This is a genomic window from Frigoribacterium sp. Leaf172 (genome assembly GCF_001424285.1).
Taxonomy (GTDB): domain Bacteria; phylum Actinomycetota; class Actinomycetes; order Actinomycetales; family Microbacteriaceae; genus Frigoribacterium.
In genome coordinates, this window is the sequence record NZ_LMPB01000003.1 from 115344 (window position 1) to 171234 (window position 55891).

General features: G+C 69.5%; 58 protein-coding genes (2 of these 58 only partly in view). 30 read left to right on the top strand and 28 right to left on the bottom strand.

What is annotated here, in order from left to right; translation table 11 throughout:
- Together ASF89_RS12075 and ASF89_RS12080 are read right to left on the bottom strand one after the other, a co-directional pair.
- Positions 1-45, bottom strand: partial view of an endo alpha-1,4 polygalactosaminidase gene (locus ASF89_RS12075; protein WP_235484116.1) — the 5' portion only. 861 nt of this gene lie to the left of the window's left edge; the window shows 45 of its 906 coding nt (coding positions 1-45); it begins with the start codon at positions 43-45; the stop codon falls past the left edge of the window.
- 61 nt (positions 46-106) lie between these two features.
- Positions 107-772 (bottom strand): hypothetical protein, encoded by a 666-nt coding sequence (locus ASF89_RS12080; RefSeq protein ID WP_055815121.1) that lies wholly within the window; start codon positions 770-772, stop codon positions 107-109.
- 240 nt (positions 773-1012) lie between these two features.
- Between ASF89_RS12080 and ASF89_RS12085 the strand changes: the two genes are divergently transcribed.
- Entirely contained in the window at positions 1013-1879 is an 867-nt protein-coding gene (locus ASF89_RS12085) for a hypothetical protein (RefSeq protein WP_055815124.1), read from the top strand.
- A 124-nt stretch (positions 1880-2003) separates the two neighbouring features.
- Here the strand turns inward: ASF89_RS12085 and ASF89_RS12090 are convergent, their stop codons facing one another.
- Positions 2004-3305, bottom strand: a complete 1302-nt coding sequence (locus ASF89_RS12090) for a PP2C family protein-serine/threonine phosphatase (RefSeq protein WP_082489992.1) — start codon at positions 3303-3305, stop codon at positions 2004-2006.
- 186 nt (positions 3306-3491) lie between these two features.
- Positions 3492-4895, bottom strand: a complete 1404-nt coding sequence (locus ASF89_RS12095; protein WP_082475003.1) for an MFS transporter — start codon at positions 4893-4895, stop codon at positions 3492-3494.
- 265 nt (positions 4896-5160) lie between these two features.
- Here ASF89_RS12095 and phoA point away from each other — a divergent pair, with 265 nt between their 5' ends.
- Positions 5161-7140: an alkaline phosphatase gene (gene phoA / locus ASF89_RS12100; RefSeq protein ID WP_055815126.1), complete on the top strand. Its 1980-nt coding sequence runs from the start codon at positions 5161-5163 to the stop codon at positions 7138-7140.
- A gap of 299 nt (positions 7141-7439) precedes the next feature.
- Here phoA and ASF89_RS12105 read toward each other — a convergent pair whose 3' ends face one another.
- On the bottom strand, positions 7440-8459 hold the full coding sequence (locus tag ASF89_RS12105) for a LacI family DNA-binding transcriptional regulator (RefSeq protein WP_055795174.1): 1020 nt from the start codon (positions 8457-8459) through the stop codon (positions 7440-7442).
- Between the two features lie 231 nt (positions 8460-8690).
- On the opposite strand from ASF89_RS12105, the gene ASF89_RS12110 reads away from it, so the two are divergent.
- From ASF89_RS12110 to ASF89_RS12125, 4 genes are all read left to right on the top strand, one after another.
- A complete protein-coding gene (locus ASF89_RS12110; RefSeq protein WP_055795176.1) occupies positions 8691-10733 on the top strand; it encodes a beta-galactosidase in 2043 nt (680 codons plus the stop codon).
- Positions 10730-11692: a carbohydrate ABC transporter permease gene (locus ASF89_RS12115; protein WP_082475004.1), complete on the top strand. Its 963-nt coding sequence runs from the start codon at positions 10730-10732 to the stop codon at positions 11690-11692. The genes ASF89_RS12110 and ASF89_RS12115 overlap by 4 nt, the downstream gene beginning before the upstream one ends.
- A gap of 89 nt (positions 11693-11781) precedes the next feature.
- Complete coding sequence (locus ASF89_RS12120) at positions 11782-12615, top strand: carbohydrate ABC transporter permease (protein WP_055795624.1); 834 nt, start codon at positions 11782-11784, stop codon at positions 12613-12615.
- A gap of 116 nt (positions 12616-12731) precedes the next feature.
- Entirely contained in the window at positions 12732-14063 is a 1332-nt protein-coding gene (locus tag ASF89_RS12125) for an ABC transporter substrate-binding protein (RefSeq protein ID WP_055795178.1), read from the top strand.
- A 101-nt stretch (positions 14064-14164) separates the two neighbouring features.
- Here the strand turns inward: ASF89_RS12125 and ASF89_RS12130 are convergent, their stop codons facing one another.
- Positions 14165-15613, bottom strand: a complete 1449-nt coding sequence (locus tag ASF89_RS12130) for a hypothetical protein (RefSeq protein WP_055815128.1) — start codon at positions 15611-15613, stop codon at positions 14165-14167.
- Between the two features lie 173 nt (positions 15614-15786).
- Between ASF89_RS12130 and ASF89_RS12135 the strand changes: the two genes are divergently transcribed.
- From ASF89_RS12135 to ASF89_RS12175, 9 genes are all read left to right on the top strand, one after another.
- Positions 15787-16479 (top strand): hypothetical protein, encoded by a 693-nt coding sequence (locus ASF89_RS12135; RefSeq protein ID WP_055815132.1) that lies wholly within the window; start codon positions 15787-15789, stop codon positions 16477-16479.
- 80 nt (positions 16480-16559) lie between these two features.
- Positions 16560-17015, top strand: a complete 456-nt coding sequence (locus ASF89_RS12140; protein WP_055815135.1) for a hypothetical protein — start codon at positions 16560-16562, stop codon at positions 17013-17015.
- A 93-nt stretch (positions 17016-17108) separates the two neighbouring features.
- Entirely contained in the window at positions 17109-17681 is a 573-nt protein-coding gene (locus tag ASF89_RS12145) for a helix-turn-helix domain-containing protein (protein ID WP_055815138.1), read from the top strand.
- A 371-nt stretch (positions 17682-18052) separates the two neighbouring features.
- The gene (locus ASF89_RS12150) at positions 18053-18805 is read left to right on the top strand and encodes an SDR family NAD(P)-dependent oxidoreductase (RefSeq protein WP_055815140.1); all 753 of its coding nucleotides are present in this window, start codon (positions 18053-18055) and stop codon (positions 18803-18805) included.
- 162 nt (positions 18806-18967) lie between these two features.
- Entirely contained in the window at positions 18968-19645 is a 678-nt protein-coding gene (locus ASF89_RS12155; protein ID WP_055815143.1) for a response regulator transcription factor, read from the top strand.
- The gene (locus tag ASF89_RS12160) at positions 19638-21173 is read left to right on the top strand and encodes a HAMP domain-containing sensor histidine kinase (RefSeq protein ID WP_055815146.1); all 1536 of its coding nucleotides are present in this window, start codon (positions 19638-19640) and stop codon (positions 21171-21173) included. The genes ASF89_RS12155 and ASF89_RS12160 overlap by 8 nt, the downstream gene beginning before the upstream one ends.
- Before the next feature lie 178 nt (positions 21174-21351).
- Entirely contained in the window at positions 21352-21972 is a 621-nt protein-coding gene (locus ASF89_RS12165; protein WP_156463397.1) for a PepSY domain-containing protein, read from the top strand.
- A 108-nt stretch (positions 21973-22080) separates the two neighbouring features.
- A complete protein-coding gene (locus ASF89_RS12170; protein WP_055795193.1) occupies positions 22081-22947 on the top strand; it encodes an alpha/beta hydrolase in 867 nt (288 codons plus the stop codon).
- Positions 22948-22957: 10 nt separating this feature from the next.
- Entirely contained in the window at positions 22958-24007 is a 1050-nt protein-coding gene (locus ASF89_RS12175) for a biotin/lipoate A/B protein ligase family protein (protein WP_055815152.1), read from the top strand.
- Positions 24008-24083: 76 nt separating this feature from the next.
- Here ASF89_RS12175 and ASF89_RS12180 read toward each other — a convergent pair whose 3' ends face one another.
- A complete protein-coding gene (locus ASF89_RS12180; RefSeq protein WP_055815155.1) occupies positions 24084-24368 on the bottom strand; it encodes a GNAT family N-acetyltransferase in 285 nt (94 codons plus the stop codon).
- Between the two features lie 100 nt (positions 24369-24468).
- Between ASF89_RS12180 and ASF89_RS12185 the strand changes: the two genes are divergently transcribed.
- Entirely contained in the window at positions 24469-25422 is a 954-nt protein-coding gene (locus tag ASF89_RS12185; RefSeq protein WP_082489993.1) for a site-specific DNA-methyltransferase, read from the top strand.
- Between the two features lie 29 nt (positions 25423-25451).
- Here ASF89_RS12185 and ASF89_RS16205 read toward each other — a convergent pair whose 3' ends face one another.
- The 3 genes from ASF89_RS16205 to ASF89_RS12190 all read right to left on the bottom strand — a co-directional run bounded on the left by ASF89_RS16205 (position 25452) and on the right by ASF89_RS12190 (position 26536).
- A complete protein-coding gene (locus ASF89_RS16205) occupies positions 25452-25577 on the bottom strand; it encodes a hypothetical protein (RefSeq protein ID WP_255354990.1) in 126 nt (41 codons plus the stop codon).
- Positions 25577-25726 (bottom strand): hypothetical protein, encoded by a 150-nt coding sequence (locus tag ASF89_RS15730; RefSeq protein ID WP_156463398.1) that lies wholly within the window; start codon positions 25724-25726, stop codon positions 25577-25579. The genes ASF89_RS16205 and ASF89_RS15730 overlap by 1 nt, the downstream gene beginning before the upstream one ends.
- Positions 25727-25954: 228 nt before the next feature.
- Positions 25955-26536: a MarR family winged helix-turn-helix transcriptional regulator gene (locus ASF89_RS12190; protein WP_055815158.1), complete on the bottom strand. Its 582-nt coding sequence runs from the start codon at positions 26534-26536 to the stop codon at positions 25955-25957.
- A 354-nt stretch (positions 26537-26890) separates the two neighbouring features.
- Here ASF89_RS12190 and ASF89_RS12195 point away from each other — a divergent pair, with 354 nt between their 5' ends.
- The gene (locus tag ASF89_RS12195) at positions 26891-27748 is read left to right on the top strand and encodes a M15 family metallopeptidase (RefSeq protein WP_055815161.1); all 858 of its coding nucleotides are present in this window, start codon (positions 26891-26893) and stop codon (positions 27746-27748) included.
- Between the two features lie 245 nt (positions 27749-27993).
- Here the strand turns inward: ASF89_RS12195 and ASF89_RS12200 are convergent, their stop codons facing one another.
- Positions 27994-28740: a 3,4-dioxygenase subunit beta gene (locus tag ASF89_RS12200; protein WP_235484117.1), complete on the bottom strand. Its 747-nt coding sequence runs from the start codon at positions 28738-28740 to the stop codon at positions 27994-27996.
- Between the two features lie 257 nt (positions 28741-28997).
- Here ASF89_RS12200 and ASF89_RS12205 point away from each other — a divergent pair, with 257 nt between their 5' ends.
- Positions 28998-30011: a zinc-binding dehydrogenase gene (locus ASF89_RS12205; RefSeq protein ID WP_055815166.1), complete on the top strand. Its 1014-nt coding sequence runs from the start codon at positions 28998-29000 to the stop codon at positions 30009-30011.
- Positions 30012-30017: 6 nt separating this feature from the next.
- Here the strand turns inward: ASF89_RS12205 and ASF89_RS12210 are convergent, their stop codons facing one another.
- The 6 genes from ASF89_RS12210 to ASF89_RS12235 form a co-directional block, all read right to left on the bottom strand.
- On the bottom strand, positions 30018-30446 hold the full coding sequence (locus tag ASF89_RS12210; RefSeq protein ID WP_055815169.1) for a DUF2255 family protein: 429 nt from the start codon (positions 30444-30446) through the stop codon (positions 30018-30020).
- 67 nt (positions 30447-30513) lie between these two features.
- Positions 30514-30915, bottom strand: coding sequence for a cupin domain-containing protein (locus tag ASF89_RS12215; RefSeq protein ID WP_055815172.1), 402 nt, complete (start codon positions 30913-30915; stop codon positions 30514-30516).
- On the bottom strand, positions 30912-31256 hold the full coding sequence (locus tag ASF89_RS12220) for a carboxymuconolactone decarboxylase family protein (protein ID WP_055815177.1): 345 nt from the start codon (positions 31254-31256) through the stop codon (positions 30912-30914). The genes ASF89_RS12215 and ASF89_RS12220 overlap by 4 nt, the downstream gene beginning before the upstream one ends.
- A 112-nt stretch (positions 31257-31368) precedes the next feature.
- Positions 31369-32139 carry a glucose 1-dehydrogenase gene (locus tag ASF89_RS12225; RefSeq protein WP_055815180.1) on the bottom strand — a complete coding sequence of 257 codons (771 nt, stop codon included), beginning with the start codon at positions 32137-32139 and terminating at the stop codon, positions 31369-31371.
- 81 nt (positions 32140-32220) lie between these two features.
- Complete coding sequence (locus tag ASF89_RS12230; protein ID WP_082489994.1) at positions 32221-33438, bottom strand: MFS transporter; 1218 nt, start codon at positions 33436-33438, stop codon at positions 32221-32223.
- A gap of 86 nt (positions 33439-33524) precedes the next feature.
- Entirely contained in the window at positions 33525-34412 is an 888-nt protein-coding gene (locus ASF89_RS12235; RefSeq protein ID WP_055815183.1) for a helix-turn-helix transcriptional regulator, read from the bottom strand.
- Positions 34413-34632: 220 nt separating this feature from the next.
- On the opposite strand from ASF89_RS12235, the gene ASF89_RS12240 reads away from it, so the two are divergent.
- The 4 genes from ASF89_RS12240 to ASF89_RS15985 all read left to right on the top strand — a co-directional run bounded on the left by ASF89_RS12240 (position 34633) and on the right by ASF89_RS15985 (position 38534).
- Positions 34633-35667: an alcohol dehydrogenase catalytic domain-containing protein gene (locus ASF89_RS12240; protein ID WP_082489995.1), complete on the top strand. Its 1035-nt coding sequence runs from the start codon at positions 34633-34635 to the stop codon at positions 35665-35667.
- Between the two features lie 72 nt (positions 35668-35739).
- Entirely contained in the window at positions 35740-36330 is a 591-nt protein-coding gene (locus ASF89_RS12245; RefSeq protein WP_156463399.1) for a cyclophilin-like fold protein, read from the top strand.
- A gap of 96 nt (positions 36331-36426) precedes the next feature.
- Positions 36427-37422 carry an alpha/beta hydrolase gene (locus tag ASF89_RS15980; protein ID WP_235484120.1) on the top strand — a complete coding sequence of 332 codons (996 nt, stop codon included), beginning with the start codon at positions 36427-36429 and terminating at the stop codon, positions 37420-37422.
- The gene (locus tag ASF89_RS15985; RefSeq protein WP_369814559.1) at positions 37419-38534 is read left to right on the top strand and encodes a sorbosone dehydrogenase family protein; all 1116 of its coding nucleotides are present in this window, start codon (positions 37419-37421) and stop codon (positions 38532-38534) included. Before ASF89_RS15980 ends, ASF89_RS15985 begins: the two co-directional genes overlap by 4 nt.
- A gap of 51 nt (positions 38535-38585) precedes the next feature.
- Here the strand turns inward: ASF89_RS15985 and ASF89_RS12260 are convergent, their stop codons facing one another.
- Positions 38586-39077, bottom strand: a complete 492-nt coding sequence (locus tag ASF89_RS12260; RefSeq protein ID WP_082489996.1) for a hypothetical protein — start codon at positions 39075-39077, stop codon at positions 38586-38588.
- A gap of 146 nt (positions 39078-39223) precedes the next feature.
- Positions 39224-39925, bottom strand: a complete 702-nt coding sequence (locus tag ASF89_RS16210; RefSeq protein WP_082489997.1) for a DNA polymerase ligase N-terminal domain-containing protein — start codon at positions 39923-39925, stop codon at positions 39224-39226.
- Between the two features lie 122 nt (positions 39926-40047).
- Here ASF89_RS16210 and ASF89_RS12265 point away from each other — a divergent pair, with 122 nt between their 5' ends.
- Both ASF89_RS12265 and ASF89_RS12270 read left to right on the top strand, forming a co-directional pair.
- Entirely contained in the window at positions 40048-40617 is a 570-nt protein-coding gene (locus tag ASF89_RS12265; RefSeq protein ID WP_055815190.1) for a recombinase family protein, read from the top strand.
- Between the two features lie 73 nt (positions 40618-40690).
- Positions 40691-41776 carry a hypothetical protein gene (locus ASF89_RS12270; protein WP_156463400.1) on the top strand — a complete coding sequence of 362 codons (1086 nt, stop codon included), beginning with the start codon at positions 40691-40693 and terminating at the stop codon, positions 41774-41776.
- Positions 41777-41806: 30 nt separating this feature from the next.
- Here the strand turns inward: ASF89_RS12270 and ASF89_RS12275 are convergent, their stop codons facing one another.
- Complete coding sequence (locus tag ASF89_RS12275; protein ID WP_156463401.1) at positions 41807-42232, bottom strand: hypothetical protein; 426 nt, start codon at positions 42230-42232, stop codon at positions 41807-41809.
- Positions 42233-42381: 149 nt separating this feature from the next.
- Here ASF89_RS12275 and ASF89_RS12280 point away from each other — a divergent pair, with 149 nt between their 5' ends.
- Positions 42382-42852: a hypothetical protein gene (locus ASF89_RS12280; protein WP_156463402.1), complete on the top strand. Its 471-nt coding sequence runs from the start codon at positions 42382-42384 to the stop codon at positions 42850-42852.
- 145 nt (positions 42853-42997) lie between these two features.
- On the opposite strand, the gene ASF89_RS12285 is transcribed toward ASF89_RS12280, so the two are convergent.
- Complete coding sequence (locus ASF89_RS12285; protein ID WP_156463403.1) at positions 42998-43621, bottom strand: hypothetical protein; 624 nt, start codon at positions 43619-43621, stop codon at positions 42998-43000.
- Positions 43622-43912: 291 nt separating this feature from the next.
- On the opposite strand from ASF89_RS12285, the gene ASF89_RS15735 reads away from it, so the two are divergent.
- Positions 43913-44650: a hypothetical protein gene (locus ASF89_RS15735; protein WP_156357480.1), complete on the top strand. Its 738-nt coding sequence runs from the start codon at positions 43913-43915 to the stop codon at positions 44648-44650.
- A 1760-nt stretch (positions 44651-46410) separates the two neighbouring features.
- On the opposite strand, the gene ASF89_RS12290 is transcribed toward ASF89_RS15735, so the two are convergent.
- The gene (locus ASF89_RS12290; protein WP_156463404.1) at positions 46411-47400 is read right to left on the bottom strand and encodes an NAD(P)/FAD-dependent oxidoreductase; all 990 of its coding nucleotides are present in this window, start codon (positions 47398-47400) and stop codon (positions 46411-46413) included.
- 69 nt (positions 47401-47469) lie between these two features.
- Between ASF89_RS12290 and ASF89_RS12295 the strand changes: the two genes are divergently transcribed.
- Positions 47470-48051, top strand: coding sequence for a helix-turn-helix domain-containing protein (locus ASF89_RS12295; protein WP_235484122.1), 582 nt, complete (start codon positions 47470-47472; stop codon positions 48049-48051).
- A gap of 75 nt (positions 48052-48126) precedes the next feature.
- Here ASF89_RS12295 and ASF89_RS12300 read toward each other — a convergent pair whose 3' ends face one another.
- Positions 48127-48480 (bottom strand): helix-turn-helix domain-containing protein, encoded by a 354-nt coding sequence (locus ASF89_RS12300; protein ID WP_055815209.1) that lies wholly within the window; start codon positions 48478-48480, stop codon positions 48127-48129.
- A 66-nt stretch (positions 48481-48546) separates the two neighbouring features.
- Here ASF89_RS12300 and ASF89_RS12305 point away from each other — a divergent pair, with 66 nt between their 5' ends.
- Positions 48547-49395, top strand: a complete 849-nt coding sequence (locus ASF89_RS12305) for an SDR family oxidoreductase (RefSeq protein WP_055815212.1) — start codon at positions 48547-48549, stop codon at positions 49393-49395.
- A gap of 695 nt (positions 49396-50090) precedes the next feature.
- Here ASF89_RS12305 and ASF89_RS15880 read toward each other — a convergent pair.
- The 4 genes from ASF89_RS15880 to pgm all read right to left on the bottom strand — a co-directional run bounded on the left by ASF89_RS15880 (position 50091) and on the right by pgm (position 53374).
- On the bottom strand, positions 50091-50231 hold the full coding sequence (locus ASF89_RS15880; protein ID WP_162240696.1) for a hypothetical protein: 141 nt from the start codon (positions 50229-50231) through the stop codon (positions 50091-50093).
- Positions 50232-50348: 117 nt separating this feature from the next.
- Positions 50349-50513 carry a hypothetical protein gene (locus ASF89_RS15740; protein ID WP_156463405.1) on the bottom strand — a complete coding sequence of 55 codons (165 nt, stop codon included), beginning with the start codon at positions 50511-50513 and terminating at the stop codon, positions 50349-50351.
- A 67-nt stretch (positions 50514-50580) separates the two neighbouring features.
- A complete protein-coding gene (locus ASF89_RS12315) occupies positions 50581-51633 on the bottom strand; it encodes a matrixin family metalloprotease (protein WP_055815218.1) in 1053 nt (350 codons plus the stop codon).
- 121 nt (positions 51634-51754) lie between these two features.
- On the bottom strand, positions 51755-53374 hold the full coding sequence (gene pgm / locus ASF89_RS12320) for a phosphoglucomutase (alpha-D-glucose-1,6-bisphosphate-dependent) (RefSeq protein ID WP_055795207.1): 1620 nt from the start codon (positions 53372-53374) through the stop codon (positions 51755-51757).
- Between the two features lie 69 nt (positions 53375-53443).
- On the opposite strand from pgm, the gene pheA reads away from it, so the two are divergent.
- Complete coding sequence (gene pheA, locus ASF89_RS12325; protein WP_055815220.1) at positions 53444-54403, top strand: prephenate dehydratase; 960 nt, start codon at positions 53444-53446, stop codon at positions 54401-54403.
- On the opposite strand, the gene ASF89_RS12330 is transcribed toward pheA, so the two are convergent.
- Entirely contained in the window at positions 54400-55452 is a 1053-nt protein-coding gene (locus ASF89_RS12330; protein WP_082475006.1) for a diacylglycerol kinase family protein, read from the bottom strand. The genes pheA and ASF89_RS12330 overlap by 4 nt on opposite strands.
- 169 nt (positions 55453-55621) lie before the next feature.
- On the opposite strand from ASF89_RS12330, the gene serS reads away from it, so the two are divergent.
- A protein-coding gene (gene serS, locus ASF89_RS12335; RefSeq protein ID WP_055795210.1) for a serine--tRNA ligase crosses the window boundary here: on the top strand, positions 55622-55891 show its start. It continues 996 nt past the right edge of the window; the window shows 270 of its 1266 coding nt (coding positions 1-270); the start codon lies at positions 55622-55624; the stop codon falls past the right edge of the window.

Sequence of the window (55891 nt, forward strand, 5' to 3'; positions counted from 1 at the left end):
ACGGCCGGATCGGACGGGAGGGGGTACGACGGGGGACTGCTTCACGGTCAGAGCCTAGGTCAGCGTCTCGCCGTCGGAGGGTCGAGGGGCCGTGATCGTCGGCGCGTCAGCCCGCAGGCGTGCGAGTGGGCGTCTCGGCGGTCGTCGACGTCGGCGCCGCGGTCGGAGCGTCGCGCGCGACGAGGAACCTCGCCCGCGCCTCGGCGGAGGCCTGCTCGCGCTCGAGATCCTGACGCTCCCGGTTCGACCGCGCGCTCTCGCGTGCGGCGCCGAGGGCCCGCGAGTTCTCTCGCGCGAGCCCGGCGGCGGCGGCGGAGGCGCGCCGCACGCCGTCTCCGGCGGTGCGCCCGGTGCTGCGCACGCGCTCCCACGACGATCGGGCCAACGGCGCCGCGCCGGATGCGAGGGCGGCGCCTCGAGCCCTGAGGCGGTCGGCCGACCCCGGCCCGCTCAGCACGCTCGACGGGGGTGCGTCGACGGGCGAGCCGTCCGCGGGGGCGACAGGGGCGTCGGAGGTGGCGGGTCGCGCCTCCTCGGCAGGGTCCTCGTCGAACGTGCCGTCGGAGCCGGGTGGCAGCGCCCCCAGAGTCCGGTCGACGACCCCGACGAGCGCGAGGGCGAGACCGGCGACGACGAGACCGACACCGAGCAGCGCGAACGCGACCGCCTCGAAGTCGAGGTCGGTGAACGCGAGGTAGTCGTCGCCGAAGAGTCCCATCTGCGCGAGACGGAACGTGGAGGCGACCGAGACCAGCACGCCGGCGGTGGTCATGGTGAGTCCTGCGGTGACCGCAGCGCTCGCTCGACTCATGGGGCACCTCCGTTCGCGGATCGGTTCAGGAGGCGCGCGAAGGCGTGCTCTCCTGGTGCGAATGTAGTCCCCGGCCGGGATCGCCGCGTAACGATCGGGCGGCGACGGGTGACGCGCCGACTCGTGCACACCCCGCACGTTCCGGGCGGTTGCACGGTCGATGCGTGGGCTTTACCGATCTGGAGCCGACACGATCGCCTCATGGCTGACTTCTCACGACTCATCGGCGCGGCCGCCCGCGCGCTCGGCAACTCGAACCAGGGCCGCGGCGGCTCGGGGTCGGGCTCGGGCTCGACCGACTGGCGCGACATGGTGCGCAAGGTCTCCGACAAGGTGACCGGCGACGACCGCGGGGACGGCAGGCAGGGGCAGCAGGGTCAGTACGGCGTGCAGGGCCGGCAGGGCCAGCCGTACGGGGCGGGTCAGGGCGACCCTCGTCGGGTCCCGGCCCAGGGCGGGAACCCCTCGCGCGGCGGGTCGTCGATGTCGGCGGCCGACCGTCAGGCCCTCGCGAAGTACGACTACCTGCTGCAGACGGCACCTCCGCAGCAGCTCGAGCAGGTGCACCGCGACGCGTTCGAGCGCCTGACGCCCGAGCAGCGCGAGCAGGTGCTCGCCCGTCTGACGGCCGAGTCGCCGGCGGACCGTCCCGCCTCGAGCAGCCCCGCCGACCTCGCCCGGTCGGCCACACGCGGCGAGGTCGCCCGCCCTGGACTCATGAAGCGCGTGCTCGGCAGCACGGGCGGCAAGGTCGGCGCCGGCGCCGCAGCGGGCATCGGCATCGGCGCGCTGGGCGGGCTGGCCGTCGCCGTGGCCGGTGGCGCCGCCCTCAGCGCCGTGGCCGCGCCGATGCTCGGCGACGCGCTCGCGAACGGCGTCGACTTCGAGCAGTTCGCCGGCGGATTCGAGGGCCTCGACGGCCTGGCCGCGAGCGGCGAGGAGTTCGTCGGCGGCCTCGGCGAGCAGGCGAGCGGCTTGGGCGAGCAGGCCAGCGGTCTCGGCGAGCAGGCGAGCGAGTTCGGCTCGAACTTCCAGATCCCCGGGCTCAGCGACTTCTTCGACCGGTAGAGCTCCGTCGGAGCCCCCGCGGTCCCCGATGCGCGTCGCCCTCTCGGCGACGCGCATCGTCCGTCGCGGCGGGTGACGCTGGTCGTCCGTCGCGGCGGGCGGCGCGGGTCGCCGGCGCCGCCTGCTAGGCGCGAGGCTGGCTGGTGCGCGCCGGCTCGAACGTCGCCGCCATGACGGTGACGTCGTCGGGGCGCTCCTCGGCTCCGGCCGTGTTCGCGATCGACTGCACGATCTCGGCCGCGCCCGGCGTCCGGCGGACGAGGTCCTCGAAGCGGTTGACCGCCTCCAGCTCGTCGTCGTAGAGGTCGAGCACGCCGTCGCTGACGCAGATGAGCGTGTCGCCGGCCTGGGCCTGCGTGGTGAACGTGGTCCACTCGGAGCCGATGCCGATGGGCAGGTTCAGCGAGCGCAGACGCTCGACCCGGCCGTCGGCGCGACGCAGCACGGCGAGGCCGTGCCCGGCGTCGGCCCAGTGGATGACCCCGTCCATGCCGATGCGGGCATGGAAGCACGTCGTGAACTGCGTCTCGATGTCGGCTCCGGTCTCGACTCCGGCGGAGGCGCGCCGCAGGGCGGCCGCGGGGTCGGGCTCGTCGGCCGAGCTGCGGATGACCGAGCGCACGGCGGCGGCGATCATGCCGGCGCCGACGCCCTTGCCCATGACGTCGCCGAGCGTGATGGCGATGCCGTCGTCGGTGGGGTACCAGTCGAAGAAGTCACCGCCGACGGTGCGGGCCGGCACGCAGGCGCCGTACACCGAAAAGGAGGCGGGCAGCGTCGACGCGTCGGGCGGCAGCAGCGACTGCTGCACCACGGCTGCTCGGTCGAGCTCGCCCTGCACGGCGCGACGCCGGGCCTGCGACAGGGTGAGGCGCAGTTCGGCCTGCCGGGCCAGCTCGTTCACGGCGACCGCGAGGGTGCCGTAGACCATCAGCGACAGCGCCAACCGCACGACCTCGCTCGACGGCGGGCCCGACGGGTCGAACAGGAACGGCATCAGCAGCGTGACCAGCGAGCCGATCATCGCGAAGACCACGTGTCCTCGACCGGGGCGCGACGCCATCCAGACGATGGCGAGGATCACGATGTTCAAGAAGACCGAGCGGCTGTCGCCGGTGCCGTGACGGAGCATCCCGACGGCGACGAAGCCGGACCCGGGGATGAGCAGCTCCCATCGCAGGGACACGTGGCCTCGGGCGATCAGCTCGGCGAAGCCCAACGCGGCGACGGCCAGCACGACGCCGGCCCACATCACGGGGGCGTCCGTGACCATCAGCCAGGGGGTGGTGACGCTGAGGACGGCCGAGAGCGCGATCAGCAGGGCGATGAACGACTGCTTGACGAACGGCACGCGCTTCGCGGGCACGCGCTCGATGGCCCTGGTGAGAACTCGTGATCGAGGCCCGGTGGTGCTCTGATCCGACATGCGTCCTCCATGGCGGGCGGCGGTGACCGTCCGTTTCGTGCCTGTGGTACCCGTCGCACGAAGAGGTGGAAAGGTCCGTCCAGTTTAGATGCTGGGACATCCTCATCGGTCAGCCTAGAGGGGAGCGGTGGACCGGCAGGCCCCCAGTGCGCGGGTCGACAGAACCGTCGGCCGAGGAGGCGCGGGTCAGGTCGACTGACCCGTCGCGGTCCCCTCGTCCAGGCCGAGATCGCGGGCCGCCTCCTCGCGCGCGGCGCGCTCGCGAGCGGCGGTCTGCCCGGCCGCGTCGCCGTCGTGCTGCAGCGTGTAGTGGAACCGCCCCGCACCCACCACGGGAAGCGCGCCCGTCGCCACCGCCGGGTCGTCGGGCAGCACCCGATGCACGCGCAGATGCCGACCCCGCACGAGCCACACGATCGCCACGGCGGCGGCGACGAAGCCCGAGGCGGCGGCCACGCCGATGGCCCAGCGGGGGCCGGCCACGTTCGCGATCCAGCCGACGGCCGGTGCGCCGAGCGGCGTGCCGCCGGTGAAGACCGCCATGTAGAGGGCCATGACGCGGCCGCGCATCCTCGGTGCCGTCGTCAGCTGCACGGTCGCGTTCGCGGTCGTCATGAGGGTGATCGACGACAGCCCGACCGTGACGAGCACGGCGGCGAAGCTCCAGTACGACGGCATGAGGGCCGAGACGAGGCAGGTGACGCCGAAGGCGAGCGCGGCTGCGATCAGCACGCGCCATCGGGGCTGCTCGCGTCGTGCCGAGAGCAGGGCGCCGACCAGCGAGCCGACGGCGATGCACGACGAGAGCAGGCCGAAGCCGCTCGCGTCGGTGCCGAACTCGACGCTCGCCATCGTCGAGGTGAAGATGGCGAAGTTGAGACCGAAGGTGCCGATCACGAACACCATCACGAAGACGACCACGAGGTCGGGGCGTTCGCGGACGTACCGGAACCCCTCTCTGATCTGGCCCTTCGCGCGCGAGACGACCGGTTTCAGCTCGAGCTGCGCCACCCGGAGGAACCGCAGCGACAGCAGCACCGCCGCGAACGAGCCGGCGTTGATGATGAACACCCACCCCGTGCCGATCGTCGCGATGAGTACCCCCGCGACGGCCGGGCCAATCAGGCGGGCGCCGTTGAACGAGGCCGAGTTGAGGCTGACGGCGTTGGTGAGATGACCGGGCGGGACGAGCTCGGAGACGAAGCTCTGCCGCACGGGCGCATCGATGGCCGCGGCGACGCCGAGCAGCAGCGCGAAGACGTAGACCATCCAGAGCTCGACCGTGTCGGTCAGCACGAGCAGACCCAGGGCGAGTCCGAGCAGGCCCATGCTCAGCTGCGTCACCATCAGCAGCCGTCTCCGGTCGAACCGGTCGGCGATCAGCCCCGTGATGGGCACCATCAGGATGGGCGGGGCGAACTGCAGCGCCATCGTGATGCCGAGCGCCGTCGCATCGTCGTCGGTCAGATCGGTGAGGACGAGCCAGTCCTGGGCGGTGCGCTGCATCCAGGTGCCGATGTTCGACACCAGGGCCCCGGCGAACCAGAGCCGGTAGTTGAACAGCGACAGGCTGCGGAACATCGTGCTCACGACACGACCGGCGGACTCACGACGGCCGTCCCGGGTCGAGGAGGCGCGGTGTCGGTCATCGAGTGACCACGATAATCGCTCCGCCGCGTCGCCGCCGAGGGCGGTGCAGATCGTGCGACTCTGCGGCGCGCGCAGTGCGTTCCATGGCCCGACACCCGTCGGACACCGGGCGGACACGCGCTGTCGACGACGGACCGGTCGACTGACGGGGTCCCCCGATCAGGGGTGGACCCGCACCGTCGATCACCTGGAGCAGGAGCACGAAGTGACCCCCACGACCCGCCGCCGCCGCGCGGCCCTCATCACGGGGGCGGTGGCGATCAGCGCCTCCCTGGCCCTCGCCCCCGCCGTCGCGTCCGCGGCGACGCCGTCCGACGTCGCCGAGAACGGCGGTGCCGCCCGCAGCATCGACGACAGCACGCAGGTGCTGCTCGACTCGGTGAAGGCCGGCCCCGCGAAGAACGTCATCCTGCTGATCGGCGACGGCATGGGCGACTCCGAGATCACCTCGGCGCGCAACTACGCCTACGGCGCCGGCGGGCAGCTGCCCGGCATCGACGCCCTGCCGCTGACCGGCCAGTACACGACGTACTCGCTGTACCGCGACGGTGCGAACAAGGGCGAGCCCGACTACGTGCCCGACTCCGCCGCGACCGGCTCGGCCTGGGCCACCGGCACCAAGACGTACGACAACGCGATCTCGGTCGACATCGACGGCGTCCCGCAGGACACCCTGCTCGAGATCGCGAAGGCGAACGGCAAGAAGACCGGCAACGTGTCGACGGCGGAGCTGCAGGACGCGACGCCGGCCGTGCAGGCCGCCCACGTCGCCGCGCGGAGCTGCTACGGCCCCGACTCGGTGACCCAGTGCGGCGCCGACGCCCTCGACCAGGGCGGTCTCGGCTCGATCAGCGAGCAGATCATCGGCACCCGTGCCGACGTCACCCTCGGAGGAGGCGCGGCGTCGTTCACGCAGACCGCCCGCGCCGGTCAGTGGCAGGGCGAGACCCTGTTCGACCAGGCGGCCGACCGCGGATACCAGATCGTCCGCGACGCCGCGGGCCTCGACGCCGTGGCCGCGGCCGGCCAGGCGGCCCCGGTGCTCGGCACCTTCACCGACGGCAACTTCCCGACGCGCTTCGCCGCGACGACCGCGACCGTCGGCGGGGCCGACCTCGCGCCGCAGACCTGCACGCCGAACCCCGAGCGCCTCCCGACCGACCTCTCGCTGCGCTCGCTCACCGAGAAGTCGATCGATCTGCTCGACACCGGCGACCAGGGCTTCTTCCTGCAGGTCGAGGGGGCGTCGATCGACAAGCGCGACCACAGCGCCGACGCCTGCGGCCAGATCGGCGAGGTGCTCGACCTCGACGAGGCCGTGCGGGCCGCGCTCGACTTCGCCATCGCCGACGGCGACACGATGGTCATCGTCACCGCCGACCACGCGCACACCAGCCAGATCGTCGACAGCACGCCGCCCGCGACGCTCAGCACCGCGCTGACCACGGTCGACGGCACCACGATGAAGATCGCCTACGGCACGGCCGCGGCCGGCGGATCGCAGCAGCACACCGGTTCGCAGCTGCGGGTCGCGGGCTACGGCCCCGGCGCCGGCAACGTGGTCGGCCTCATCGACCAGACGGACAACTTCTTCACGATCAGCAACGCCCTCGAGCTCGACCGCGACCTCGACGGACTGAGCGCCGCCGCGACGGTCTCGGCCCCGAGCGAGGTCGCACCCGAGAGCTCCTTCACGGTCTCGGGCGCGGGGCTGAACGGCGACCGCCAGGTGCGGGCCGTCCTCGACGCCGGTGACGGCGCCGACCCGGTCGACCTCGGTCTGTCCGACGTGGTCGACGGCACCGTGACGCTCACCGCGACGGCTCCCGCCGAGGCGGGGAACGCGACGGTCACCCTGACCGGCGTGCAGTCTGGAGTCACCGCGAGCGCGGTCGTGGCGGTCGTCGACGGCGCGGTCGCGCCGGTTCCGACGGCGACCCCGGCGCCCGGCGACCCCTCGGCGACGCCCACCGACCCGGCCGGCGTCGTGCCGGTCGGAGACGACGGCAGCGCCGGCGGTGCGGGCACGGCCGGCTCCGGCCCGCTGGCCTTCACCGGGTCGGAGGCGCTGCCGGCGCTGGTGCTCGCCCTGATGCTCGTCGTCTCGGGCGCCGTGCTCGTGGCTCGCCGTCGTCGCCAGCAGCAGCTCGCCTCGGCGAACGGGGACCTGGGGCCGCAGCTGTAGCCCGCTCCGGATCGCGGGGACTCGAAGCGGAGGGGACACCGTCGAACACGGCGGCGTCGCCTCCGCTTCGCGCTGTCTCGCGCCGTGCCCGCCAGGCGCTGTCGCGCGCCGTGCTCGCTAGGCGCTGTCGCGCGCCGTGCCCGCTAGGCGCTGTCGCGCGCCGTGCCCGCTAGGCGCTGTCGCGCGCCGTGCCCGCCAGGCGCTGTCGCGCGCCGTGCCCGCCAGGCGCTGTCGCGCGCCGTGCCCGCCAGGCGCTGTCGCGCGCAGTGCCCGCCAGGCGCTGTCGCGCGCAGTGCCCTCTAGGCGCTGTCGCGCCACATGATGTCGGTGGGCAGCAGGACTCCGCCGGGGCGGTCGGTGCCGCCGAGCTGGTCGAGCACCTGCTGGGCGGCCCGGCGGCCGAGGTCCTCCGCGGGCTGACGCACCGTCGAGAGCGCCGGGGTGCAGCGCAGCGCCCACGAGCTGTCGTCGAAGCCGACGATCCCGACCCGGCCGGGCACGTCGATGCCGCGACGGTGCAGCACGTCGAGCGCGCCGGCCGCGACGGCGTCGGACGCGGCGAAGACCCCGTCGACCGTCGGGTCGCGTCGCAGCAGCTCGGACATGCCGTCGACGCCGGCCGTGTAGCTGTAGAACGGGTTGCGGACCACGAGGTCGGGGTCGAAGAGCTCGCCGAGCGCCGTGCGGAAGCCCGCGAGTCGGTCTTCGCCCGAGTCGCGGTCGAGCCCCGAGGCGAGCATGCCGATGCGGCGACGCCCCGTGCCGACCAGCCGACGGACGATCGCCTCGGCCGCGGCGCGGTTGTCGATGCCGATGAAGGGGATGTCGGGGGCGTCGGGCGGATGGCCGACGAACGACGCCGGAAGACGCAGCTCGGCGACGGCCTCGGAGATCGGGTCGCCGGTGCGGGCCGAGAGGATGATCGCGCCGTCGACGAAACCGCCGCGGAGGTACTCGATGACGCGGTCGCTGTCGCGCTGCGAGTCGATCATCAGGGTGACGAGCTGATGGTCGGCCTGCGAGAGCACGGCGTTCGTGCCGATCAGGATGTTGCCGATGTTGGGGTCGTCGAGCACGACCGAGTGCGGCTCGTGGACGATCAGCGCGATGGCACGCGAGCGCTGCGTGACGAGGTTGCGGGCCGCGGCGTTGCGCACGTAGCCGACCTTCGCCACGGCGGCCTCGACGGCCTCGCGCGCCTGCGCCGAGACGTACGGCTCGTTGTTCAGCACGCGGGACACGGTGCCTCGCGAGATGCCCGCCTCGGCGGCGACGTCGTGGATCGTGGCCCGGCGTCTCGGGGATCTCGGACCGGACATGGGAGTCACCTTAGCCGAGCCTGAACGCCCCGGCGCGGTCGTCGCGCGGCCGTGATGTTGACAAACGCGAGAGCCTGGGTTTTACTCTGTGAACCTTCCCAGAAAAACTCGCCGCGGTTCCCGAGCGGCGAATGTGGGAACGATCACAGACATCATGTGTGAACCTTCACAGACGAAGGGCTCCGGCCTCGAGTCGGCTGGGGGATCGCCCGCCGACGAAGCCGAGGCCCCGTGCTCACCCAGACCCTCCCGCAGCAGACCGCGCTCGACCTCGGGCTCGACGGTCTCGTCTTCGGCTGCGACTACAACCCCGAGCAGTGGTCGCCCGAGACCTGGGTCGACGACGTCGCCCTGATGCGCGAGGCCGGGGTCAACCTCGTCGCCATCAACATCTTCGGCTGGTCGCACGTCGAGCCCGAGCCCGGTCGGTTCCGGTTCGACGACCTCGACACCGTCATCGAACTGCTCCACGCCGCGGGCATCGGGGTCAACCTCGGCACCGGCACGTCGTCGCCGCCCCCGTGGCTGACGACGCGTCACCCCGAGGTGCTGCCCGTCGCAGCCGACGGCACCACGCGCTGGCCGGGCGGCCGTCAGGCCTACTGCCCCAGCTCGCCCGTGTTCCGCGAGCGCGCCCTCGAGCTCGTCCGCGCCACCGCCGAGCGCTACGGCCGCCACCCCGCCGTGCGCCTCTGGCACGTGTCGAACGAGCTCGGCTGCCACAACGCCCTCTGCTACTGCGACGAGTCGGCCCTCGCGTTCCGGGCCTGGCTGGAGGCGCGCTACGGCACCGTCGACGCGCTCAACACCGCCTGGGGCACGGCCTTCTGGAGCCAGCGCTACTCGGCGTTCGCCGAGGTGCTGCCCCCGCGGGCGACCCTGTCGTTCGTCAACCCGGCGCAGACGATCGACTTCCACCGGTTCAGCTCCGACACCCTGCTCGAGCACTACCGGGCCGAGGCCGGCGTCATCGAGCGGTTCAGCGCCGTGCCGATCACGACCAACTTCATGGTCGCCGCGCACATCAGGAACCAGGACTACTGGACCTGGGCGGGCGACATGGCCGTCATCGCGAACGACCACTACCTCGACCACCGCCTCGAGCGCCCCGAGGTCGAGCTGGCCTTCGCCGCCGACACCACCCGCGGACTGGCCGGCGGCGCCCCGTGGATCCTCATGGAGCACTCGACGGGGGCCGTCAACTGGCAGCCCCGCAACCTCACGAAGGCACCGGGCGAGATGCTCCGGAACACCGCCTCCCACGTCGCCCGCGGCGCCGACGGCGTCTGCTTCTTCCAGTGGCGCGCCTCCGTCAAGGGCACCGAGAAGTTCCACTCGGCCCTGCTGCCCCACGCCGGCACCTCGTCGCGCATGTGGGAGGACTCGGTCCGGCTCGGCGCCCTGTCGTCGCGCCTCGGCGAGCTGCGCGGCTCGCGCGTCGTCGCCGACGTCGCGCTGGTCTTCAGCTGGGAGAACTGGTGGGCGGCGGACCTCGAGGCGCACCCCACGGCCGACTTCTCGTACATCGAGCAGGTCCACCGCCTCTACGGCGCCCTCTGGGATCTCGGCGTCACGGTCGACGTCGTCGCCCCCGGCGCCCCGCTCGACGGCCACTCGCTCGTCGTCGTGCCGAGCCTCTACCTGGTGCGCGACGAGCACGCCGCGGTGATCGACGCGTTCGTCGCCGACGGCGGCTCGGCCCTCGTGACCTTCTTCAGCGGGATCGTCGACGAGACCGACGGCGTCCGGGCCGGGGGCTACCCCGGGGCGTTCCGCGACATGCTCGGCGTCCGGGTCGACGAGTTCGCCCCGCTGCCGGTCGGCGGCACCGTCGAGCTCGCCGGCGGCCTGCCGGGCGCCACGGGCAGTCTCTGGTCCGAGCCCGTCGAGCTCGTCGGCGCCGAGGCCGTCCTCGACTACGCGTCGGGTCACCTCGCCGGTCGCCCCGCCGTCACGCGCCACCCCCACGGTCGCGGGCTCGCCTGGTACGTCTCCACCGTGCTCGACACGGCTGCGCTCGGCGACCTCGTCGCCCGGGTCGTCGACGAGGCCGGGGTCGCCGCGCGCAGCGACGTCGCCGGTCGCCCCGGCGTCGAGGTCGTGCGCCGCGTGGGCGAGCAGCACGAGTGGGTGTTCGTCCTCAACCACTCCGACGACGTCGTGCTCCACGACTTCGCCGGCTACGACCTGGTCTCCGAGCAGCACGTCTCGGGGCGCATCGAGCTCGCCGCGGGCGGCTCGCACATCATCCGCCAGGACAGGAAGGCATCATGACCGTCACCCCCGCCCGCCCGCGAGGCCGCCGAACGACCGATGCGTCGCTCCCGTCCGACCCCTCGCCCCGCCGCGAGGCGCCGACCCGACGCCGGGGCTTCCGCTACCGCAAGGCCATCGCGATCTTCATCGTGCCCTTCGGCCTGCTCTTCGCCGCGTTCTACCTCACGCCCATCCTCTACGCCGTCTACCAGTCGCTGCAGAAGATCGAGCGCGAGGGCACCTTCGGCGCCCCCACGCAGGTCTTCGGCGGTCTGACGCAGTACGCGCTCGTCTTCGAGAGCAGCGAGTTCTGGGCGTCGATCCTCCGGGTGCTCCTGTTCGGCGTCGTCCAGGTGCCGGTGATGCTGTTCCTCGCCCTGCTGTTCGCCCTGCTGCTCGACTCGCCGCTGCTGCGCGGCAAGCGGTTCTTCCGACTCGCGTTCTTCGCGCCGTACGCCGTGCCCGGCGTCATCGCCGCGATCATGTGGGGCTACCTCTACTCGCCGAGCCTCTCGCCGTTCTCGGCGGTCACCTCGAGCGTCGGACTCCTCGACGGCGGCACGGTCCTCTGGGCCATCGCGAACGTCGTGACATGGGTCTTCGTCGGCTACAACATGCTGATCATCTACTCGTCGCTGCTGGCGATCCCGACCGAGATCTACGAGGCCGCCCGACTCGACGGGGCGTCGCAGTGGCGCATCGCCGTGGCGATCAAGATCCCGCTGGTCATCCCCGCGATCGTCCTCACCGCCGTGTTCTCGGTGATCGGGACCCTCCAGCTGCTCACCGAGCCCCTGGTCTTCCGTCAGTTCACGTCGACCATCTCGTCGACCTTCACGCCGAACATGCTCGTCTACTCGACGTCGTCGGTGCCCAACTTCAACCTCGCCGCCGCGTTCAGCGTCGTCCTTGCGGTCGCGACATTCATCCTCTCGATCGGCTTCCTCCGGTTGACCCAGCGGAAGGCCGACCAGTGACCGTCGACGCGCCCATTCGTCCCGCCCAGTCGTTCGACGACAAGACCACCCCGGCCCGCAAGCGCGGCCGCGGCCCCCGCGAGAGCGTCATGTCGCGCTCCGCCGCGATGATCATCATGGGCGCGTTCACGCTCTACTTCCTGATCCCGATCTTCTGGCTGCTGGTCTCGTCGACCAAGACGCTCGACAACTTCAACAGCGGGCCGGCGCTCTGGTTCTCGGCCACGTCGCTGCAGGACTTCGTCGGCAACATCGGGCAGCTCTTCACCTACAACGACGGGATCTTCCCGCGGTGGATGCTCAACAGCATCGTCTACGCAACGGTCGCCGGCGGTCTCGGCACCATCCTGTCGGCGATGTGCGGCTACGCCCTGGCGAAGTACCGCTTCTGGGGCCGCGAGGCGCTGTTCAACATCTTCCTGGGCGGGGTGCTCGTCCCGGCGACGGCCCTCGCGCTGCCGCTGTTCCTGATCTTCAGCCAGGTGCAGCTGACCGACACGTTCTGGGCGGTGTTCCTGCCGAGCATCGTCAGCCCGTTCGGCGTCTACCTCAGCCGCATCTACGCCGCCTCGAGCGTCCCCGACGAGATCGTCGAGGCCGCGCGCATCGACGGGTCGAGCGAGCTCCGCACGTTCTTCACCGTGGCGATCCGCCTCATGTCGCCGGCGCTCGTGACGGTGTTCCTGTTCCAGTTCGTCGCGATCTGGAACAACTTCTTCCTGCCGCTCGTCATGCTGCGTTCGCAGGAGCTGTTCCCCGTGACCCTCGGTCTCTACACGTGGAACTCCAACGTGAGCCAGTACCCCGAGCTCCGCACCCTGGTGCTCGTCGGCGCGTTCGTCTCGATCATCCCCCTCCTGATCGCGTTCCTCAGCCTGCAGCGCTTCTGGCGCAGCGGTCTCGGGTCCGGCGGTCTCAAGTGAGCCATCCCTCCCCGGGTCACCCGACCCGCACCTCCTCGACCTCCACTCCGCAAGGCAACGACGTCGTTCCCTCCCGAGACCGGGCAGCCCGGTCTCGCACCTCGATTGGAAATCGCATGAAGAAATCCCGTGTCCTCACGATCGCGGCGGCCGCCGTCGTCTCGACCATCGCCCTCGCGGGCTGCAGCTCCGGAGGCGACGGCGCGTCCGGCTCCGGCGACGCCGCCTCGTGCGCCGCCTCCGACGGCAAGGTCACCCTGAACTTCACCACCTGGGTCCCCAACATGGACAAGGTCGTGGCGCTCTGGAACGAGGAGAACCCCGACATCCAGGTCAAGGTCTCGATCGTGCCGAACGGCAACAGCGGCACCTACCAGAACTTCTTCAACCAGCTGAAGGCGGGCAACGCGCCCGACATCGGGCAGGTCGAGTACGACACCCTCCCCGCGTTCCGCGTGCAGGACGGCCTCGCGAACATCGCGTCGTGCGAGGGCGTCTCCGACGCCGAGGCCGACTACTCCGACGGTCTCTGGAACCAGGTCACCTTCGGCGAGGACGACTCCGTCTACGCGATCCCCCAGGACTCGGGCCCCATGGCCCTCTACTACCGCAAGGACCTCTTCGAGAAGGCCGGCCTCGACGTCCCCACCACGTGGGAGCAGTACGCCGAGGACGCCGTGAAGATCAAGGAGATGGGCGGCAGCATCACGAACTTCGCCAAGGGCGACGTGAACCAGTTCGCCGGTCTCGTCTCGCAGGCCGGCGGCCAGTGGTTCGACACGAGCGACGGCACCTGGACGGTCGACATGACCGACGAGGCCTCGACCAAGGTCGCCGACTACTGGCAGGACCTCATCTCGAAGGACCTCGTCACCACCCTGCCGAGCTTCACCGACGAGTGGAACAACGCCTACAACACCGATCAGGACTGGACCTGGGTCTCGGCCGTCTGGGGCGCCAACACCATCTCGAGCGGCGCACCCGACACCGCCGGCGACTGGGCCGTCGCGCCCATGCCGCAGTGGACCGAGGGCGAGACCGCATCGGCCGCCTGGGGCGGATCGTCGAACGTCGTCTTCAAGAACAGCGAGCACCCCGCCGAGGCCTCGAAGTTCCTGGTCTGGCTGAACACCTCGACCGAGTCGCTCGAGGCCCTCAACAAGGAGGCCAACCTGTACCCGGCCTCCAGCACCGGCGCCGACCTGCCCGCCCTGACCTCGGGCGTCGAGTTCTACGGCGACCAGGCCATCTACGAGGACTTCGCCACGGCCGCCGAGAACATCCAGCCCTTCACCTGGGGCCCCACGATGACGCAGACCTACAGCGACATCTCGGACGGCTTCGGAACCGCCGCATCGGGTGACGGAACCCTGCTCGACGCCCTCGAGTCCGGCCAGGAGAAGACGATCGCCGCCCTCGAGGCGCAGTCGATCGCGGTCACGAAGTAGCACGACACCAGCACACACGGCGCCCGCGCCGGGGGAGTCCTCCTCCGACGCGGGCGCCGTCGTGCGCCCGGGGGCCTGAGCCGGAGCCGAGGAGGCGCGGGTCAGATGTCGAGGACGCCGTCGACAGCCGCCGATCGAGGCGGCATGCTCCCGGTCGCGATGTCCTCCTCGAGGTGGATCTCGACGTGGTCGAGGACCTGGGGATACCCGGAGTCGTCGAAGACCCGGAAGCTCCGCCTCAGTCGGAGGAAGGGCACGGCAGCGTGCTCGAACGAGACGACCAGCTCGGTGGCGGGCCACTCGCCCTGCTGCTCGACGACGACGGAGCGATAGTCGCTCCGTCCCCGACGCGGAGCGGGGTGGTCGGCCGTCCAGACGACGAGCGGATCGGCCAGGGACTCGAAGCGCCCGCGCAAGGCGGCGACGGCCTCGTCCCGGGTCGCCGTGTCGCCGTTCCAGAGCGGCCACGCGGCCCCGGCGACGCCGGTGAGGTCGAAGCGGTCGCCCCAGGTCTCGTGCAGGGCGGTCTCGGATCGTTCGCGCTCCTCCCAGTCGTCGTCGTGCTCGAGCGGGAGGGCCGTGGACGGCAGCGAGTCGGTGTCGATCGACGACGGGAGCCCGGCGTGCGTGTCGAGCCGCGCCTCCCGGGGCTCGTAGACGACGTTCCAGCCCCATCCGTCCGGCGCGGCGACCTCTCGGGGCCCCGTCGGATGGAAGCGGATGACGAGGTCGTCGCCGTCGAGTCGGACGCCGTCGACGAGGTGATCGACCCGATGGGTGCGGCGCTCGCCGCGGGGGCCCACGCGGACCAGCTCGCCGGGCGAGGTCGGCAGCGGATCGCCGGGCCGGCGTGCGGGCAGGGGGTCGTCGTCGTGCTCGACTCCGTCGGCGTCGACGAAGTGGTAAGTGAACTGCGCAGCCGTCGCGACCACGGTCCCGTCGTCGTCGTCGTCGTCGTGCTCGACTCCGTCGGCGTCGTCGAAGTCGAGGTCGAGGTCGAGGTCGACCTCGTCGTCATCCTCGGCCACGCCGTGATCGTCGCGAAGGTCGGTGCCGGCCTCGGGCCAGAACGGCCCGTCGGGCATCGGCTCGAGCGTGGCGGGGTCGGGCGACTCGTCGAACGGCTCGTCGTCGTCGGGCGACGGGTCGTCCGGCTCGTCCTCGCCCATCCAGAACCCGGCATCGCGAGGGTCTCCCGCCCAGAGGAAGACCGTGTCATCGCCGACAGGGCGCTGCGTCCCCAGATCATGCACGGCGGTGACGCCCTCGGGTTCGAGGTGGACGGCGGAGTACCTCGTGGCCTCCTCGATGGAGTCGGCGCCCTCCACATCCGACTCGTAGACGATCCACGCGCCAGTCCGGGTGGGCACGACGGATGCGCCCGTCATGGCTCGTCGCGGCAGCGACGCGTCGCCCCAGACGAGCCACGACGCTGCGCCCGCGCCGTCGACGACGACGGCCGCGGGGCGCGTCGCGTCGGGGACGAGGGTCAGGTCGCCGACGGCGACGGCGGAGAGGGGGACGAGCGGGTCACGGGGAGGGGTCGGCACGGGTCGACGCTAGCGGGGTGGTCGTCGGGTGCGGCGCCGAGGAGGCGCGGGTCGTCATCCTGACGTCCGCGATCGTCATCCCCCTGGATGACTCCGAGGGGGTCGCGGGCGTCTAGCGTGAAGGCCAGGGGGCGACAGGTGTCTCCTATCCAGGCTCAGGAGGCCTTTCGCGCATGACCACCTCTCGACTGCTCACCGCTCTGACGACCGTCGTCGTCGGCGGGTTCGTCCTCGCCGGCTGCACGGGCGAGTCCACCACGACGCCCGTCACGCCGACGCCGTCGGCGACGTCGGTCGAGGTGACCCCGAGCACGACGCCGAGCGCGACGGCGACCACGACTCCGGCTCCCGAGCCGACCCCGGCCGTCGATCTCGCGGACCCCGCGTCGTGGGTCATGTCGTCGACCGGGCTCGGGCCGATCCAGCTCGGCGGCAGCGCCACGGCGACGATCGACGAGCTGGCCGCCGCGGGGGGCCCCGTCGCGACGCGTGAGGAGGCATGCCCGGTGGTCGGCATCGACGACCCGTCCGTCCCGTTCGTGTACTTCGGGACCGACTCGTTCGACTCCGACGTGATCACGAGCGTCCGTCTCGGCATCGGCTCGCAGCTGGAGGCGGATCGCCCGTCGCCCACGACGGCCGAGGGGATCGGTCTCGACTCGACGCTGGCCGAGGCCCAGGCGGCCTACCCCGCTCTCGAGAGGACGGGCGAGTACAACACGGTCGAGTACTGGGGCGTGGAGCCGAGCGGCGACGACTGGCTCGTCTTCACCGTGGGCAAGCCGGTCGAGGGCGCGGACGCCGGGACGATCTCGACCATCAGCGTGGGCGACGGCCCGGTCCCGCCGAGCGAGTTCTGCGGCTGAGCCCCGCCGACCCGATCGCCCTCTTCCCCCTGAGACGCTCGCTGGCATACTGTGTGCCACACCACGAGCGAGGAGCGACCATGGCGACCGACGGATTCAGCGCGACCGAGAAGGCGGCGATGAAGCAGCGGGCGGCCGAGCTCCGCGCCGAGGCGAAGCAGCAGAAGGTCGCCGACAAGGCCGCCGCCGATCTGCAGAACGTGCTCGACGCCCACGCCGCCATGACCCCGTCCGAGCGTGAGCTCGCCGAGAACCTGCACGCGATCGTGCTCGATCAGGCGCCGGATCTGCTTCCGAAGACCTGGTACGGGTTCCCGTCGTACGCGGGGCCCGACGGCAGGATCGTCGTGTTCTTCCAGCCGGGCGGCAAGTTCGGCACGCGATACAGCACGGTCGGCTTCCAAGATGCGGCGGCGCTCGACGAGGGGTCGCTCTGGGCCACGTCCTTCGCCTACACGGCGGTCGACGACGGCTCGACGGCGCAGCTCGTCGAGCTGATCGCGCGGGCGACCCGAGGAGGCGCGGCGACCGACTGACCGGCACCGCGCCTCCTCGGGTCCCTGCTTCGAGGGCCCCAGCTTCCGGTGCTTCGTCTCTCGGGGCTGCGCCGCGGGCATAGGGTCTTGCTCATGACGCAAGACATGATCGACGAGGTCGTCCGGCAGCGGATCCGCGGGCTGCGGGTGGCGCGCGGGTGGACCCTCGAGGCGCTGTCGTCGCGCTGCTACCTCTCGACGTCGACGCTGAGCCGCATCGAGACCGGGCATCGCCGCATCGCGCTCGATCAGCTGGTGCCGATCGCGCAGGCGCTCGGGACGACGCTCGATCAGCTGGTCGAGCCCGAGGGCGACGACGACGTCGTCATCCGCCCCGAGCCCGAGGCGAGCGCCGGGCTGACCGTCTGGCTGCTGTCGAGGGAGCGCGACCGTCGGGGCGTGACGATCGCGAAGATGCGCATCACCTCGGAGCGGGAGGTCGGCGAGGCCCGCGTGCACCCCGGCTACGAGTGGTTCACGGTGCTGAGCGGCACGGTCCGGCTGCGTCTCGGTGAGCGCGAGATCCTCGTGCGGCAGGGGCAGGCGGCGGAGTTCTCGACGATGACGCCTCACGTGATCGAGGCGCACGAGGGTCCGGTCGAGGTGCTGACGATCTTCGACCACGACGGCGAGAGGGCGCACCTGCCGGGGCATCGAGGCGCCTGAGGCGCGGCGGATGTCTGCGGCGCGGCGCGGGGCCTCGTGCGTGCGCCCGGCCGTGCCGGCTGAGCGGGGGAGTGCTCACTCGGATCGGCTATCACGCATGGGTGCGCATCAGCCGCTGGCGGGCCCGCCCTCTGCTGGCGGCCAGGAGGTGGAGGGGGCCGTGCTCTCCGTCGAGCTCTTACGCATGGATGCGTGATAGCTGTGGGTTGACGGCCCCGCCCTCTACCCGTCGCCGCGCGGTGGCGAGACGAGCGAGGCTGGGCGACACGTGTAGCCGTGTGGCGCCCGCGGGCGTACCGTGCGACGTGTGGGCTCGCCGACGAGCCCGACCGGCCCCGACGGCCGGCCCCCGACGACGGAAGGTACGCATCATGGCTCGATTCGACAACAGGACGGCGCTCGTCACGGGCGGCGGAAGCGGCATCGGCGCCGCCATCTCGCGCGCGCTCGCGGCCGAGGGCGCCTCGGTCGTCGTCACGGACATCGAGCTCGACGCCGCGCAGGCCGTCGTCGACCAGATCGTCGCCGCGGGCGGCACGGCGACCGCGTTCGAGCAGAACACCGCGAAGGCCGAGCAGTCGGAGGCGGCGGTCGAGTTCGCGAAGACCACGTACGGCGCCCTGCACCTCGCGGTCAACAACGCCGGCATCGGCGCCGCTCCGGCCGACATCGGCGACTACGACGTCGCCGCCTGGGATCGCGTCCGCGGCGTCGACCTCGACGGCGTCTTCTACGGCCTGCGGTACCAGCTGCCCGCCATGGTCGAGGCCGGGGGAGGCGCCATCGTCAACATGAGCTCCGTGCTCGGCTCGGTCGGCCTCGCGCAGAACGCCGCGTACGTCGCCAGCAAGCACGCCCTCGTCGGTCTCACGAAGGTCGCCGGGCTCGAGTACTCGGCCCGCGGGGTGCGGACCAACGCCGTCGGCCCCGGCTTCATCGACACCCCGCTCGTCCGGTCGTCGCTCGACGGGGACGCCCTCGCGCACCTCGAATCGCAGCACGCGACCGGCCGCCTCGGCACCGACAGAGAGGTGTCGGCGCTCGTGCTGTTCCTCCTGAGCGACGAGGCGTCGTTCATCACGGGCAGCTACCACCTCGTCGACGGCGGCTACTCGGCTCACTAGAGCGCGCCTCCTCGGTCCGTCGCCTCGCCGGCCCGTCGCGTCCTCCCCAGGAGGCGCGGGTCGGCGGGCGTGAACGGGGCCGGCGACCGCTTCAGCCGCGCTTCAGCGCCCGCCCGCCACAATGGGCTTCTCGCGCACCCGGCGCGTCGTCAGGAGGCCCTCGTGCGCGTGCTCGTCGTCGAAGACCAGGCCGCCCTCGCCGAGGGGCTGCGGCTGGGGCTCGAGGCCGAGGGCATCGCGGTCGACGTGGCCGGCACGGGCACCGACGGGCTCTGGCGCACGCGCGAGGGCACGTACGACGCCGTCGTGCTCGACATCATGCTGCCCGGCATGAGCGGTTACGCCGTCTGCCGGGCCATGCGCGAGGGCGGCGACTGGACCCCCGTCATCATGCTGACGGCCAAAGACGGCGAATGGGACCAGGTCGAGGCCCTCGACACCGGCGCCGACGACTATCTGACCAAGCCCTTCTCCTTCGTCGTGCTGCTCGCGAGGCTCCGGGCGCTCGTCCGACGCGGTGCGCGCGAGCGGCCGGTCGTGCTGGAGGCCGGCGACCTGCGCGTCGACCCCACGTCCCGCAGCGTCCACCGGGGCGACACCGCGATCGAGCTGACGAGTCGGGAGTTCGCCGTGCTCGAGTTCCTCATGCGGAACGTGGGGCAGGTCGTCACCAAGCGGCAGGTGCTCGACGGCGTCTGGAACGACGACTTCGAGGGCGACCCCAACATCGTCGAGGTGTACGTGCGGCATCTCCGCAACAAGGTCGACCGCCCGTTCGGCCGCGAATCGATCGTGACGATGCGCGGCGCCGGCTACCGACTCGAGGCGCAGGGTGGCTGAGGCTGCCGGCGCGACGCCCCGGGCCGGGCACCGCGCCTCGCTCCGGCTGCGGATCACCGTCGCGGCCGTGCTCGCCGTGGCCCTCACCCTGGGCGTCTTCACGCTCGTCTTCGCCCTCGTGCAGCGGGCCGTGCTCGACGACGTCCCGCGATCGTCGGCGACGGCCGACGCCGACCGGGTCGTCTCGGCGATCGAGGCGGGCACGTCGCCGGTGACCGCGGCGGCCGGCGACACCGACGACGGCGCCGTGCTGGTGGTCGACCGCACCGGCGCGCTGCTGGCCGCCGGCGGCGACGACGACCTGCTCGAGCACCTCACCGACGGCAGCGTCGGAGACCCCGCGTCGCTCGACTCGACGACGCGCATCGACGGCGACCGGTACGTGGTCGAGACGGAGGCCGTGCGGCCGGACGCCGACGCGAGCGACGACAGCGGCAGCAGCGGCAGCGGAAGCAGCGGTCGCGGCGGCTCGGCGACGGGCTCCGGCGACGACTCCGACGACGACGCCGACTCCGACGACGAGACCGACGCGGACGCCGACGACGCCGCGAGCACGCCGGCGGACCCGGCGGCGACCGTCACCGTCGTCGCCGTGCGATCCCTCGAGGAGGCGCGGGCCGCCTCCTCGGCCAGCCTCGTGACCCTCGGGGTCGCGATCCCGGTCGCCCTGCTGGTGCTCGGCGTGACGACCTGGCTCGTCGTCGGGCGGGCGCTGCGCCCCGTCGAGGCGATGCGCCGCGAGGTCGACGCCGTGACCGCGGCCCAGCTCGACCGTCGCGTGGCCGACCCGGGCGGATCCGACGAGGTGGCGCGCCTGGCCCGCACGCTGAACGTGATGCTCGCCCGTCTCGAGTCGTCCGCCGCGGCGCAGCGACGGTTCGTCGGCGACGCGTCGCACGAGCTGAAGACGCCGCTCGCGACGATCCGCCAGCACGCCGAGGTCGCCCTGCTGCACCCCGAGAGCATCGACGGCGCCGCGCTCGCCGGCACGGTCATGACCGAGGAGGCGCGGCTCACGGCGCTCGTGCAGGGCCTGCTGGTGCTCGCCCGGGCCGACGAGGGGGCCCTCGGCGTCACCCGTCGCCCCGTCGACCTCGACGACCTCGTGGTCGCCGAGACCGCCCGGCTGCGGAGCACGGCGCCCGCCCTGACCATCGACGCGACCGGGGTCGGCCCCGCCCGGGTCGAAGGCGACGAGGGCCTGCTCGGGCAGGTCGTCCGGAACCTGCTCGCGAACGCCTCGCGCCATGCGGCGACCCGCGTCTCGGTGGGGCTCGTCGAGCGTCAGGGGCGAGCCGTCCTCACCGTCGACGACGACGGCGCGGGCGTGCCCGAGGGCGAGCGCGAGAGGGTCTTCGACCGGTTCGTGCGACTCGACGAGGCCCGGGCCCGCGACTCCGGCGGCAGCGGGCTGGGGCTCGCGATCGTGCGCGAGATCGCCCGCGTGCACCGCGGCGCGGTCACGGTCGACTCCTCGCCCCTCGGAGGCGCCCGCTTCGTCGTCGACCTCCCGGCTGGGCTGCTCTGAGGCGGTCCCGCTCCGCGACGCGCGATCGGCGACCGGGGTCGACCCGCGCCTCCTGAAGGTTCCTTCAGCGGGCTTCAGGGTCGCTTCAGTGCCGCCGATCCAGAGTGATGTCATCAGCTCGACCGGCGCCCCCGCCGCGTCGGAAGCCGGCCCGACGGGCCCCACGATCGGAGACACCGTGAAGAAGAAGACCATGATCATCGCCGGAGCGGCCGCGGCCGTCATCGTCCTCGCCGGCGGCGGCATCGCCGTCGCCTCGAACCTGGACGACCGCGTCTCGGCGTCCGACCGCGAGACCGTCTCGCAGGCCGCGCTCGACGAGGTCGGCGGCGGCGTCGTCACCGACCTCGACCGGCTCGACGACGGCCTCGAGGGCTACGAGGTCGACGTCACCCGCGACGACGGCCGCGAGGTCACCGTGCTCCTCGACGGCGACCGCCAGGTCGTCTCGAGCCGGGTCGACGACCGCGACGACCGCGACGGCTCCGACCGGCGCGACGACCGTGGCGACGACGCCGACGACCGCTCGGGCGACGACGCGTCCGGCACGGGCACGGTCGCGCCCAGCGCCGGTGACGGCAGCGACGACTCCGACCTGACCGGCGCCGACTATGACCGCGCCTCGGCCGCCGCGATCGAGGAGGCCGGCGGCGGCGTCGTCACCGACGCCGACCGCAGCGACGACGCCGGCGTCGCCTACGAGGTCGACGTGCGCCTCGACGACGGCACCGAGGTCGACGTCGACCTGGACGCCGACTTCGGCGTCGTCCGCACCGACGTCGACGCTCCCCGCAGCTGATCGACGACGACGCAGCCCAGGAGGCGCGGATCGGCTCACCGGCCGACCCGCGCCTCCCGTCGTCCCCGCCTCGCCCGCGGTGTCGCACGCTGCTGGCAGGATGACCCCGTGCCCCAGTTCACCCCCGCCCGTGGCGACCACACGTTCGTCGACGCCCACGGCGTCACCGTCCACTACTACGCGTGGCGCGCGGCCTCGCCGAAGGGCGTCGTGCAGATCGCCCACGGCGTCGCCGAGCACGCGCTCCGCTACGAGGCGCTCGCCCACGACCTCGTCCGCGCCGGCTACACCGTCTACGCCGACGACCATCTCGGCCACGGGCAGACGGGTCTCGGTCAGTGGGGCGGCGATCACACGAAGCTCGGCCGGCTGGGTCCCTCGGGCCTCGCGGGCACGATCGAGGCGATCACCCAGCTGACGGGCATCATCCGGGCCGACGAGCCGGGGCTGCCGCTGGTCGGCCTCGGGCACTCGTGGGGGTCGCTCATGATGCAGAAGATCATCGACCGCCGTGCCTCGCTCTTCGACGCGGTCGTGCTCAGCGGCACGGCGTACCGCATGCCGGGCAGCATGAACGGCGGCGACCTGAACAAGCGGCACGCGCACGAGGGCGGCACGGGGTTCGAGTGGCTCAGCCGCGACCCGGCGGTCGTCGAGCGCGCCGTCGCCGACCCGCTGATGACGGTGGCGACCGTGGCGAAGCTGTTCGGCTACCGCGACGCCCTGCGGCTCTTCGGGCGCCCCTCGCGCACCCTCGACTCCGACCCGCCCGTGCTGATCCTCGTCGGTGACGACGACACCCTCGGCGGCGAGGCCAGCGCCCGTCGGCTCGCGACGGCGTACCTGCGCCGCAGCCGCCTCAGCGACGTCGAGCTGATCGTGTACACGGGCGCCCGGCACGAGGTCTTCGCCGAGACGAACCGCGACGAGGTCGTCGCCGATCTCGTCCGGTGGCTCGACGACCGAGTGGCCTAGGCTGCGACCCATGCACGGTGAGTACAAGGTCCCAGGCGGAAAACTCGTGGTCGTCGATCTCGAGGTCGGCGACGGCCGCATCACCGGGTTCCGCCTGGCAGGCGACTTCTTCCTCGAGCCGGACACCGCGCTCGACGCGATCGACCGGGCGGTCAACGGCCTGCCCGTCGAGTCGGACGCCGCGACGATCGCCGCGGCCATCCGCCGGGGTCTGCCCGACGACGCCGTGCTGCTCGGGTTCAGCCCCGAGGCGATCGCGGTGGCCGTCCGGCGCAGCCTGTCGAAGGCCACCGACTGGCGCGACTACGAGTGGCAGATCATCCACGACGAGCCGGTGTCGCCCAACATGCACCTCGCCCTCGACCAGGTGCTCACCGAAGAGGTCGGCGCCGGTCGCCGCGGCCCCACCCTCCGGTTCTGGGAGTGGAAGCAGCCGGCGGTCGTCATCGGCAGCTTCCAGTCGCTGAAGAACGAGGTCGACCTCGACAACGCGGCGCTCCACGGCTTCGAGGTGGTCCGTCGGATCAGCGGCGGCGGAGCCATGTTCATGGACGCCGAGTCGATCGTCACGTACTCGCTCTACGCACCGGGCGAGCTCGTGCAGGGCATGAGCTTCGCCGACTCGTACGCCTACCTCGACGAGTGGGTCATCACGGCGCTCAAGTCGCTCGGCATCGATGCGTTCTACCAGCCGCTGAACGACATCACCTCGGCCAAGGGCAAGATCGGCGGTGCCGCGCAGAAGCGCCTCGGCAACGGCGCCCTGCTGCACCACGCCACGATGTCGTACGACATGGACGGCGAGAAGATGGTGCAGGTGCTGCGCATCGGCCGCGAGAAGATGAGCGACAAGGGCACCACGAGCGCCGCGAAGCGGGTGGACCCGCTGCGCAGTCAGACCGGGCTGCCCCGCACCGAGATCATCGAGCGGTTGAAGCAGACGTTCACCGGGCTCTACGGCGCGACGACCGGGCACGTGACCGACGACGAGCTCGCTCAGGCCGAGCAGCTCGTCACGACGAAGTTCGCCACGCCCGAGTGGCTGCGTCGCGTCCCCTGACCCCCGAGTGGCTGCGTCGCGTCCCCTGACGCCCGAGTGGCTGCGTCGCGTCCCCTGACCGCCGAGGAGGCGCGGGTCAGCGGGTGAGGAGCTCGCGGTAGTCGACGTGCTCGTCGATGTAGTCGGCGACGAACGGGCAGAGCGGCACGACGCGGCGCTCACTGCCCTCGCGCACGTCGTCGAGGGCTCCCTGCACGAGCTGCGCGCCGAGCCCGGTCGAGCGGCGGCTGGGCTCGATCTCGGTGTGGGTGAAGCGGATCTCGTCACCGACGATCTCGTAGGCGGCGAAGCCGACGGTGGCATCGCCCTCGACGAGGGCGTACTGGTTCTGGTCCGGGCGGTTCTCGACGACGGTGTTCATCCCGCCACGCTACGCCTGCGGGCCCGTGCTGCCCCGGGCACGGCGAGCAGGCGCGGCGTCGCCTGCGCGATCGGCCGTCGCCACCCGACAGAATGGGGGCATGCCCGTGAACTGGACCAGCACCTCCCCGAGTCTCGTGGTCCAGGGCGACAACCTCGACGTCACGGCGAAGCTGCCCGACGAGGCCTTCACCGTCGTCTACCTCGATCCGCCGTTCAACACGGGTCGACAGCAGCAGCGTCGATCGACCACGTCGATCCGCAGCGCCGACGACTCCGTGACCGCCGTGACCGGTTTCAAGGGCGTCGCGTACGAGCGCATCCGCGGCGACCTCATGCGCTACGACGACCGATTCGACGACTACTGGTCGTTCCTCGAGCCGCGACTGGCCGAGGCCTGGCGTCTGCTGGCGCCCGACGGCACCCTGTACCTGCACCTCGACTATCGTGAGGCCCACTACGCCAAGGTGCTGCTCGACGTGCTGTTCGGGCGCGACAACTTCCTCAACGAGATCATCTGGGCCTATGACTACGGCGCGAAGAGCCGCAACCGCTGGCCCACGAAGCACGACACGATCCTCGTCTACGTGAAGGACCCCTCGCGGTACCACTTCGACTCCGAGACGGTCGACCGCGAGCCGTACATGGCGCCCGGGCTGGTGACGCCCGAGAAGGTCGCCCGCGGCAAGCTGCCGACCGACGTCTGGTGGCACACGATCGTCTCGCCGACGGGCCGCGAGAAGACGGGCTATCCGACCCAGAAGCCCGAGGGCGTTCTACGCCGCATGGTGCAGGCGTCGAGTCGCGAGGGCGACTGGGTGCTCGACTTCTTCGCCGGCAGCGGCACGACCGGCGCCGTGGCCGAGGCTCTCGGTCGCCGGTTCGTGCTCGTCGACAGCAACGAGGAGGCGGTGGCCGTCATGCGCCGACGCCTCCCGCAGGCGGACTTCGCCGTGGTCAAGCCGCGACCCGCGCGCCGACGGGTCGCCCCGGGGACGAAGACGAAGGCCGCCGCGACCCCGAAGGAGACGACCGCCACCGAGGCGGCCGGCTGATCAGGCGGCGGGCTGCTGCGGCCAGCTGATCAGGCGGCGGTCTGCGAGAGCTCGCGGGCGTGGTCCGCGTTGTGCGAAGCCCCGACGGAGACGGTGCCTCGGACGACCGCGACGAGCTGCTCGTGCGTCAGCGACTGGAGCATCTGGGCGTTCATCAGATCATCCCCAGGGCCGTGCCGACGGCTGCGCCGAGGCTGATGATCATCCCGATCGAGGCGACGACGATGACCGCGACGGTCGAGTCGTGCCCTGCGTCGAGGGAGTCGGTCCGACGCCCCTGCGGCGTCGTCGTGAGTGCAGTCATGTTCCGCTCGTTTCTGGCATCCCTGCGATGCCTGCCGATCCGACGTGATGCGGTCACGGCCCGCCCGGAGGAGGGTCCGTGCGCCTCCGGCCGTGAACCGGAGACGGTGGCCCCGCCGTGAATCGGGGCCGTGACACGAGCGTGGCAGAGGGTGTTTAGCTTGTCTAGCGATTCAGGGGGTCGGTTCGCCTTGCGGATACCTGTCTCGCGGGGGTCGCGTTTTCCGGATCAGGAGCCGTGCTGGGGGGTGACCCGCGCCTCCTCGGCGGGCTCGCCCTGCGTCGCCGAACCGGGGTCGGCGTCGTCGTGATCGTCGAGCGAGAGCGCCTCGGACATCGCGTCGAGGAACGACGCCACGGCGGCCTGCTCGTCGGCCGTCATCGCCTCGGCGGTCGTGATCATGCGCTGGTGCATCGCCGACAGGGTCGACCGCACTTCGACGTGCGAATCGGTCGTCACGGTCAGCAGCACCCCGCGCCGATCGGTCGGGTGCGGGTTGCGCTGCAGGTGCCCGCTGCCGACGAGCCGGGTGATCAGGACCGACGTCGAGGCCGACGTGATGCCGAGGTGGGTGGCGAGGTCCTTCGCGTTGACGTCCTCGCCGCGGCGCGACGCGCGCACGAGGAATCTCAGCGCGGCCAGGTCGGTGTCGCCCATGCCCATCGAGTCACGGGTGCGCTTGCGCATGGCCGACTCCGCGGCCCGGTAGCGGCGGAGGGCGTTCAGCACCTCGACACCGCGCTCTTCGCTGCTGCTCGTGTACCAGTAGCCGGTCGCGTCGTACAGGGCCGCCGGGGTGTTCGTCGCCATGCTAGAGAGACTAGCTTCACCGGGTGGGAGGCACGAACCCCGAACCCGCCGAGACGGAGAACGGGCCGCGCCTCTCGAGAGACGCGGCCCGTGTGGTCATCGCGCCTCCCGCGTGAGCTTCACGGGCAGGGTACGCCGGGGGCGAGACGACCGGGGAGGTGGCTAGCACCTCCAGCAGGACACACGCTACCCCCTTGCCAGGGTGGTCACGACCGTCGACGACGAATACGGAGGCGACGACCAGGTTCCCGGCGGGCTCCGGCGGGGGTTCGCCGAGCGTTCGCCGAGCGCGTCCGCGAGCAGGGTCGGTCGGCGCGGGTATGCCTCGGCGGGCCGATGACTAGGCTCGGGCCGATGTCACCTCGTCTCGCCTCGTCCCGCTCCGTCTTCGTGGTCCCCCTCGCGGCGGTGCTCGCCGCGGCCCTGCTCGCGTCGTGCTCGTCGGCGTCGCCGGACGCCTCGGCGTCCCGCACCCCGTCGGAGTCGCCCGTCTCGGCCGGGCCGACGCCGTCGCCGCAGGCGGGGTCCGCGGAGCCCGAGCCGGAGTCCTCGCCGGCGGAGACCGAGGAGGCGCCCCCCGCCTCCCCGACACCGCCCGCCTTCGACGCGACGGCCCGATCGATCGACGACCCGTCGAGTCTCTGGGTGGTCAGCGACAAGCTCCGCCCCCTCGACCCCGTCGACTACGCGCCGACCGACCTCGTGACCCCCGACGTCGCGAGCCAGAACCCGCCGACGCTGCGGGCCGAGGTGGCCGCCGCCGTCGTCGAGATGTTCGCCGCGGGGGAGGCCGAGGGCGCAGGCGCGTTCCAGGTGCAGAGCGCCTACCGCTCGTACGCATTGCAGGTGGATGTCTACGGCGGCTACGTTCAGCGGGAGGGGCAGGCCGCTGCGGATGCGCAGAGCGCGCGCCCGGGCTTCAGCGAGCACCAGACGGGGTTGGCCCTCGATATCAGCCCGATCCCGCTCAGCTGCCCGTTGAAGGCGTGCTTCGGGGACACCACACAGGGCCGGTGGCTCGCCGACAACGCCTGGCGCTTCGGATTCCTGCTGCGGTACCCCGTCGACAAGGTCGAGGTCACGGGCTTCATGTACGAGCCGTGGCACTTCCGGTACATCGGCCCCGAGCTCGCGACCGAGATGCACGAGACCGGCGTGACGACCCTCGAGGAGTTCTTCGGGCTGCCCGCCGCGCCCGACTACGCCGGCTGACCTCGGGTCGAGACCCGCGCGTAGCCGATCGACTCATCGCAGGGCCGTTCGCGTCTCGCAACCAACCTTCATGTCACCTGATGTCCACCGCAGTCGCGATACATGGTCATGAGACCGACCGTGCCTTGAGATCACGGGCCGACGGTTGCATGAAGTGTGCGGTCGGCGAGACGTCTCGCAACCGTAGGGTTGAGAGACGGTCACTTAAAGCTGAACCAAGGGCAATCGATTTGCCGAAGACGGCGCTAATGATCACGACGGACGGTCAGCGCAGCACGGAACCCACCTTCTTCGCGGGTGACGGCAGCCATCTGGTGGGCTGCGGAGTCATCTGCGAAGACCATGTCGGACCCGAGGGTCACGTCGTCCAGATTCCCCGCCGAATCGGCGTAGTCAGGCAGCCCGTAGATCTCCCGGCCGATGTCCTCTGGCAACGCCAGCTGGGAGGTCAGGAGGGGGCGTGAGTTGCCGCGGACGCTGTCGATGTCGGGGTAGACCTCGAAGTGCACGTGGGGCCATCGCCCCGGGTAGCAGCCCGGGAAGACGGTCGTGAAGCTGACGTCGCCCGCCTCGTCGACCTCTTGAACACCGCGGCGGTACGTCGCGTTCTCCAGTCCGGGCGAGTACATCGAGTATCCGCCCGCTGCATCGCACTGCCACACGTACACCGCTGCTCCGCTCAGGGGGAGGGTTGCGCCACTCCCGCCCAGGACGGTGAGAGTCAAGTTCAGTGCGACGCCGGCGGCTGTCTCGCCGCCTCCGATGCTCGACCGGATGTCCTTTCGGACGATCCCGAACCGCTCGAGGACGTCGACGCCGTTCGACCCGTCCCCGGGGAACGGCCCCGCGATCTCCGCGGGTGTCCCCGATCCCGCCGCCGGGGTCTCCGGCGGCGCGGACGAGGGGAGCCCGCGTGGCTCCGTCGTGCAGGCGGCGAGGGCCAGCGAGCCGGCACCGAGCCCGATCATGCCGAGTGCTCTCCGTCGTGTCATGACCGTGTCCACGTCGAACGCGACACCTTGGTCGACGACCTCGTCCTGCGGCCGAGGGAGAGGCCGGCCCTCGTAGGCGGGGCCTTCCGAGGTGATGTCGGGGTGGGGAATGCGCCCGCCGGCACGGCCGAACCTGTTCGTCATCTTCAGACCGTAGGTCCCGTCGGGTGCGGACAGGGAGACCCTGTCAGGGCCGGTCTTCGGCGGGAGGTTCGCGAAGGGGGGTCTCGCGGGGCTCGTCTCGCCCGACCGAGACGGTGTTCGGTCGAGAGGACGACGACGAGGAGAGCATGATGACGGCAAGAGGAACCGACGGGTCCGGGTCGATGAGGGTTTGGGTGAGCGGTGACGGGCTCGCCCTGGCTCGGTCTGAACGGCCGGTACCCGAGATGACCGGCGACGGCGTGATGGTCCGTGTTCACGCTGCCGCGCTCAATAATGGAGACCTTCGCCCGTCGGGCGAGGAACACGTCGCCGGGTTCGAATTCAGTGGCGAGGTCCTCCGAGTGGGTGACCACGCGGACATCTCGCTCCTCGGGAAGAGAGTCTGCGGAATCGCCGCGGGGACGCTCGCCGACTACGTCGTGGCGGACCGCCGGCACCTGCTTCTCGCTCCCGCGAACCTGTCCGATGCCGAGGCGGCCGCCACTCCCACCGCGTTCACCACGGAACTCGGGGCTGCTTGGACGGCGGGCATCGTTTCGGGATCCTCGGTACTCGTCACCGCCGGGAGTTCGTCGCTGGGACTCGTCGCCATTCAAGTGGCGAGGGAGCTCGGTGCCGCCCGGGTCATCGCGACGACGCGAACCGGAGGCAAGGCCGCCGCCATGCGGGATGCTGGCGCTGACAGCGTCCTCGTCGCGGAGGACGAGCGCCTCGCCGAGGTCGTGCTCGACGCCACGGACGGTCGAGGTGTGGACTTCGTGCTCGATCATCTCGGCGGAGACGCTCTCGACTCCGTCATCGCCTCCACCGTGGACGGCGGCACCGTCGTGAGCGTCGGACGTCTGGCGGGCGGAAGAGGCTCCGTGGACCTCTTCGCTCTCGCCCGCCGGCACGTCCAGCTGCGGTCCGTCTCGTACGACCTCACGCCCCCTGAGGTTCTCGGCACCCTCTTCGACGGGTTCGACCGGGTTCTGCTGTCCGGGGTTCTCGCCGGCCGGGTCCGTCCGATCGTGGGTGCCTCTTTCGCGTTCGACGACGCCGATCAGGCGCTCGAAACCCTGCGGGCCGGCATCACGGTGGGGAAGATCGTCGTCATGGTCCGGTGATCGACGTCAGTCGACGTCGCTACCAGGACGCCCGTCACGGTTCCTCGATGACGGGGCACCTCCCGGGCGAGGTCTGATCTCGACGGTCGCAGCGACCGTCGAGGCGGTGAGCATGGGACGCAGGTAAGGGCTACCCGAGTACTTCAGTCGGTAGGCGGCATCGATCTCGGCGTCGGCCTCGCCTGCGGCGGCTCGGAAGGTCACCTCGTGCTCGGCTCCGGCGGCACTGATGCGCCCGGCGCCTTGCTGCATCGCGGCCTGGTACCAGCGCGAGGCCGTGCCGTTGTAGGCGCGGACGAAGAGGGCGTCGTCGACGACGACGGACCAGATCCAGGTGGGCGTGCCGTAGGTCGTACCGTCGCCCCGGAACGGTGACACATGGAGGTCGTCGCTCTCGGCGATCCTCGCAAGAGTGTCGCTGCTGAAGGTGGTCATCGATGTTCCTTCCCGCTCGCGCACTGTTCAGGAGCGGAACGGTGCAGTGGACCCGTGGCTGCTCTTCTCATCTGCCGGCGAAGTCGTCGTCGGTGATGTGCTCGAGCCAGGTGGTGGTGCTGGCCGGGTCGTCGCCGTTCTCGAGCATCGCGATGTGCTCCATGAAGACGCCGGGGGCGGCGGCGTGGAAGTGCTCCTGGCCGGGCGGGGTGTAGATCGTCTGACCGGGGTGGACGTCGATGATCTGACCGTCGCGGGTGCCGAAGCGGCCGACGCCGGCGGTGACGCGCAGATACTGGCCCTTCTCGTGCGAGTGCCAGGCGGTGCGGGCGCCCGGGGCGAAGCGCACGGTGGCGACCACCATGTGCTGGCCGTCTTCGTGGGGCATGGCGATCGGGTCGAGCCAGACGTCGCCGGCGAACTGCTCGGGCGGGTTCTTGGTCGTGGGGGCGGCGGGTTCGATGTTCACGAGGCGTCCTGTTCGTCGGTGGTGAAGTGCTGTTGCGCGACGCTCATCGCGGCCATGCCGTCGGGCCAGCCCGCGTAGAGGGTGACATGGGTGATGGCCTCGATCAGCTCCTCCTGGGTGACGCCGTTCTCGACGGCGCGGCCCAGGTGGAACTCGAGCTGGCCGGTGTTGCCGCCGGCGGCGAGGACGGCGACGGTGATGAGGCTCCGATCGCGTGCGGACAGTTCCGGGCGGTTCCAGACGTCATCGAAGAGGACGTCGTCGGTGAGCGCGGCGAGCTTCGGGGCGAACTCCCCGAACATGCTCCGTCCGCCCCCGACCTGCTTCGGCTGGTCTGCCATGACTCTTCTCCTGCCTGATGCGTGCTCGACGATGTCGTTCATCGCCTGGATGCCACGAAACCCCGGACTACGGTCCTGAGGGAGGCCCTGATGTGACACCCCGGCCAGGGCGTCAGCCGATGGTCTGGCCGCCGTCGACGACGAGGGTGTGTCCGACGGCGAACCCGCCGTCGTCGGAGGTCAGCCACAGCACGGCCGAGGCGATCTCCTCGGGCTTGCCGAGCCGGCCGATGGGCTCTTGGGCGATGACGTCGGCGTAGCCGTCGTCCGTGCCGCCGGTGAGGCGCTCGATCATCTTCGTGTCGATCATCCCGGGGGCGACGACGTTCACCCGGATGCCGTCACCGACGTACTCGAGGGCCGTGGACTTGCTGAGTCCGATGACGGCGTGCTTCGCCGCAGCGTAAGCGGCCTGGCCTGAGATGCCCATGACGCCGGCTCCCGAGGAGGTGTTGACGATCGCGCCGCCTCCGGTGGCCTTCATGTGGCGGATCTCGTGCTTCACGCATAGGTAGACGCCACGGACGTCGACACTCATGATGCGGTCGAACTCGGCGTCGTCGAGGTCGGCGGTGAGGGTCTGGGTCTGCTCGAGGCCGGCGTTGTTGAACGCGACGTCGAGGCGTCCCCAGGTGGAGACCACCTGGTCGAGGGCAGCGACCACCTGCGCGGCGTCGGAGACGTCGAGGTCGATGGCTGTTGCGGTCCCGCCTGCTGTGGTGATCATCGAGGCTGTCTCCTGGTGGCCGGCGCCGGGAAGGTCGGCGACGGCGACACGGGCGCCTTCTGCGGCGTAGGCGAGGGCGGTCGCGCGGCCGATCCCGCCGGCGCCGCCGGTGACGAATGCGACTTTGTCCGTGAAACGGGGAGTGGTGATGCTCATGATTTTCTCCTTCTGACTGTGGGTGGGTAGGGGAGTGACGGTGATGTCGTCGCTTCGCCTGTGGGGGCTACAGGCGGAGGGTCAGAGTCGGGCGGGGAAGGCGTTCCTGCGGCCGATGAATGTGAGCGCCAGAGCGATGGTTCCGAAGATGATCAACACGCTGGGAAGGACCAGTCCGTCGGCCACGGTCAGCAGGCCGGCGCCGACGATCCCGGCAGCGAAGATGGCGACGTTGAAGGCCACGGGCAGGAACGAGTTGGCGACATCGGCGTTGTCGCCGCCGGCCGTCGTGAGAGCTGCCTGCAACTGTGCGGCGGCGCCGCCGAAGGTCAGGCCCCAGAACACCGCGGCGATGAGAACGGCGGGTGCTGAGGCGTGCCCGACGAAGAGGATCAGGCCCACGCCGACGAAAACCGCCAGGCTGCCGTGCAGCAAGGGTCGCGGGTGACGGTCGAGAAGAGCGCCCGTCACGATGATCCCGCCGATCGACGAAATGCCGTAGACGAGCAGGGTGAGGTCGACGCCGAGACCTGAACCGCCGGTACGGAGATACGGGGCGATGTAGGTGTAAAGGGTGTTGTGGGCGATCATCCACGTCGCGATGACAGCCAGGATCATCGCGACACCGGGGATCCTGATGACACGGGTCAGGGGCAGGCGCGACGTCGCGGGTGCCGGTGCTGCATCGGCGACGACGGTGAGCACGAGGATCAGGACGATGGCGCCGAGGATGCTGAGGCCTCCGAAAGACCACCGCCAGTCCAGAGTCGTTCCGATCCAGGACCCCAGCGGGGTGCCGAAGGCGAACCCGACGGGTGCTCCGGCCGAGACGATGGCGAGGGAGCGTCCGGCTTGCTTCTCGGGGCTGATCCTGCGCCCGTAGGCGGCGAGCATGCCCCAGATGGTCCCCGAGAAGGCTCCGGCGATGAACCGTGCCACGAGGGCCACGGCCACTGTCGGGGCTACAGCGGTGACGAGGTTGGACAGGATGAGGCCGGTGAGGGCGACGGCGAGCAGTGGCCGTCGGCGAACTCCTCGGGTGAGGGTGATCGCTGGGACGGTGGCGATGACTGTGCCGAGAGCGTAGGCGCTGATCAGCAGTCCGACGGTGCCCTCGCCGGTGTCGAGCCCGCTGGCGATCTGCGGAAGGAGCCCGGCCGGCATCGTCTCCATGGCGACGAGGATGAACCCGGTCGTCGCGAGCACGACGAGGGAGACCAGCGGGAGCCGGCCAGCAGGGGAGTCAGCACCCTCCGCAGACGGTGAATCGATCGGGACGGAAGCGGTCGGAGTGGTCACGAGGTCCTTTCGGGCGCACCAGAGCGCGGCAGGAGAGCGAGGGGTTCAGGGAAGTCCGGTCCGATACGGGGACCGGGAGGCGCGGGTCAGATCGCGTGCTCGGCGTTTCGCGCGCGTTCCACGATGCGTTCGGTGGCCGCCCAGGTGGCGAGCAGCTGCAGCCCCTCATCGGAGTCGCTGCCGGGGGCAGCGGTATAGACGGTCAGGTAGTGACCGGGGGAGTCTTGTAGGTCCATGGCATGGAAGTCGAGTTCGAGGAGGCCCACGACGGGGTGCCGGAACTGTTTCGCACCGGTGTAGTGACGCCGAACGTCGTGCTCGGCCCACCGGGTGCGGAAGTCGTCACTTCGGATCGAGAGTTCTCCGACGAGGGCAGCGATCCCGGAGTCGTGGGGATCGCGTCCGGCATCGCGCCGGAGGATGGCGACGTTGACGTTCGCAGCGCGCTCCCAGTCCGGGTAGAAATCGTGAGCCCGGGGGTCGAGGAAGATGAACCGGGAGTGGTTCGCCGGCCGAAGCGAACCGCGATACATGTCCGAGTACAGGGCGAATCCGAGGGCGTTGGCAGCGACCAGATCCATGTGGGTGTTCGTGACCATGGCCACCGCCCCGGTCATCGAGTCCAGCATGTGCTGGATGGGGGATTCAGCGATCTTCTGCGCGGGGCTCGGCGCCGGGCGACGACGCGCCGGGGTTGCAGCTCGCGCAAGGTCGTACAGGTGGTCCCGTTCGGCCTGATCCATCTCGAGTGCGCGGGCGATGCTGTCAAGGACGCTGTCGGAGACACCGCCGAGGCTGCCCCGCTCGACCTTCGTGTAGTAATCGACGCTCACACCAGCAAGACGAGCGACCTCGTCGCGCCGCAGCCCCGGTACTCGGCGCCGCCCGCCGGCACTGACGACTCCCGTCATGTCAGGAGTCAGACGCGCACGGCGTGACGAAAGGAACTCCCGCACCTCAGCTCGATTGTCCATACCGTGACGCTACGACTCCTACTAGCAGCCAGCCAGGCCCTGACGGAGCCCCGCTTGACGGAGGTGTCCACGAGTCAAGGGGGTTCTGACCGGGCCTGTTTGCCCGTGGAACGACGGCTTAACGTCTGAGAAGAGCATGGCGTCGTTGCGCGCTGTCCGTCGATTGCAGGGCCTGCGCGACGTGGACGCCCTCCCCGCGACTGACCTGAGAAGGAGCGATATGAAGGCCACCCTGATGTACAAGTCCGGCGACGTCCGAGTCGTCGAGGTCCCGGACCCCGTCATCCAGCAGCCCACCGAGGCGCTCATCCGAGTCACCTACGCCTGCGTCTGCGGATCCGACCTGCACCCCTACCACGACCTCGAGGACACCCCCGAGGGCCGCCGCATGGGCCACGAGGCCATCGGTGTCATCGTGGAGATCGGCGAAGACGTTCGCACCCTGTCGGTCGGCGACACGGTCATCGTGCCCTTCGCCTGGTCCGATGGAACCTGCCCGTTCTGCCAGGACGGCCTGACGACGTCATGCACCCACGGCGGTTTCTTCGACGGCGCCGCCTCAGCCACCCAGGCCGAGAAGCTCATCGTCCCCCAGGCCGACGGTACGGCCGTCGTCATCCCGGAGGGCACTGACGAAGCGCTCATGCCGAGCCTGCTGACCTTGTCCGACGTCTACCTCACCGGCTACCACGCCGCCATCCGCGGCGATGTCGAGCCCGGCAAGACCGTCACCGTCATCGGCGACGGCGCTGTCGGGCTCTCCGCCGTCCTCGCGGCCAAGCAGCTCGGCGCCGAGACCATCATCCTGATGGGCCGTCACACCGCCCGCACCGACCTCGGTCGCGACTTCGGTGCGACCCACGTCGTCGCCGAGCGAGGCGACGAAGGAGTCGCGAAGGTCATGGAGATCACCCGTGGCGAGGGGTCACACGTTGTGCTCGAGGCCGTCGGCCACATGCCGGCCTACGAGCAGGCTGTCGGCATCGTCCGTGCCGGAGGAACCATCAGCCGTGTCGGTGTTCCCCAGTACGAGGAGGCGGCGGTCGGCATGGCGTCCCTGTTCGGCAAGAACGCCACCCTCACCGGCGGCCCCGCCACCGTCCGCGCCTACCTCGAGCAGGTCCTGCCCCAGGTCCTCGACGGCACCATCGATCCGGGCCGTGTCTTCGACCGAGAGATGCCCCTCGACGACATCGCGGAGGCCTACCGCCTGATGGACGACCGCGAAGCGCTGAAAGTCCTCATCCGCCCCTAGCCATGCCGGGCGACACAGAGCAGATGCCCACCCCATCCGCCGTCCGGCACGACGAACGACAGGAACATCTCCATGGTCCCACCCGCCTCCCGACGCAGACGCCTTGCCCCCCAGGTCACGTCGGCGCTCCTTCTCACGACCGCCAGCTTCGGAATCCTCACCGGGTGCTCGAGCGCGACGGGACAGGCCCCTGACCCGGCCGTTGCATCCACGCGGGCGGCCGAACCCTCTGCCGCTGTCACTGTCCAACCGAACCAGGAGACCGTTCCGACCGAGGGGCCCGAGGCTCCCAGCGAGGTCGTCGGGACCGTCGTCAGGTTCAGCGGCGGAGGCAGCGTGGTGGATGTGACACTCCAGGAAGACAACCCGACGACTCGAGATCTCTTGTCGAGGCTGCCCGTGACCCTGGCCTTCGAGGAGTTCGCCGGGCGGGAGAAGATCGCCTATCCCGGGCCGGGACTCGACGTCGACGGCTCTCCCGGCTCGGACCCCGAGGACGGGGATCTCATCTACTTCACCCCCTGGGGGAACCTCGGCTTCTACTACGACGCTGCAGGCATCGACTACTCGGACTCGACCATCCACCTCGGCACCTACGAAGCCACCGCCGAGCAGCTCTCAGCCTTCGACAGTGCCGACGTGCGCCTCGAGATCGTGGAGTAGCCGCGGGCCCGACCCGAGGGTCGATGACCTTCGATCCCACCCTCCCCGAATGCCGACCCGACCACCATCACCGCCACAGAGAAGAGTTCCCGCACCATGCCAATGCAACCCGACGGATACACCTTCGCTCTCGACCCCACCGTGGTCCGCACCTCGGTCCGGTACCGCAATCGATTCGGCATCCTGATCGCCGCCGACCTCTATCAGTCCGCCGACCTCGACGAGAGCACCCGCCACGCCGCCGTGGTGATCGGACCGCCCCACGGCGGAGTCAAAGAGCAGGGTCCCGGCGTCTACGCGAACGAGCTCGCGCGCCGCGGCCTCGTCGCCCTCGCCTTCGACCCTTCGTACAACGGCGAGAGCGGGGGCGAGCCGCGACACATCACCTCGCCCGAGGTCTTCGCGGAGGACTTCAGCGCCGCCGTCGACTTCGCCGGCTCGCTCTCGTACATCGACAGAGGTCGCATCGGGGCCATCGGCATCTGCGGCAGCGGCGGATTCGCCCTCACCGCAGCGCAGATCGACCCTCGGATCCGTGCGGTCGCCACCTCGGCGATGTACGACATCAGCGGCGTCAAGCGCGACGGCTGGCAGGGGGCTCAGACGGATGCGGGGCGGAGGGCGGAGCTCGCCGATCTCGCGGCGCAGCGCTGGGCCGACGTGGATGCCGAGCGACCGGCCCTCGGCCCGACCTTCCCCGCCGAGTACGAACCCGAGAGACTCGACCCGGTCACGTCCGAGTTCCAGGAGTACTACGTCCTCGACCGTGGGCACCACCCCCGATCCATCGGCGGGTTCACCCTCACGAGCGAAGCGGCGCACATCGGACACGGAGCCCTGGCGCACCTCCCCGACATCAGCCCCCGGCCGATCCTCCTCATCACCGGAGACGTCGCCCACTCCCGCTACTTCAGCGACGAGGTGTACGCGAAGGCGGCCGAACCGAAGCGACTGGTCGTCATCCCCGATGCGCGCCACATCGATCTCTACGACCGCACCGACGTCATCCCCTTCGATCTCCTCGAGGACTTCTTCCGCACCTCCCTCACCTCCTCCGGTTTGACGGACGCGACCCTCGCGGTGCGGGCGTGAACGCAGTGCGAGGTCGGCGGGCGCTGCGGTCGGCCTGCGTGGTGACGGCCGTCGGCATCGTGATCGCCGGGTGCACCGATGCGCAGGCCCCCTCCCCGACGTCGACGCGAACGGCCTCGTCCGCGCCGGCCTCGTTCGACCCGTTGGGAGGCGCGAGGCCGACCGAGGTCACGACCGGTCTCGAGACGCCCTGGTCGATCGCCTTCGTCGGCGACACCGCGCTGGTCAGTGAACGGGACTCGGGACGGGTGCTCGAGGTCGCGCCCGACGGGACGACGCGCACCGTCGCGACGATCGCGGGGATCAGCCATGGCGGCGAGGGGGGACTCCTCGGTCTCGCCGTCGCCGATGAGCGCCTCTACGCCTACTCCACCGGAGAACAGGGCAACCGCATCCAACGATTCGCACTCTCCGGTGCGCCCGGTGCGCCCGGCGGGCTCGAGCTCGGCGAACCTGAGACGATCCTCGACGGTCTGGCCTCGGCCGGCTTCCACAACGGAGGACGCATCGCCTTCGGGCCCGACGGCATGCTCTACGCCGGGGTGGGCGACGCAGGCTCGGCGGACCGGGCGCAGGATCTCGACTCGCTCTCGGGGAAGATCCTGCGCATGACCCCCGAGGGCGACGCGCCGGACGACAATCCGTTCCCCGGCTCGCTGGTCTACAGCTCCGGGCACCGTAACGTCCAGGGCCTGGCCTGGGCGGAGGACGGCACGATGTTCGCCAGCGAATTCGGTCAGAACACCTGGGACGAGCTGAACATCATCGAAGCCGGCGGCGACTACGGCTGGCCCACGGTGGAAGGTGCCGGGGAGGACATCCGCTTCATCGACCCCGTGCAGCAATGGTCGCCCGCCGAGGCCAGCCCCAGCGGCATCACAGTGATCGATGACGTCGTCTACATCGCCAACCTCCGGGGCTCCGTGCTGCGGGCCGTTCCCGTCGCCGAACCCGGCAGCTCCACGGAGTACTTCTCGGGCACCTACGGCCGCTTCCGGGCCGTCACCCCTGCACCCGACGGCAGCCTGTGGGCCCTCACCGGGAACACGAACAGCCAGGGCACCCCACGTGACGGCGATGACCGGATCGTGCGCGTCGACGTCGGCGACTGACGGGAACGGGCCGCCCTCGCGAATGAGGGCGGCCCGTTCTCCGTCCCGGAATCAGTCCTGGCGTGCGTAGGTGGCGCGGAAACCCTCGGACGGATCCGTCGGGGTCAGCACGAGGGTGTCTCCCGAGACGTCGTAATCCCGGGCGAGGCTCTGACCCACGAGATCACGTGCCAGAGCCGACTCGACCTCGACCGTGAACGAGTCGCCGTCGACCGGTGTGATCTCGCCGTAGAAGGCCTCGTAGCCGCCGACCGTGTACGGGCCGTCGGGGGCCTCGGTGTCGGGGTTCGCGGCCTGCACGGCCATGGTCCCGCTCGCGGTGAAGATGACCTGGCCGCCGTAAGGCAGCGGCTGCAGGTCGCCCTCGGCGCCGACCTCAAGCGAAGTCATCTCCCATTCGCCGACGAGCGGACTCGTCGCAGACGCCGTGGGGCTCGGCTCCGCTGGTGCGGCGGCGTCGGAGGACTGTGTGCAGCCGGTCGTGGCGAGGATCCCACCCAGCAGCAGGGCCACGGCGGAGATAGTGCGGGTCTGTCGGTTCATGGGTCGTGCCTCTCGTCAGGGCGCAGCAGTCGCTCGCGGCGTTGCTCGATCGATCACCGTGCCCCGGCCCGGGAGACGAGCTGCGCCTCCTCGACCGTAGGGCGATCCGTGAGAAGTAGAGAGGGCCTGTGAGGGCCACGTTGCAGCTACCGCGAAGCGAGACGCTGTGCCAACCAGGTGTTGTGACCCATGCGGGCTGCGCGGGTCAGAGCGAGGCGCCGGGTGCCCAGATCGCCACCCGCCAGAACGACGATAATTCGCGAGTCAGGCGACCACACCTCGCGTTCATACATGCCTGAATCAGTGATGAGGAGTGATGAATCACCTGCGGCTGCCATTGCGATCGCGTAGTCGGGATCGATGAAGTCCAGTGCGTGATCCTCAGTGCGCAGGGCCAAGCGCTTCACTCCGAGTTGTCCCGGTTCTCCTTTGGGGAGCGCCCAGCTCAGCAGCACTCCCTGGTCCTCGAGGCGAAGGTCCCAGTGGTGCGAGCGGGCGTGGTGTTCGGTCAAGAGGAAGCGGCTGGGTGATTCAGGAATTGGGGGCCTCCTTCTGTGGCGGTGAAGTGATCGTCGGTGGCTCACTCGAGCCGGTTGATCGCCGTGGCGGTGTCCTGTCCGGTCTCGGGCACGATCAGGTGTTCCACAAACGTGTCCGGCGTGGTGGGATGCGGGCGCTCGTGCCCTGGCGTATCTCGTGTCAAGAAGACATGAGCTCGGAAAGGATCCTGTCAGGCAGGTGGCCCGCCAGTGAGCGCTTAGGAGGCCCTGCCATGACCCCTCACCAGGAGAAACGCCGTGGAGTCGGGTAGGTATTTGGTTCCTGCCGCCCCGTAGCCGGTCGTGCATCGGGACACCATCTCGAGGCGCTCTTGGTCGGCTGGGGTCAAGTAGCGCATGGCCTGCAGATTCGCGTATGCCTGTCCCGCAAAAATGCCCGGTGAAGGGGGTTTAAACGCTACAGTCATCGGATGCTCATCGGATACGCCCGCGTCTCGACCTCAGGACAGGATCTCGCTGCCCAGCGCGACGGTCTCGCAGCACTCGGTGTTGACGATCAACACGTGCATGTTGACCATGGGCTGTCGGGCACAACTCGAGCACGGCCGGGACTCCGCGAAGCTCTCGCTGCGTGCCGGGCCGGCGACGTCCTCGTCGTCACGAAGCTCGACCGCCTCGCCCGTTCGCTGCGGGATGCGACCGACATCGCGGATGAGCTGACGAAGAAGGGCGTAGCCCTGAACCTCGGGGGAGCGGTCTACGACCCGACCGACCCTGTCGGCCGGCTCCTGTTCAACGTCCTCGGGATGGTCGCCGAGTTCGAGGCCGACCTGATCCGGGCCCGCACCCGTGAGGGCATGGCAATCGCCAAGGCCGCCGGCAAGCTCCGCGGCCGCAAGCCCAAGCTCACCCCCTCGCAGGAGAAGCACCTCGTGCAGCTGCACCGCACCGGTGCCCACACGACGAGCGAGATCGCCGAGCTCTTCGGTGTTGCCCGCTCAACTGTCTACCGAGCAGTTCACCGAGGAGAGCAGTCGTGACCATCTCCAGCAGGAGATCTGATTCTGGGGTGATCGCCCTTCTCAGTGTGGATTGCGGAAGGGATTGTCGGCTGTGCAGCAGCGCACGCGTATGAATGTCGCGAGTCCTGGTCGATATGGGGCTCGTCTGATCGCACAAACCCGCCGGGACATCACCGCTGCCGTGGCTCGCACGACAGGAGGACACGGGCTTGATGGTCCCGACTCGGTTCGTCGTCGCCTCATCGCCTGGCTCGACGACAACGACACCACCGAAGGTTTCTTTCGATTGATGGCCGATGAAAGCCTTGAGGACGGAGTCCGACTTCTGACGGTCGCGGATCAGCACGCTGTCGCCATGGAGGAGCTACTTGAGCTTGGCAGCGCTTTCGCTGCCCTACCTACGTTGCAACGTGGGCTGTTGGAGAGTGTCCTGACGCTTTGCTACGTCCACGACCCAAGGGTTGCGTCTGAGCGCACCATCCTGCGAATGCTCGCGCGTTCTCTCGACATGTTTGAGGGATCGCAGCGGACGTCCGTCAAGTTCCCGAGGACCGTGATTGGGGATCGAAAGCAGCAGATCGAAAGTGCGGTCGAGGGCGTCCGTGAGATGTTCACGCGAAATGGCGTAAACCTTGCTCCTGAACTCCAGGGGGGAACGCCGCACCTGTCTCTAGGGACCATCCGCGAGAACGTCAAGTTCAACGCCACTGACGCCGCTCGCGATTACCTCGGCGTCGACGCTCATCACTGGGACACCGGGAGCGGGGGAACGCACTCGAAATCCTGGTTCCTGCCGAGTATCACCGCGGGTCTGACGGAGGAAGCACTTTCTGACGAGGTCGAGCTGATGGCTGCCTCCGTGCTTGGAGTGCTCGCCGCCGGGAAGGCATTACTGCGAGCCGTCGCTAGTCACACCGGTCATGACACTCGGGCGGAGCAGGAAGGCGTATTTCGGCGAGAGAAGGCCCTCGTTCATTACTCGAGCGATACCGAGTTCAGCCCGATCTCCCTTTCGGACTATGAGAAGCGGCCGGCGGCGTGGAAGCCCAAAACGCACGACTTTAGCGTCCTCAGGCCTGCTCCTCGTGCTTGCCGAAACACGTACCCACTTATCGAGAACGCGGCGAGAGGTCAGAGTGGTCCTCCTGCGCCACGGCTGATGTTCTCAGTTCGATGATTAGGACTGTTGCGGTGCGATAGACGATCGTCATCCGTACCAACCGTCGGGGCCAGCGGCCTCGGCGAGGCGTGCGTGCTCAGCAGGATCGGTCAAGCGCCAGCCGTAGGGAGCTGACTGCACGTAGCTGGCACCGTTTCTCTCTACGCGTACTCGCTCGTCCATGAGCCCGCTGGTGAAAACCTGTTCGTCGAGCCAGAGGAGGAGCTGTTCTACCCACTCCTCGGCAGTATCGGGGAGAAAGTAGAGCCAGTACTGGGGTTCACCGGTGGAGGGGAGGGCGATGAGGAGACGCGCGGAGTGGCCGTCGCGCTGGATGAGTTCGACATCGACGTGTCCGGGCGAGGCGCGGATGTCTCGCATCTCGTAGTCGAGATACGACACGTCCGTCCCGAGAGGTCGACTCTTACGCTCGGCTCTTCTCATCGCAGCCACGATCTCTGCATCGGTCAGCATGCGCTCAGCATGTCATCTCGCTTCGGCGATCCCACACGCCGGTCGTTGTGGTGCGGTCAGGGAAGCGGGAAGGCCGTTACCGGTGCCCGATGGACGATCCTCTGGTGGTGACCCCTGCCGTTCGGGCTCTCATGGGGGAGGATTCGGTCATGGACATCGAGGGCATGCCCGAAGAAGAGCGTCTCGCGGCTCTGGCGTCCCTGGAAGCGTTGCATCCCGGACTGTCGAAGACTGCGTCCGGGACGCTCGCAGGGCCGGCAACCCGCCACCGTCCTGACGTCCCGATCTGGGACTACGAGCAATACAGCCAAGAGCACCCCGAGGTAGAGCTGGACGATCTTTTAGCTGTGCGGTTCCCGGTCATCTTCTACGGCGGCGAAGACTTCACCATCGACTCGGCAGCGGAACATCTGCGCACCGACCCGGTCGCACCTTCGGTCCCAGTGACGCTCGCGTCAGTCCTCGATATGTGGAAGCAACTTCATGCGGCTGGTGTCGTCGCCTGGAACCACGACCGACGAGCCGTTGAACACGTCCGGCCCCAGCAGGCTTTTGACGCTGTCGTTGCCAGGTGGGGAACAGATCTGCAACCAAAAGCGCTGCCGCCTCGTGCCCGCTAGCCGATCCTTCACCGAGATCGATTCCGAAATGATCTATCGAGACGATCTGGGCTCAGCAACTACGGGGGAGTGGCCGCTGCCCTCGGGCGTCCGGTGACGGATCGCGTACCGGGCGTCCGACGGTGGAGCAGACACGTCTCCAGGTTCACTTTCGCTCGAAGAGTGATTGAACATGCTTGTCGAACGCCGCCTGCATATGCCCCACGTTTGTTACAGCTGCACGTGTCTCTCTGTCTTGTGGTGTCGCCCGGAGCCAAGCGCCGAGCACCGCGAAACCAACCGCTGCAACATTGCGCACGATTTCACGGTGAGTGCCCCAAGGGCCTAGCTTCGTTATTTCGGGCGCTTCGTTCATCACGAGCATGCACAGGAGAACTTCCTTGCGTGTTGCATCGTCGGTGATCAACTCGGCATCCACGCTCAGCTCGGAGAGCGACCTCCACCACAGCGGAAACTCTTCTTCGAAGGTCCGCGTGTATAGAACCTCGCGCCACTCGTCCTCGGCTATCTGCACCCGCTGGGCGTCTGTCTCATCCGGCTCGACGGTGTTCGAATGGGCTTTCTGGAACAACTCGACGAGGCGGAGAACTGCTTCACGCTCGGTGTCGCGCCGTCGCGCTTCTCGATCCGCGGTAAGCCTTTCGACTTCTCGCTTCGCGGACTGCCTGTCCCGGACAGCGGCACGTCGATTCGCATCTATGGCTATAACTGCGCCAAATACAGCGGCGGCGGTCCCAGGTATCCAGGTCAAATCAGGGGGCGGTGGCATGAGCCAATCGTAGGGAGGCTATCGATGGCGGCGCGACCGCGTCGTGTGATAGCTAGATCGCCGACCACAAAATCCTGCCTGCGCAGGTGACAGGAATTCGGCTCAGGTCGCCGAGCTCGTGGACGTGGCCTATCCGTCGGGTGTGCCCGATAGGGGATCAACTGCCGGTCCCCGCGCTCTAGGGGTGGGGTGGCATCTTGGGTCTGCGCGAAAGTGGAGTTGGTGTGGGGTGTGGACGCCGCGCAAATGCCTACATCGCATTCGGCCTCTTGATGCGTGGAGAATGGCTTCATGAGCGACGAAGTCTTTCCCGACCGTTCAACTGTCCAGAGTGCCGTTGTTGGAGTCGCTATGGCTGCTGCAAGCCAGGTGCCCGGCCTCGGTATTGTCCTGGGCGGCATCCAGGCAGCTATCGAGACTCGACGACAAGAGGTCCAAGACGAGTACCTGGCTTCGCTCGCAGCGCGAGTGCGATGGTTAGAAGAGCAGAACGGCGAAACTCGGTTCAATCCGGCGGACCCGAGCTTCTACGCGGCAGTGAACAGGCTTTTACGTGCCGCTCACGAGTCCGCGGACGACGAGAAGCGACGACTCCTTGCAGAAGCTGCCGCAGGAATCGGCGCAAGCAGCGCGGCTGTACCGGAGCAGCAGGAACGTTTTATTGACTGGGCGGCACGCCTCAGGCCCTGGCATATCCGTCTACTCGTGGCCTTCGACAACCCCGCCGGTTGGATCGCATCTCATGGCGGAGACCCGGAGAAGTATGAGCAGACGACATTTGCGTCCCTCCACACTTTCATTCGCGACGACATCGCTGGCGGTGACGGAGAGCTGAAGGGACACCTCACTGACATGGTCGCCGAACTGGATCGCGAAGGGCTCTTGACCCTCCCTGCTCGTATCCTAGAAACGACCACGACGGGATCCGCGCTCACGCACATCCGGACGACTGAGCAGGGGCGGCGGTTCCTGCAGTTCCTTGGAACTGGCCAAAGACGCACGGGAGAAGTTGGCAACGAACCTTTCTAGCGCTTTTGCCGTACGTAGAGTCCGACGGTGGTTCAACACAGGTACTGACGCTGCTCCAGCATCGTCCCGATGAGGGATCCTTAGGCGGGCGAGGTGCGGTGATTCGGCCCCAGTTGCGCAGTGACGAGGAGCGGCCTGCCATTGAAGGCCATGTCGGTGAGCGCTGTCCGAGCGGGCGCAGCTGCCGGCCCTTGGCCTGTGACGGACGTCCGAGCTCACCGCGTTTGGGAGGACATGCTTCGCACCGCTGCACAGCAACTGCGCCTATAGAACGAAAGAGATGCACCGCATTAGGTCGACAGCAGCAGCGACAGGGGCGACCCGTAGGATCTGGTGCATGGTGCGAAACGGCAGCCCAGGCTGGGTCGAATCAGTCTTTCGTGCACATCCATGGGTGGCAGCCGTTGTCAGTGCCGGGTTCCTCGTGCTCATCGTTTGGGGCGGGGGGTCCGTCGGGTGGGACCCGTGGGCTCCGTTGGGTCGAGGTCTGAAGCGTTGGCCGCTGTGGCTGATGGTCTTGGTCGGGGTGCCCTTCTTTACATCGGGCGTCATCGTCGGGGTTGTTCTGCAGTGGCGTCTGCTGAGGCAAAAGTTCGAGGTCCCTTCCGAACCGAGTCTCGAGCTCAAGCAGCTTCGACGCGACGGCCCGGGTTGGCTCAGTCGCCCCTCGGACATCGACGATCCGTCATCAGTCGCTGCGCCGAGACAAGCGGGCGACGACGCACCATCGCCATGATGTTGACCTGTCGATGGTCCCGATAGCCGATCCGCTAGCGGGCTACGTCGTTCTCGGTGCTGGTAATCCGCCCAGGTGTATGCCCGTGCCGGGTTCAGTGAGTTTTGCGCCGGGGAGGAGTCGCGCTGCCGTGCACGCGCGCCGGTCCCCAGAAGTTGAAGACAGTGTCGATGGTCGTGCCGGCGACAGCTGCAATCTTCAAGAAGAGGGTGGCGTACCAGTTCTTGCGTGACGGGCGCGGTGTAGACATGGCTTTCCTCTCGACGCTGAGTGATGCAGATTACGCACCGCGGGTGTGCATGCACTCAACATGTTCGATCGGCAGTTCCAGTATCCGGCCTCCGTCCGGGCAGTGTGTGCTGTCCGACGTCCGTCGTGTTCTGAGAAGCGCACGTGTTGCGGAGGTAGAGCTTGCCGCGCTGTCGCCACGAGGTTCGACCTGTAGCGAGCGTTCATTCGGTGCTGTCAAGGCCCTCTGGTGTGTTGGGCGTCTGACGGCGCAGGGCAGACTGCGCGGCTGCGGCAGCGGTGGTGGCGATGACGGCGGCGATGATCGTCAAGGTCACAGAATCGAGCGCGAACTCGTGCGATCTCCCTTCGGCCCGCTGACCCGGTCTGAGGATTCAATTCGCGGTGTCAGATCACTTCCGCCTTTTCGGGCGCTTCTCATCGACTGTTCGGACTGACTCCGTGTGCGACCCGGCTGCCCGGCCCACGGCTGCGAGAGGGTCGTTCCGACCCGCCCGTGCACGCAGTTTTCCGATGGCTGCGATGGTGATCACCACGAGTAGGACGGCGTAGATCGCCAGAGCGATCGGGCTGGATACCAGGACGGTGGCGTCGCCGCCGGAGCTCAGCAGAGCATCTCTCGAGGAGGTTTCGGCGAGAGGTCCGAGGACCAAACTCTGCCGCCTCACTAGGGGTTCCCTCATTGAGATCGATTTCGGACGGGTCTATCGAGACGCGCCGAGCCGTGTGCTGCGGGGGAGTGATTGACGCACGCCCGCGTCCGATGACGGATCCTCTATCGGACGCTAGACGCCGCGATATCGGCACCGATCAGCTCCGCATTGAGTGCTAGTGCCGCAGTGGCGCCGGAGCCTGCGGCGATCGGAACAAGGGCGGTCGGGTTTGCTGCGTTACCGACGGCCCAGACGCCGGGAACGCTCGTGCGTCCCGCGGCGTCGACCGACGTCCACGGGCCGAAGGGTGAATCGCTCAGTGCGGCTCCTAGTTGCTGCAGGAGTTCGTCTTGGGCGATGAGTGGTGGCTCGACGAACACGACGTCGATGGGAATCGAGGTGCCGTTCTCGAGAACGAGGCCTGTGAGAGTTGAACCGTCTATGACCGTCTCTTTGACGGGAGTCGTCTCAATGCGCATGCCCCGCGCCTCGAGGAGTTCACGATCGCTAGCCGGGACATCACCTGCGAGGGCGGTGAAGACGACGATGTCGGCTGAGTACGAGCGCAGCATGTGCGCCTTGTGTAGACCCGCGATGGAAGCGGCGAGAACGCCGATGGTTCGGTCGCGATTCTCGTATCCATCACAGTAGGGGCAGGCGACCACGCCGCGGCCCCATTGCTCGGCGAGACCGGGGATGTCCGGGAGGAGGTCTCGGGCTCCTGTTGCGAAGATCAGGTGCCGCCCGCTGACGACGATGCCGTCAGTCGTCGTGACCTCGAATCCTCCGCTCACAGAGCGGGCAGCACGTGCTGTGGTCTGCAGGATGACGCCACCGACTGCGCGTACTTCGCGCGCTCCATCGGCCACGAGATCCAGTGGGGAATAGCCATCACGACCTAGGACGCCGTGCATATGTGCGGCATACCGATTGCGGGGGCTCTGGGCGTCGAGGATAAGGACTCGTCGCCGCGCGCGGGCGAGGATAAGGGCAGCGCTGAGCCCCGCGACACCGCCGCCGATGACGATAACGTCCCATTGCTCCTTCGACATGGCGGCATCGTCGCGTCCGTTGTCGAGGTCGGCGTCAGTGGTTTCTGCGGTCTTGGTCATGTACTGAGCCTCAACCCGCACTACGCTTCTTGCAATTCGAGATGCTGATATAGCAAGAAGGTAGGTGGTGTGAGCGAGCTCGATCTGTCGATGATCGGACCCCGCATTCGGTCCTTTCGGGAGAAGCGGTGCCTGACGCTGGTCGAACTCTCACAGTCGACAGGGGTTTCCGCGAGCACGCTATCTCGTCTGGAAGCGGGTAAGCGGGCGCCGAATCTTGAGCTCGTGGTTCCGGTCGCGCGTGCTTTGGGTCTCGACCTCGATGACATCGTGCCGAGGGAGGTCGTCGACCCGCGAGTAGAGCAGACCGTGAAAGTCATCGACGGAGTCAGGTTCGAGACGCTCGCGGCGGCGTCGAGTCCGGTGCAGACATACAAGGTGTCCATGCCTACGCACCCTGACGGTGCCGAGGCGATTCCGGATCTGCATGTTCATGACGGGTACGAGTGGATCTACCTCCTCTCAGGGCGCCTGCGCCTTGTGATCGCGCAGAAGGAAGTCATACTCAACGCGGGGGAGTCAGCGGAGTTCGATACGCGATTCCCGCACTGGATGACACCCCTCGAGGGCCCCGCGGAGATGTTGTCGATCTTCAGCACGGAAGGTCGCCGCATTCACATGCGGGCCCGGCCGCTGGCTGAGGATGAGTGACGACCGGAAACGTCATCGCTGGAGTTTCGTGCCGAAGACAGAGCGACACCGTCCCACCGGCCGATAATCAGTCGGCTACCGGGGTGCCATGTCTGGTTCTCGGGCCGGCGGTTGTGGGACGGACAGGGCCCAGACGTTCATCGACTCGAGCACAGGCCGGAGCCCCATGCCCGTCTCTGTCAGCTCATAGACGACCCGGGGCGGTATCTCGGCGTAGACCGTGCGGGTCACGAGACCGGAGGTCTCGAACTTGCGGAGACGATTCGTGAGCGTGTGCGCGCTGATGCCGGGCAGGGCCTCCTTCAACTCAGAGAACCGAGCCGGGCCGGTCAGAAGCTCGCGCACGATCAACGTCGCCCACGGTCCGTCGAGAAGAGTCAGGAATTTCGCGATGCCGCAGTCGGGCCAGACATCCCCACAGAAAGCCATGAAAAAGGACCCTAGCCCATTAGTGCAGTTGACGTAACCGATGCTCTCTGTGCACTAATGGCTCCCATGACCTATCTCATTCACGGCGCCACAGGCGCCCAGGGCTCGCCTGTCGTCTCCGAACTCCTCGCCGCCGGTGCATCCGTCACCGCCGCTGTCCGTGATCCCGCCTCGTACACGGGCGGCGCTACGCCCGTCGCCGTCGACCTCACGTCGGTCGAGTCGCTGACGAAGGCCTATGAGGGCCTCGACGGCGTTTTCGTCCACCTCACCGTCGGCTCCCCCGATATGCAGACGGCGCAGGCCGAGGCGGTCGTTGCCGCCGTCGCGGCGGCTCGACCGGCCCGGGTCGTCGTGTCGACCAGCGGGGCGCTGATCGAGGGTGCCGGGTCCGAGGGCAGCCCGATGAACATCCTCGTCCGGGGCCTCGAGGCAACCGGTGTCTCCCTCGCCGTCGTCGCACCCCGCCTGTACCTCGAGAACCTCCTCCTGCCACCGGTGACGGCCGGTGTTGAGCAGGACGGTGTCCTCCGCTACCCGATCCGCGCTGATTACGCCGTGTCGTGGAGCTCGCACCTCGACGTGGCGATCGTCGTGGCGCGACTTCTGCAGGACTCCTCGGTCACTGGTGTCGTCGGCGTCGGAGCTCTCCCGGGACTTCTCGGCACCGACCTGGCCGCGGGTTTCGCGGCCCACCGCGATGGTGACGTTCACTTCGAGGCTCAGACCCCCGACGACTTCGGCGCGGTCATCGAGCCACTCTTCGGCGCCGAGGGTGCCGCTCCCGTCGTCGCTTCGTACCGCTGGCGCGCGACGCAGGATGCAGAGGTGATCGACGAGGCCACCAGCGCCCAGACACGGCTGGGGCTCCTGCCGCGCACGGTCGAGCAGTGGCTCAGCGACATTCGTTCCTGACCCCTCGCTGTCTTGACGGCGCTGAGCCACTGCCGTCTGGTCCGGCCTCCGTGGGGTGGCGTCGGCCCTCTCTGTCGTGCTCGGGCGACCAGGGCGAGTATCAGTTCGTAGGGGACAGCTGGCGTCATGAGCACGCCAAGGGGCTGGTCGCTCGCCTTCGCGCCACCAGAGCCTGCTGGACTTGATAGGGCACACAGAAAGGGCCCCGGCTGCTGCCGGGGCCCTTTCTCGATTCCGTACTACTTCCTACGGGGCAGTCCCTCGATGAACGAGCTGTGGTCTGCCCTGAGGCCGGGGACGATACGTCGACGGTCTTGTCAGTGGTGGCCCGTACGGTCCAACTCATGGGCGAACGAGGATCGGGTGAGCAGGCGGCCGCCGTGCTGCGCCGCCGTCCCTACGAGCACCCCTACGCGGTCCCGCCGATCCCGGGCGGGCAGGGCATCTGGCAGATCCGGCAGGTCGTCACCGACCCGCTCGGCTACGTCCGCCAGCGCCCTGTGCAGGGCGGTTTCGTCTTCGACGTCTACGCCCACTGCCGAGACGCCGAAAGACGCCCAGCACTGGGTCGCCGTGGCGCTCACGCGCCACCGTCGACCCCTCGGGCACGCGCTGGGGGAGAGCAACACCCTCGGCGCGACGTTCCTCGGCGTGGAGGCCACGCCCTCGTACTGGAAGCAGACCGCTATCGAGGACTACGCCACCGCGCACCCCGCGAAGGCGCTGCACGTGGCCGTCGCGGTCACCCTCGGTGGTATCGAGGCCAGCACCAGCACCAGCACCAGCACCAGCACCAGCACGAGCACGAGCACGAGCACGAGCACGAGCAAGGGCACCTGGCGCAACCTGAGCGAGCGCCGGGATCCCACCTCCGCTGCGACACGAAGGGGCTCCGCCCCTCATCCCTCCCCAGTGCACCTCGACGGAGCTCGGCGCACGGCCTCGCCCGGAGTTCAGCGGCGACGTCGGTGGTGCTGCTGCTGCACTGAGGCGACGAAACCAGACAACGTCATCAAGGCCCCGATCACGATGAGGAGTTGTTCGGCTTCTCGGATCGAAAAGCCGATCATGGTGCCGCCGACCACGATAAGTGCAACGAAGAGCAGGGCCTGAGCCAAGAAGGGAGCGCATAGTCCGGGCGGCTAGCCACACCTGGGCGTCAGCGCCTCACGTGTCGGTGGTCGGCTACTTCAGCGGGTAGAGCTTCGCGATGGCCGCGGCGTCGCCGGCGCCCTTCAGGCGCGTCGAGAAGTCGCACGACCCGACGCTGGGCTGCATGATCTGCGCCGAGCGGGCCTGCGTGTGGCCGAGACCGAGTGCGTGACCGAACTCGTGGGCGGCCGTCGTCCGCAGATCGAACTGACCGGGCTTGCAGGCGCCGGTGCCCGACCAGACGTAGAACGACGCCTTGGTCGTGAAGGCGATGTCGGCCTCGATGGCGCGAGTCGGCGCGTAGAGCACGCAGGTGACCCCGAGCACGCCCGAGGGCAGCGACTTGTAGCCGACCGTGTTGCGTCCGTCGGAGTTCGTGCTGCATCCGCCGGCGGTCGAGACCCCGACGGCGTACCGCGTCGTGCCGACGTACTTCGACGTCGCGCGGGTCTTGATCTGGTAGCCGCAGCGCGTGTACTTCGACGCCATCGAGTAGGCGCCCCACTGGACGGCGGACGTCGCAGCGGTCGGGTGCGGCTGCGAGGTGCCGTTGATGTACCACGAGAGGGCGCCGGGCCAGGTGGGGCTCGACTGCGACCAGGCAGTGGTCGACCCGCAGCCTGCGGCGGCCCTGGGCGTCGCGGGGGCGGTGGTCTCGGCGGTCTCGGCGGTGAGGCTCTCGGCGGCGGTCTCGTCGCCGTAGACCTTCTCGCCGATCGCCACGGCGACCCGGCCTTCGGCGTCGCGGGTGATGGTGACCTCGGGCAGTTCGGCGGCGCCCTCGGCCATGACCACGCCGATGGCCAGGGTGGTTCCCGGAGCGGGGACGGGGACGGTCCGCCCCGGGCCGACCGCGACGGCGAGGTCGTCGTAGGCGCAGTCGGCCCGGAGGGCGGTCGTGCGGCTGGCGTCGATGGTGCCCGTCGTCGAGCATGCGACGGCCCCGGCGGCCTGCGCGCTCTGCGAGCCGACGACGCCGGCGGTGGCGACGAGCAGCAGGGTGGCCGCGGCCGCCACCAGCCGGCGGGCTCCGGGGCGCGGGCTCGCGGGCTGGTCGGTGCGGGTGTTCTCGGTCGAGGTCGTCACGGGGTCTCCTGTCAGATCCGACGGGCGTCCCTCGCGACGTCGGCGGTGAGCCACGGCTCGCGCGCCTCCCCCTGCGACGAGGATAGGCACCGGTCCGGCCGATGCCTATCCCCCCTCCGGGTCAGGCGCCGAGCGCGGCGTCGACGATCTGCTTGGCCTCGGCCTGGACGCGCGCGAGGTGCTCGGGTCCGTCGAAGCTCTCGGCGTAGATCTTGTAGACGTCTTCGGTGCCCGAGGGGCGGGCCGCGAACCAGGCCTTCTCGGTGACGACCTTGAGTCCGCCGACCGACGCGCCGTTGCCGGGGGCCTCGGTCAGCTTCGCGATGATCGGATCGCCCGCCAGCTCGGTCGCCGTGATGTCGTCGCCGCTGAGCTTGCCGAGTCGGGCCTTCTGGTCTTTCGACGCGGCCGCATCGACCCGCTGGTAGACGGGGTCGCCGAACCTCTCGACGAGCTCGGCGTAGAGCTGCGAGGGCGTCTTGCCGGTGACGGCGATGATCTCGCTGGCGAGGAGGGCGAGCAGGATGCCGTCTTTGTCGGTCGTCCAGACGGTGCCGTCGGTGCGGAGGAACGACGCGCCCGCGCTCTCTTCGCCGCCGAAGCCGACCGAGCCGTCGACGAGCCCGGGCACGAACCACTTGAACCCGACGGGGACCTCCCAGAGGCGGCGCCCGTGCGATTCGGCGACCTTGTCGATGATGCTCGACGAGACGAGCGTCTTGCCGATCGCGGCGTCGTCCCGCCACTGCGGACGGTGCGTGTAGAGGTAGTCGATCGCGACCGCGAGGTAGTGGTTGGGGTTCATCAGACCGCCGTCGGGCGTGACGATGCCGTGACGGTCGGCGTCGGCGTCGTTGCCTGTCAGCACGTCGAACTCGTCTTTGCGGTGCACGACGCTGGCCATGGCCGACGGGCTCGAGGGATCCATGCGGATCTTGCCGTCCCAGTCGAGGGTCATGAAGCGCCAGGTCGGGTCGACGCCCGGGTTGGTGACCGTCAGGTCGAGGCCGTAGACGTCGCGGATGGCACCCCAGTACGCGACGCTGGCGCCGCCCAACGGGTCGGCGCCGATGCGGACGCCCGCCTTCTTGATGGCCTCGATGTCGATGATGTTCGCCAGGTCGCCGACGTAGCCGCGGAGGAAGTCGTGGCGCCCGGGGCTGCCGTCCGCGCGGAGGACGTCGACGTTGCCCGCCGCGATGATCTCGTTGGCGCGGGTCGCGATCCAGTTGGTGGCCTCGCTGTCGGCGGGACCGCCGTGCGGCGGGTTGTACTTGAAGCCGCCGTCGCGCGGGGGGTTGTGACTCGGGGTCACGACGATGCCGTCGGCCTTGTCGGCGTGCGCCGGGTCGGAGTTGTAGACGAGGATCGCGTGGCTGAGGGCCGGGGTCGGCACGTAGCCGCCCTCGGCGTCGGCGAGAACGTGCACGCCGTTGCCCACGAGCACCTCGACGGCGGTGCGCTCGGCGGGCCCGCTGAGGATGTGCGTGTCGCGACCGATGAACAGCGGGCCGGTGATGCCCTGACCCGCGCGGTACTCGACGATCGCCTGCGTGATCGCGGCGATGTGGGTCTCGGTGAACGCCGAGTCGAGCGACGAGCCGCGGTGACCCGAGGTGCCGAAGACGACCTTCTGCTCGGGGTCCGACACGTCGGGCACGAGTTCGTAGTACGCGGCCGAGACCTTCTCGGGGTCGATGAGGTCGCTGGCTTCGGCGGGGGTTCCGGCACGGTCTGTCATGAGGTCATCCTGGCACCAGCCGCCGACCTTCGTCGCGGGGTCTCCACAGCCCTCAGTAGGCTCTCGGACATGCCGACCACCGCCTCCTCGTCGACCTACAGCTACCTGGGCCCGGCCGGCACCTTCACCGAGGCCGCGCTGAAGCAGGTCCCCGAGGCCGCGGGCGCCGTCTGGCGCAGCGTGAACAACGTGGGCGAGGCGCTCGCCGACGTCGTCGCCGGGCGCAGCACCGCCGCGATGATCGCCATCGAGAACAGCGTCGAGGGTGGCGTCAGCGCCACGCAGGACGCCCTCGCCACCGTCCCGGGTCTGCGCATCGTGGGCGAGTACCTCGTCCGTGTGAACTTCGTGCTGGTGGCCCGTCCGGGCACCCGGCTGGAGGAGGTGCGGGTCGTCAACGCGCACCCGGTCGCCTACGCGCAGACGCACCTCTGGCTCGAGGCGAACCTGCCGGGGCACGGGCACATCCCCGCCAGCTCGAACGTCGCGGCGGCCGCCGACCTGCTCCGCGCGGATCGCGGGCCGGGCGAGGCGGACGCCGCCGTGGCGCCCCCGGGCATCACCGACCACCACGACGTGACGGTGCTCGCGACCGGGATCGGTGACAACGCCAACGCCGTCACGCGCTTCGTGCTCGTCAGCCGCACCGTGCCCGTGCCGCCGGCCACCGGCGCCGACAAGACCAGCCTCATCGTCGAGCTGCCGGTCGACGGGGCGGGTGCCCTCGTCGACATGCTCGAGCAGTTCGCGACGCGCGGCATCAACCTGAGCCTCATCCAGTCGCGCCCCATCGGCGACGCCCTGGGCCGGTACCGCTTCGTGATCGACCTCGAGGGCCATGTCCTCGACGAGCGCGTCGCCGACGCGCTGCTCGGTCTCAAGCGCTTCAGCCCGAACGTGACCTTCCTGGGCTCGTACCCCCGAGCCGACGGCACGCCCGTCGAGGTGTCCCCCCGCTACGACGACGACGCCTTCGTCGACGCCCGCGACTGGTTGCGCGGGCTCGTGTCGGGCGTGGACCCGGTCTAGGCCGGGACCCTCACCGTCAGCGCGCCAGGGTCCACGACGGCGCGCAGTGCGACGGCCTTGCCGACCGAGTCGCCGTCGATCTCGAAGTCCTGCGGGCTGTCGAGCCGCACGACGAGCTTCCTGCCCTTGTTGTAGCGCAGGGTGCGGACCTCTCTCGAGTTCGCGGCCATGATGCGGCGCCCGACGTGGCTGCGCCGCAGCACGCCGTTCTCCCACACGATCTTGATCCAGATCTGCGCCCAGCCGATGACGCCCTCGGGTCGCAGCGCCACGATGTCGAAGATGCCGTCGTCGACCGCGGCGTCGGGCAGCAGCATGATGTTCGCCGGCAGCAGGCCGCAGTTGCCGACGATGATCGTGTGCGCGCTCATCGTCTTCGTCTCGCCGCCGTCGAGCTGGTACCGCACGTCGATCTTGTTGTCGTCGCGCAGCGCTCGGGCGATGGCATCGACGTAGGCGAGCCAGCCGACCCGTCGCTTCAGCTCGTCGTTCGTGTTCGCGAGCATCTTGGCGTCGAGCCCGACACCCGCCATGACGACGAACACCTTGGTCTCGCGGTCGCCGTTCTCGCGCTCGATGTCGACGACGCCGAGGTCGATGTCGCGGTCGCGCCCCGTGAAGGCGGTCGCGATCGAGTCGTCGAGACGATCGAGGGTGAGCGAGAGGTTGCGCGCGAGCAGGTTGCCCGTGCCGGAGGGCAGCAGGGCGAGCGACGTGTCGGAGCCGCGCAGCGCCTCGGCCACCGCACGGACCGTGCCGTCGCCGCCGGCCGCGATCACCATCGAGGCGCCCTCGGCCAGGGCCCGCGCCGTGACCTCGCCGCCCGGATCCTCCTTGGTCGTCTCGTAGTAGCGCGTCGGACCCCACCCGGCGTCGTGCTCGTGTCGCAGCACCGACGCGCGGATCGTCTTGAGATCGACCTTGATGGGGTTGTAGACGACCGCGGCCGTCCGCACGGCGGTCTCGTCGAGACCCGCCCCGCCGTCGGAGGCGGCCGACGAGGCCTCGGTCGACGAGGGCCTCTCGGCGGGGGAGGAGGAGGTCGTCATGCAGCAAACCTAGGTGACGCCCGGCGAACGGACCATGTGGCGGGCGCGCGGCTGTGGACGGTCTCGACCCGCGCCTCCTCGGGGGAGGGACGGCCAGGCCGACGCCGTGGACCGTCACGGCCCCTGTGGACGCCGAGGAGGCGCGGCGTTTCTTCTTTAGGATGGGCGGGTGATCGATCCCCAGCTGCTGCGCGACGCCCCCGACCTCATCAAGACGAGTCAGCGTGCTCGGGGTGAGTCCGAGTCGGTCGTCGACGCCGCCGTCGCCGCCGACACCGCCCGACGCACCGCCATCGCCGCGTTCGAGGCGCTGCGCGCCGAGCAGAACGCCTTCGGCAAGACCGTCGCGAAGGCGCCCAAAGACGAGAAGAAGGCCCTCGTCGCCCAGGCGCAGGAGCTCGCCGCGCGCGTCAAGGCCGCGCAGGCGGAGTCCACCGAG

Bases quoted from the DNA above. Each gene is read 5' to 3' on its own strand.
- ASF89_RS12080 (WP_055815121.1), bottom strand. From the start codon at position 772: ATGACCACCGCCGGCGTGCTGGTCTCGGTCGCCTCCACGTTCCGTCTC.
- ASF89_RS12085 (WP_055815124.1), top strand. From the start codon at position 1,013: ATGGCTGACTTCTCACGACTCATCGGCGCGGCCGCCCGCGCGCTCGGC.
- ASF89_RS12090 (WP_082489992.1), bottom strand. From the start codon at position 3,305: ATGTCGGATCAGAGCACCACCGGGCCTCGATCACGAGTTCTCACCAGG.
- ASF89_RS12105 (WP_055795174.1), bottom strand. From the start codon at position 8,459: ATGTCCGGTCCGAGATCCCCGAGACGCCGGGCCACGATCCACGACGTC.
- ASF89_RS12115 (WP_082475004.1), top strand. From the start codon at position 10,730: ATGACCGTCACCCCCGCCCGCCCGCGAGGCCGCCGAACGACCGATGCG.
- ASF89_RS12120 (WP_055795624.1), top strand. From the start codon at position 11,782: ATGTCGCGCTCCGCCGCGATGATCATCATGGGCGCGTTCACGCTCTAC.
- ASF89_RS12125 (WP_055795178.1), top strand. From the start codon at position 12,732: ATGAAGAAATCCCGTGTCCTCACGATCGCGGCGGCCGCCGTCGTCTCG.
- ASF89_RS12135 (WP_055815132.1), top strand. From the start codon at position 15,787: ATGACCACCTCTCGACTGCTCACCGCTCTGACGACCGTCGTCGTCGGC.
- ASF89_RS12140 (WP_055815135.1), top strand. From the start codon at position 16,560: ATGGCGACCGACGGATTCAGCGCGACCGAGAAGGCGGCGATGAAGCAG.
- ASF89_RS12145 (WP_055815138.1), top strand. From the start codon at position 17,109: ATGACGCAAGACATGATCGACGAGGTCGTCCGGCAGCGGATCCGCGGG.
- ASF89_RS12150 (WP_055815140.1), top strand. From the start codon at position 18,053: ATGGCTCGATTCGACAACAGGACGGCGCTCGTCACGGGCGGCGGAAGC.
- ASF89_RS12175 (WP_055815152.1), top strand. From the start codon at position 22,958: ATGCACGGTGAGTACAAGGTCCCAGGCGGAAAACTCGTGGTCGTCGAT.
- ASF89_RS12180 (WP_055815155.1), bottom strand. From the start codon at position 24,368: ATGAACACCGTCGTCGAGAACCGCCCGGACCAGAACCAGTACGCCCTC.
- ASF89_RS12185 (WP_082489993.1), top strand. From the start codon at position 24,469: ATGCCCGTGAACTGGACCAGCACCTCCCCGAGTCTCGTGGTCCAGGGC.
- ASF89_RS16205 (WP_255354990.1), bottom strand. From the start codon at position 25,577: ATGAACGCCCAGATGCTCCAGTCGCTGACGCACGAGCAGCTCGTCGCG.
- ASF89_RS15730 (WP_156463398.1), bottom strand. From the start codon at position 25,726: ATGACTGCACTCACGACGACGCCGCAGGGGCGTCGGACCGACTCCCTC.
- ASF89_RS12190 (WP_055815158.1), bottom strand. From the start codon at position 26,536: ATGGCGACGAACACCCCGGCGGCCCTGTACGACGCGACCGGCTACTGG.
- ASF89_RS12195 (WP_055815161.1), top strand. From the start codon at position 26,891: ATGTCACCTCGTCTCGCCTCGTCCCGCTCCGTCTTCGTGGTCCCCCTC.
- ASF89_RS12200 (WP_235484117.1), bottom strand. From the start codon at position 28,740: ATGACACGACGGAGAGCACTCGGCATGATCGGGCTCGGTGCCGGCTCG.
- ASF89_RS12210 (WP_055815169.1), bottom strand. From the start codon at position 30,446: ATGACCACCTTCAGCAGCGACACTCTTGCGAGGATCGCCGAGAGCGAC.
- ASF89_RS12220 (WP_055815177.1), bottom strand. From the start codon at position 31,256: ATGGCAGACCAGCCGAAGCAGGTCGGGGGCGGACGGAGCATGTTCGGG.
- ASF89_RS12225 (WP_055815180.1), bottom strand. From the start codon at position 32,139: ATGAGCATCACCACTCCCCGTTTCACGGACAAAGTCGCATTCGTCACC.
- ASF89_RS12235 (WP_055815183.1), bottom strand. From the start codon at position 34,412: ATGGACAATCGAGCTGAGGTGCGGGAGTTCCTTTCGTCACGCCGTGCG.
- ASF89_RS12240 (WP_082489995.1), top strand. From the start codon at position 34,633: ATGAAGGCCACCCTGATGTACAAGTCCGGCGACGTCCGAGTCGTCGAG.
- ASF89_RS12245 (WP_156463399.1), top strand. From the start codon at position 35,740: ATGGTCCCACCCGCCTCCCGACGCAGACGCCTTGCCCCCCAGGTCACG.
- ASF89_RS15980 (WP_235484120.1), top strand. From the start codon at position 36,427: ATGCCAATGCAACCCGACGGATACACCTTCGCTCTCGACCCCACCGTG.
- ASF89_RS12260 (WP_082489996.1), bottom strand. From the start codon at position 39,077: ATGAACCGACAGACCCGCACTATCTCCGCCGTGGCCCTGCTGCTGGGT.
- ASF89_RS16210 (WP_082489997.1), bottom strand. From the start codon at position 39,925: ATGCACGACCGGCTACGGGGCGGCAGGAACCAAATACCTACCCGACTC.
- ASF89_RS12265 (WP_055815190.1), top strand. From the start codon at position 40,048: ATGCTCATCGGATACGCCCGCGTCTCGACCTCAGGACAGGATCTCGCT.
- ASF89_RS12275 (WP_156463401.1), bottom strand. From the start codon at position 42,232: ATGCTGACCGATGCAGAGATCGTGGCTGCGATGAGAAGAGCCGAGCGT.
- ASF89_RS12280 (WP_156463402.1), top strand. From the start codon at position 42,382: ATGGACATCGAGGGCATGCCCGAAGAAGAGCGTCTCGCGGCTCTGGCG.
- ASF89_RS12285 (WP_156463403.1), bottom strand. From the start codon at position 43,621: ATGCCACCGCCCCCTGATTTGACCTGGATACCTGGGACCGCCGCCGCT.
- ASF89_RS15735 (WP_156357480.1), top strand. From the start codon at position 43,913: ATGAGCGACGAAGTCTTTCCCGACCGTTCAACTGTCCAGAGTGCCGTT.
- ASF89_RS12290 (WP_156463404.1), bottom strand. From the start codon at position 47,400: ATGACCAAGACCGCAGAAACCACTGACGCCGACCTCGACAACGGACGC.
- ASF89_RS12300 (WP_055815209.1), bottom strand. From the start codon at position 48,480: ATGGCTTTCTGTGGGGATGTCTGGCCCGACTGCGGCATCGCGAAATTC.
- ASF89_RS12305 (WP_055815212.1), top strand. From the start codon at position 48,547: ATGACCTATCTCATTCACGGCGCCACAGGCGCCCAGGGCTCGCCTGTC.
- pgm (WP_055795207.1), bottom strand. From the start codon at position 53,374: ATGACAGACCGTGCCGGAACCCCCGCCGAAGCCAGCGACCTCATCGAC.
- pheA (WP_055815220.1), top strand. From the start codon at position 53,444: ATGCCGACCACCGCCTCCTCGTCGACCTACAGCTACCTGGGCCCGGCC.
- ASF89_RS12330 (WP_082475006.1), bottom strand. From the start codon at position 55,452: ATGACGACCTCCTCCTCCCCCGCCGAGAGGCCCTCGTCGACCGAGGCC.